The sequence below is a fragment of the Syntrophales bacterium genome (assembly GCA_030018935.1).
Taxonomy (GTDB): Bacteria; Desulfobacterota; Syntrophia; order Syntrophales; family CG2-30-49-12; genus CG2-30-49-12.
Map to the genome: position 1 here is coordinate 1 of JASEGZ010000007.1, position 55,646 is coordinate 55,646.

The window sequence follows — 55,646 nt, forward strand, 5'->3', positions numbered from 1 at the left end:
AAAATCCTAAGTACCTCATCGTAAGTCGTAAGTCGTAAGTCGTAAGTCATAAGTCATAAGTCGTAAATAATATCAAATGACCAAAACACAAAATCCAAAACAACGCAGATAGGATAAATTGGTTAGGGTCGGGGTTGGTAGAATCGAGATGATCGCATTGAAGGATCTGACAAAACGTTATGGCAACCTGCTTGCCGTCAACCGGATCAATCTGTCCGTCTCGAGGGGTGAGATATTTGGATTCATAGGACCGAATGGGGCGGGAAAGACTACGACGATCAGGATGATGGGGGGAATACTGGCACCGACGGAAGGTTCTATCGTGATTGACGGTATCAGTATGGCCGAAGAACCTGAAAAGGCGAAGCAGAGGATCGGTTTCATCCCCGACCGGCCCTTTCTCTATGAAAAGCTGACAGGCATGGAATTCATGCGGTTTTCGGCAGATATGTATGGCGTGGATGAAAAAACATTTTCGGAGAAGTCTGCGTATCTTTTAAAGATGTTTTCCCTTGGCGACTGGGCCGGTGAGCTGATCGAGGCATACTCCCACGGCATGAAACAGCGTCTCATTATCTCAGCGGCTCTCCTTCATGATCCTACGGTAATCATTGTGGATGAACCGATAGTGGGACTGGATCCGGCGGGAATAAAAATGGTCAAAGAGATACTTCGGGATCTGGCCAGAAAGGGAACGACCATCTTTATGTCCACCCATACCCTGGAGGTTGCTGAGGAACTCTGCGACCGTATCGGCATCATTCACCGGGGTTCCCTTATCGCCACAGGGACCATCCCTGACTTGAGACAGGCTGCACGGGTTCAGGAAGGGGACCTCCTGGAGGTGTTTCTCAGACTGACAGAGGAAGTAGGGGAGGAACGCGTTCCGCCCCTACTTGCGACTTATGACTTATGACTTATGACTTATGACTTATGACAAGAGAAGTTCTTACTCTGTTGAAACCCCGTTTCTGGTCCTTTAAAAACGGCCGTACCTCCCGGAGCGTAAGAAACCGCAGGAGATTAAGATTCTTTCTCTTTGGTATGGTTGGCCTTGCCTTCTGGTGCGGTATCTTTACCATCTTTTACCGGGTCCTCATCTATTTTCAGGGGGTTGAGGGTTTTGGTGATATCCTCGCCGATAAACTCCTCTCCATGGTCCTGATAACCTTCTTTGCCCTGCTTATCTTCAGCAGTATCATCACCCATCTATCCAAGCTCTACCTCGCCAGGGATCTGATCCTTGTTCATTCCCTGCCCGTATCGAGGGGAAAGCTCTTTCTTGCCCGGTGGATCGAAAGCACCAGCGATAGTTCATGGATGGTGATTGTCTATAGCCTTCCGGTATTTCTCTCTTACGGCATTGTTTACAGGGCGGGCATTTTCTTCTATGCTACAGTGGGTATGGCGATCCTGCCCCTCTGTTTGATCGCCTCAGGCATCAGCGCCATTGCTGTGGTTCTGGCTGCCCTGTTACTGCCGGCAGGACGTATCAGGACTTTATTTGTCTTTTTCGGTTTAATCCTCTTTTTGCTTCTTCTGATCGTCTTTCGCTTGATGAGACCGGAACAACTTGTTGACCCTGACACCTTTGCGTCCGTTGCGCTCTATTTCAGGTCGCTCATGACACCGGCTTCTCCTCTCCTGCCGACTACATGGATATTCGATAGTATACATGCCGCTTTGATGGGGTTAAGAAGAAGTACCCTTTTTCATCTTGCGCTGTCCTGGAGCTTTGCCGCTACACTGATCTTTGTGATGACCTGGATTTCAGGAGCCGCTTATTTTGTTGGTTTTTCAAAGGCACAGACCACGACGTCCCGGTTGTTTCCTGCCCACAGTAACCGGAGCAGGTGGACATATCTGTTAGGTTTTCTGTCTGGGCCGGTAAGGGCAGTTGCTCTCAAGGAGATCAAGACGTTTTTTCGGGATCAGACCCAGTGGCCTCAGGTCTTTCTCATGGTAGCCTTGATCGGTGTCTATCTCTATAACTTCTCCGTACTCCCTCTCGAAAATGCACCCATTAAAACCATATACCTCCAGAATCTCATCTCTTTTCTGAATATGGGACTGGCTGCCTTTGTCCTCACTGCCGTCGCGGCGCGCTTTGCATTCCCCGCCGTCAGCATGGAGGGAAACACCTTCTGGATCATCAGATCGGCGCCTGTTTCCCTAAGAAACTTCCTCTGGATCAAGTTTTTCGTTTACTATCTCCCCCTTCTCCTTCTTGCGGAGGTACTCATCGTTGCCACCAATTGCCTCCTCCATGTAACCCCGTTCATGATGGTTCTCTCCTCCATCACCATTTTTTTTATGGCACCCGGGATCGTCTCTATGGGTATTGGTCTCGGTGCCGTCTATCCCGATTTTTCGTCGGAAAACCCGGCCCAGGCCGCGACGAGTTTTGGGGGTCTCCTCTTTATGATCTTCTCTGCCGGCTTCATCGGGGCGGTTATTGTCCTCGAAGCGGGACCTGTCTACTCTGTCTTTATGGCAGGGATCCGGGGGGAAAGCCTTTCCCTCATCCACTGGATATGGCTTATTGGTTCATTTTCTCTGGTCCTTATCCTCTGCATCCTTGCCGTTGTGGTACCCATGCGTTCAGGGGAACGTCATCTGAGCAGAACGGCCTCTTAGGGGATCGTTTCCTCCTTAGGGAGTTGGGGGTAGTGAGTTGGTAATGGTCCAGTAAAGCTTTATCTCTTTAATCTTTTTTACAAATTCTTCAAAGTTCACCGGTTTGGTCACAAAGCTATTGGCACCGCCGGCATAGCTTCTCGCCATCTCTTCTTCTCTCGCTGAGGTGGTCAGCACAATAACGGGGATGGCCTTCAGTTCAGGGTCTTTTTTTAATGTCTCTAACACTTCCAATCCACTTATCTTGGGAAGGCTGATATCGAGAAGTATCAGTCCCGGCAGGGGGAACTCTCCAACATCCGCGTATTTTCCCCGATGGTAAAGAAAATCGAGAGCCTCCTCACCATCTTTCACAACGTAAACTTCATTTATCAGGTTGTTATTCCTCAATGCCCTCAAGGTGAGCTCCACATGATCTTCATTATCCTCCACCAACAGGATATTAACCGGTTTTACATTCATTAGTCAGTTTTTTTCTCCTTTCTTAATTTTTTTTGCCCTATATAGTGCCTCATCGGCAGATTTGATGAAATTTTCAGTGTCAATTTCATAGTCAAATTCTGCAATACCCGCACTGACGTCAAGATTACTTAGTTTTCCCCCCCGGATCGCCTCACGGATACGTTCAGCCACGGTATAGGCACGGTCTTTTCCCGTCCCCGGTAGGATGATGGCGAACTCGTCTCCCCCGTAACGGCAGCCGGAGTCAATCTTATCCCTGATAGAGCGCATAATAACGTTACCAACCTCCTTAAGAGCCTTATCACCTTCAAAATGGCCGAGGGTATCATTGTAATCCTTAAAATGGTCAAGATCCAACAGGAGCAGTACCAACTTACCCTTTTGCCGGTTTGTCCTCGTCATCTCTTCCTCCAGTTTTCGATAGAAGTACCGGCGATTGAACAACCCTGTCAGGTCATCAATGATGGTTAGTTTCTCCAGCTCGCACTCTAACCTTGCCTTTTCCTTTATTATCTCATGTTGTTTTATGGTGTTAAGTACAAAAGAAGGCAGGGTCACAAGATAGTTTCCCTCCTTAATCATATAATCGTATGCCCCTCTTTTCATTGCCTCGACGGCAACTCTCTCGTCTCCTCTACCGGTTACCATGATTACCGGTATATCGTATTTCTCTTTCCTGATACGTTCCAGTAGAGACAGTCCATCAGTTACCGGCAGTGAATAGTCCAGCAGAATTACCGCCGGGTAATCATCCGGAGTAAGCGCTTCCAGATATTGCCAGCCTTTTTCTCCCGATTCTACCCAATCAACCTCAAATTGGGGTTCAAGCGCCAGCCTGGCAAGCTCTGCATGATCCGGGTTGTCTTCTATGATGAGAATTTTCATTGTTCTTTGCTATACCCATGATTTTAAAAGGAGAAATACCCCTGAAATTTTCATTAGTCCCAAGGGGAGTTGAACCCCTGTTTCCGGCGTGAGAGGCCAGCGTCCTAACCACTAGACGATGGGACCTTGGCTGGGGGACCAGGATTCGAACCTGGGTAGTAGGATTCAGAGTCCTAAGTCCTACCGCTAGACGATCCCCCATTTCCGCAGTGAGAAGGCAGGTCAGTCGGTTTCTCTTTTCCCGGGGAATGACCGAACAAGCAGGACCGCTAAGTGAGAGCCGCGCAGCACTACTTTGAGCAATGTCACTTCTGCCAGACTGAGTCTTGCCAGGGCAATCGTATCTGTCAGGGCTACTTCGGCCAGTTCGGAGCCGTCAAGAGGTACGAGGATATGTTTGTATTGTTTTTCCATGGCAACACACCTTTTCCAACAACAATATCGTCAGTCCCAGGATCTTAATAGAAAATTCAGAAGATAGAATTCAGAGGACAAACGGAATAATTTCTGACCTCTGACTTCCGCATTAAAATACGGTAAACGCATTCCTAATGTCAATGAAAAATTTGCCAGAAGATTATAAAAAAACCGCCCCTTTGAGAAATGGTGAAGCCCTTCACATTTGTTTTGACTTTCTCAACCATACCTGACATATTTTACCAACGATAGAAACATATTCCTGAAAAACTGATCTCCTCAAAACAGATCGGAAAAATCAAAGAATGGATAATTCTGCTATTCCCTATCCGAAATCTGAAATTGAAAACGGGGAGCTATTTGATTTCCTCGTGACAAATGCTATTTATCCAATGTACAGCAAGAAAGGGAAGATTTTTTTCCGATGTTCAAGGAGAGACCTGCTGACTGCGGACAAAAGGGAAGAAATAATCGTACGGCTGAATATCAAAACAGCCGAAGACTGCGGAAGAATCAGGGATAAAGTTAAGAAAGCTGTGGGTGCGGGGAGGGAAAATCGCCCGATCAAGGAATGGATAAGGGAAGAAAGACCGAGGGAAATGCTGATAAAATACGGTCCGGAGACCCTATCCCTGTCAAAACTTCTGGCGATAATTTTGAGGACGGGAAAAGAAGGTACCAATGCCGAAGAATTGGCAAAGAGGTTGCTAAATAAGTTTGGGACATTAAGGGCAATAGATTCCGCTCCCCTTTCGGAAATTTACAAAATCAACGGTATAGGGCCTGCTAAGGCGGCACAAATCAAATCGGCGCTGGAACTCGGTAAGAGACTTTACAAGGAAAAGGCAGAAAAAGGCCAGAGGATAAAAAAAGCTGAGGACGTGATGGGATACGTTGCCGAGTATTATGGTCCATATCTGAGGGACGCAAGGAAGGAGTTTTTTAGTGTTATCCTCTTAGACATAAAAAATAAACCTATTCATAACGTGGAAATCAGCAAAGGCAGCATAAATGCGAGTATAGTTGATCCAAAAGAGATTATAAAAGAGACCACCCTGAGGTCTGCTTCGTCAATTATCCTTGTTCACAATCATCCGTCAGGGGAGGCGGAACCATCATCTGAAGATATCGAAATAACAAACCGCATCATTCAAGCCTGCAACCTTGTTGGGATAAGAGTCTTGGACCATATCATCATTGGGAAAAACGAAGAGGATTATTTCAGTTTCGCAAAGGCAGGACTGGTAAAATGAACGCTTACAAATGAAAGGTGTAATGATAAAAAAATCTTCAATCCAGCTCCGCTGATTCTGCGAATTCGCCCTTTCTGAGGCCAATTTTCAGTATCGCAAAACTCTCATAAATTGTGAAAGTATGATGGAAAGCCTTCTCGACAACCTGTCTGTCTATCTGCAGGGGTCATTTATCCTGGCATTCTTGACAGTCTACCTGGGTGGCGTACTCGTCAGCTTTACCCCCTGTGTTTATCCGGTGGTACCCATTACGATTGCCTATATCGGGGCGCATGGAAGCGGATCAAGGCTGAAGGGGTTTGTGCTTTCCCTTGCCTACGTCCTCGGCATGGCTTTGACGTATGCCATCTTAGGTGGTATCGCTGCTCTGTCGGGCAGATTATTCGGCCAGATCCAGACAAACCCCTGGACCTATTTCATCATTGCCAATATATGCATCCTCATGGGATTATCGTTGTTTGACGTCTTTGTGCTGCCGCTGCGGACTCCAACATTTCTAACAAATACACAACCAGCAGAAAAGATAAAAGGTATCCCGGGCAGCTTTTTTGTTGGTGTTGCCTCGGGGCTCATCATAGGACCATGCACAACGCCGGTGCTCGCGGTACTGCTGAGTTATATCGCTACAAAACAGAATATTGTTCTCGGAATGAGTCTTCTGTTTGTCTTTGCCTTTGGTATGGGGACATTACTCATCATCCTCGGGACATTCGCCGGTCTTTTAGTCAGCATTCCCAGATCAGGGATATGGATGGTAAGGGTCAGCCACATATCTGGCTGGATATTACTGGCTATGGGAGAATATTTCTTAATCAGGGCAGGGACCCTGTGGCTTTAAAAAGGAGATGATATGACTAAAAGACATAGAGTTTTATTATATGCCACATGGGGATTCATCTTTCTGCTATCTTCTCTGCTGTTGTGTGCCGATAGTAAATCGTGGAATTTCTTTAGAGAAGGCATCGAGGCAAAGGCACCGGATTTTGTTCTGAAAGATTTAAAGGGCCAGCAATTTAAACTGAGTGACCACAAAGGGATCCCGGTTCTTTTAATTTTCACCACCACCTGGTGTTCATATTGCCGCGCTGAAATCCCTCACTTTAAAGATATCTATGCAACTTATGGAAAACGGGGTCTTGTCATAGTCAATATTGATATTCAGGAATCTCAGGAAAGGGTTTCCCTGTTTGCGGCCAAGTACCGCCTCCCTTACAGGACACTCCTCGATAAGACCGGAGATGTCGCAAATGTCTATGATGTCAGAGGTGTCCCCACCATGATCCTGATCAACAGAGAGGGAAACGTCGTATGCTGGCAGTGTCGCTCGGTGGATACCCTCTTAAAGACGCTTTTGGGGACAAAGTGATACTCCCCTACCCCCGTCCTGCCCGCAAAGGAGGACGGGGGTTACGTTCCGGTACAAGGGATGGGTATTTATTCTGTCCCCTTTGACGTAAGACATAAGACGTAAGACATAAACGGTTCATGGTTTGTTCGTATAGCCAAATTCCCGGAGCATCCTTTCGTTATGGGTCCAGTCCCTTTTCACCCGGACAAACAGTTCGAGGTAAATCCTGGCGGCAAAAAATTTTTCCATGTCCTTTCTTGCCTGCGTGCCTATCTCCTTCAGCATGGCCCCCTTTTTACCTATGAGGATCCCCTTCTGTGAGTCTTTTTCGCAATTGATCGTTGCCTGAATACGGATCAGATTCCTCTCTTCATCTTCTCTGAAGGTATCCACGCAAACGGCCGTGGCGTAGGGTATCTCCTGATGGGTTAAAAAGGTGATCTTTTCCCTGATGATCTCTGCGGCGATAAATCTTTCCGAACAATCCGTCACCATATCTTCCGGGAAATACCGTGGCCCCTCGGGAAGGAGCTTCCAGATCTCACCGAGGAGGATCTGTACCCCATCACCGGTTAAGGCAGCAAGGGGTATAATCTCACTGAACGGGAAAAGGTGCCGGGACTGATCAATGATGGGCAGGAGCTTATGCTTCTTTATGAGGTCAATCTTGTTGATCACAAGGATAACGGGTAATCTTACATCTTTCAGGGATTCTATAATAAATAGGTCCCGCTGATGAACACCAGCATTGGCTTCGACAAGCAGGAGAAGCAGATCAGCGCTTCTAAAGGTAGCCGTGGCGGCGCCGACCATATACTGATTCAGCAGTGTTGATGTCTTGTGGATACCCGGTGTATCGAGGAAGATAAATTGTCCATCCTCAAGGTTCTTGATCCCCATAATCCTATTTCTCGTTGTCTGGGGCTTCGGCGTGACGATGGCAATCTTTTCACCCATGATACTATTGAGAAGTGTGGACTTCCCCACATTGGGCCTGCCAATGATGCCGATGAAGCCGGATTTAAACACCTGCCATCTCCTTAACGTCATGAAAGCCGTTTATCCAGGATTTCTTGCCATTTACAGTCATGGCGAGAGAACCCCTTTTCTGGGCATGATCTACAGACATCAGGATACCGGCCAGTCCAAAGAAGTCTTTGAGCCTCTGTATGTTTCTATTTTTCTGGCCGCGAAAACTGGAGACATCCTTTGGTGACAGGGAAAAGGTGACTTCTCCGTTTTTTGCCAGACCGGAGGAGAGCATGGACGAGGCCATATCAAAAAAAATGGCTTCTTCAACGAGGGACCTGAAAGCCGGATGGAAGGGGCCGGCAATGATGCTGCCTTCCGTAACCATCTCAGGTGTCACCTGTAGGCCAAGCCTGATGACCGGGATACGGGCGCCGGCAAATCTTCTCAGGGCAAATTTACAGGCAGCAATGGCATCGGACATGCTCAGGGGAACATAGCTTCCCTCCTGAAAAGCTTTCGCCAGGGCTGTACCCTGAAAAACTAAAGTGGGATGAATCCTTACCATATCGGGGCGAAGGGCGATGGTCTTATCAACGGTATAGGCGAATCTTTCCCGGCTGTCCCCCGGCAGTCCAACCATCAGATGTATCCCCGTTTCAAAACCCCGTTTTTTCAGCATTTTCACGGCACCCCCCACATCAGCCGATGAATGGCCTCTGCGGGAAATATTCAGTACTTCATCGTCCATTGACTGGGCGCCGATTTCAACCGTTGTGACCCCCAATCTTTCGAGCATATCCAGATTTCTTTCGGCGATGTAATCAGGCCTCGTTGAGATCCTGACGGTATCTACCATTCCCCGTCTGATAAACGAATGGGCAAATCCGAGAAGCTCAAGCTGATAGTCTTCCTCCATACCGGTGAAATTACCGCCATAAAAGGCAATCTGGATACGATCTGCCTTTCGCTTTGTGTTGTGAAGATACGCAAGCACTGTTTCCTCAAACACCTCTCTGGTAATTCTCTCTGGATATTGTCCGGCGGTCTTTTCCTGGTCGCAAAAGATGCAGCGATGGGGACAGCCCTGATACGTAGCAAAAACAGGAATGATCAGTTGCATGCAATAACCAATTACGTCTTATGACTTATGACTTATGACTTATGACTTATGACTTATGACTTATGACTTATGACTTACGACTTATGACTTACGACGGTTTTTTGCAGCTCTTCATAGGCTTTCTTTGCTGCCTGCTGTTCTGCTTCCTTTTTGTTCTTTCCCGTACCGCAAGCGGTGATTACATGGGCGATAGACAGCCTGACCTCGAAGACCTTGTCGTGGTCAGGTCCGTATTCACCGAGCAAGATATATCTGGGTATCTCTTTAAAACGGGTCTGACTGATCTCCTGGACCGCTGTTTTATAGTCCCTATAAACAAGAATTCTCTCCCCTCTTTCAATCAGGGAGTCAATGAGATTCTTGATCAATTCCTCTGTCTTCTCCAGGCCACAATCAAGATATACGGCGGCGATGACGGCTTCGAAGGTATTGGCAAGAATAGAGTTTTTCACCCTGCCGCCGGAGCTTTCCTCCCCCTTACCGAGGAGGAGGTAATCTCCAATCTTAAACCTCCGGGCCAGATCTGCCAGCGGCTGTTCGTTCACGAGGGATGACCTGCGTTTTGATAGTTGACCCTCTGTATAGTCGGGAAACATCTTCATCAAAAGGTCACTGATGCATAGCTCAAGGACAGCATCTCCTAAGAATTCAAGCCTCTCATTGTCCTTGCAGTCGAGTGTTGGATTTTCATGGACAAAGGACCGATGTGTAAGGGCATTATCCAGGAGGCTGATATCCCCGAAGTGGTAGGAAAATATCTGTTCAAAATTCCTGAGGGCTTCTATCCTTTCCTCTGAAAGCCCCTTTGTCTCCTGTTCATCTCCGGCAGGGAGAAGGGAATTACTGCTGTCCGTTGCGCTGTTGGGTCTCATTTGTGTTTCTTCTTCAGTCACTGACGATACTCCTTCCTTCCATATAACTTTCCGAATAACTTTCCATCTTGAACATGATCTGGGATCACATAAACAATTTGATTGGCAAGAGAAGAATTGCCACCGGTGATCACCACGGGGATATAATTGTCAGAAAATCCTCTCATGAAACCGGTACTGTCTTTCTCAGTTTCGATGAGGACAGGCAGTTTTTTTTCTTTAAATCTCTCAGCAAAGGTGTCTCTCTTCTGTTTCCCAAGCTCCTTCAATATCTCCACCCGCCTTTTTTTTTCGGCTTGGCCGACCCGTCCCGGCAGTCTTGCGGCGCGCGTACCGGGTCGTTCGGAGTAGGGGAAGACATGGAGATAGGCAAGGGGAAGTTCTTCGAGCAAGCGAACTGTATTCTTGAATTCATTCTCTCCCTCCCCGGGATGGCCAACCATCACATCTGTGCCTATGGCTATATCAGGGATGGCATGCCAGATTTTTTCCAGGAGCCTTCTGAAGGATGCGGTATCATAACTCCTTCCCATAAGGGATAGAATCTTATCATCCCCGCTCTGGAGGGGGATATGGAGATGCCGGCAGATGATTTCCGCATCTTTCATCAACGAAATCATTTCGTCCGTGATCTCTGTCGGCTCTAAGGAACTGAGGCGTAGCCTTTCCACGATCCTCTGTTCCTCCACGTTCCTTAAGATATGGAGAAGGTTTGCCGGGGGATTCAGATCCTGACCATAGGCGCCCAGATGGATTCCTGTCAGGACAACTTCCCTGTGGCCGGACCGGCTTAGCATGGCAATCCGGTCCATGACCTCGCCTTCGGGGAGGCTCCTGCTACGGCCCCTTGCAAAGGGGACGATACAGAAGCTGCAAAAAGAGTTGCACCCATCCTGAATCTTCAGGAACGCCCTCGTATGGCCGGAAAATCTTGTCACGGGAAGCCGGGAAACTTCCCTGACCTGACGAATATTGCCGACAAGGGTCCGTTTTTTGCCATTTACCATTTCCCGAAGGATGGCCGGTATCTTTTCCTTTTCCGCATTACCGGCGACAACGGTCACCCCCGGTAGACAGGCAATCTCATGAGGGGCGACCTGGGCATAACACCCCGTAACAATGATGGAGGCTTCAGGGTTTCTCCGGCTGGCTCTCCTGATGAGTTGCCTTGACTGGTAATCCGCTCGGCCGGTGACGGTACAGGTATTGATGATATAGCAGTCGGCCTCTGCGGTAAACGGGACGATGGAAAATTCCTCTTTAAGAAGTGCCTCGAGAATACCCGCTGACTCATACTGATTGACCTTGCAACCGAGTGTTGCTACTGCCACTTTAATCAATTTTAATACCTATTCAATTCGTTCCGGCAAGCCCCCTCCCCCATTCTCTGCAGGAAAGCACCCAATCCGGCGCGCTTTGAGAAAAGTCAAATATTATTGGAGAATTTAAACACCAGACGAGCATTTGTCAAGATGAAACAAGTGTTCAGGAGCCAGAATTCAGGAGCCAGCTCTAAGGGATCAACTTGAAGAAGTCAATAGTTTGCGGGAGGCATAGAGTGCTTCTATTCTGGATTCTGGATTCTGGATTCTGGATCCTGGCTTCTGACTTCTGAAATTGATAGATTTTACCTGAGATTTACGGTACAATTTTTGTCTGAAATCAAGAGGAGGTTTAACAATGGACAAATTGGCACATTACCTCTCCACCCATACGTTAGCCGTCATGGCGGTTACGTTTTTGGTGTTTTTCATCGCCTATTTTCTTTTTAAGAAACTCATAAAACTGGCGCTGCTGTTTCTCCTTGTTCTCCTTGCCATTGGTGGATATTTTTACTTTAAATATCCCGAGAAGAAGGTGTTCGAAAATATGTCACAGATTGTACAAAAGGCCAGGAGTCAAACAGGCACGATGGTTGAAAAGGGTAAAAACGCATACCAGAAGGGCAAGGATATATACGAAAAAGGCAAGAAACTGACCAGAGACCTGTTCCCGGAAAAGGGAGAGGAAACCGACCGTCAAGAGTAACAGGAGGCACCTAAAAGTACAGTCTCCAAAAATCTGGATTACGGGTGGAAATCACGCCAATCATCAGAAGTGTAGCAACTTCGTTTATCTCACAGGCGGCACCTATGATATCCCCTGTCACTCCGCCGAGACGCCTCTGGAAGAAGAGACCGAAGAGGAGTGTTAAAACGGCAATGACCAGCAATATTAGCAACCCCTTGAGCTGAAATAAGCCCAGTGAAATGACGGCAGTGATGAGCGTGGCGATGACATATTCCCTTTTTCCCGCAAACCGGGTGAAGGCCAGGCCGGTTCCCGGGCCGGATCGGGCATAAGTAAAGCCAAATGCCAGTTGGACCGTTGACCACCTTCCCAGGACGGGCATGAGCAGAAGGATCCTGTTTTTAATCTCTGGAGGCGCCTCCAGCAGGGCAAATATCTTCAACATCAGAAACAATACCAGACCGGCTACGGCGAAGGAGCCGATCCGGCTGTCCCTCATGATTGCAAGGGTCTTTTCCCGGTCCTTTCCTCCTGTTAGACCATCAACCGTATCGGCAAAACCATCGAGATGAAGGGCGCCCGTAATTATGACCAGGACCGCGATAACAAGTATATCCACAATGGAGGCGGGAAGGATATAACCGAAGGCATATCTCACCGCCACGAGTATCAGGCCGAGCAATAGACCGACCAGGGGGAAGCAGGCCATTGATCCACCCAACTTCTCCTCTGTAATGTCAAGTTTTCTTGTTATCCTGATAATGGTGAGAAACTGTAATGCGGTAAGAAACTTGATCACTACATACCCTCATCCACCCCTGCTGAGGTAAAGGTTGCCATCTCATTCATGATCCTGGTCGCCGCCTCGATCACAGACATGGCCAGGGCGGCGCCGGTTCCCTCCCCCAATCTCATGTCCAGATCAAGGATCGGCTTTTGCCCCAGTCTCTCAAGCATCTTGATATGCCCTGCTTCAGAAGAGAGATGGGAGTAAAATAGATACTCATCTATCGTTCTCAAAAACGCCACGGCAATCAAGGCCCCTGCCGTGGAGATGAAACCGTCCACTACCACCGGTGTCCGGTGAAAGGCACACCCGATGATCAGACCGGCTATGCCTCCAATCTCGAAACCGCCCACCTTGGCGAGGACATCCACAGGGTCCTGAGGATCTGGCCGATTTAACTGGATCCCCCTTTCGATGACATCCACCTTCTTCTGGAGTGTCCTGTCATCAATGCCGGTACCCCTGCCCGTTACCTCCCTTGCCGGCAGACCGGTCAATACGGAAAGGATCGCGCTGGAGGGGGTGGTGTTGCCTATCCCCATCTCTCCCGTGCCGATGATATCCACCTCTTTTTTTGCGTACTCATCGGCCAGGTCCATACCGACTCTTATTGACTGTAGGGCCTCATCGTATGTCATGGCAGGGCCCTGCGTGAAATTCTTCGTCCCGTAGCCTACTTTAGCGATCACAAGTCCCTCGGCAGGTGCAAAATCGTAATCCACACCGATGTCCACAATCACCGTTTCTGCCCCTGCATGTCTGGCAAGGACATTCACGGCAGCCCCCCCGGCAAGCATATTCATGACCATCTGGATGGTAACCCCCTTGGGGAAGGCACTCACACCCTCCTCCACAACACCATGATCACCGGCAAAGGTAAAGATCACCTTTTTGTTGACGGATGGGTTCAGGTCCTCTTTAATAGCCGCGTACCTCTGAGCGATGACTTCAAGTACGCCGAGGCTTTCTCGCGGCTTTGTAAGAGAGTCCAACTTGAGTTTTGCCCGCTCCAGATAATCTTTGCTCACCGGGCGGATACTGTCTAATATTTGTTGTAGTTGTAGATCTTTCATCTGTAAATCACCCCAACCTCTCTTTAAAATCCCCCCCTTTTTCCAAAAATCCTCCCCCTCACCTCCCTTTTGTAAAGGGGAGCAGGGGGGATTTCCTGCCTTTCACCTCCACGGGGATGCCGGAGAAGAGGACATAAACCTTTTCTGCCCTCTCGGCCATCCTCTGGTTGAGAAGACCGACCTGGTCTCTATATATTCTCGCCAGTTTATTATCCGGAACTATCCCCATCCCGACTTCATTGGAGATCACGATCACCGTGCCCTCAAACTCACTGAGACACGAAAAGAAATCATCTATTATTTCCACTACTTTTTCATCCTGATCCGGGTATTTACCGAGGAGATTGGACATCCAGAGGGTCAGGCAATCAACGAGGATCGTCTTGTACAAACCCAGCACCGGCCTTAGCGCCTTTCCGAGATAGATAGGCTCTTCCAGGGTATCCCACCGGTTGCCCCTTTGCTTGCGATGTCTCTGAATTCTCTGCCCCATTTCTTCGTCAAGGGCCTCGGCAGTGGCTAAAAACAGCCTCTTTCCCTCTAATTTTTCCGCCAGTTTTAGGGCAAAATTGCTCTTGCCGCTCCTGGCCCCGCCTGTCACCAAAACCATCATCCTATAATCTCTCTTAACTTTTCGATCAAGACGATATTCTCTTCGTGTCTCTTTACAGCTACCCGGAAGTAACGGGTCCCAAGGCCCTGGAAGGTACTGCAATCCCTTACCAGTACGCCCTCTTGAACCAGTCGGTCTCTAAGCTCTGTGGAGTTTAAGCCGATCCGCTTGGCCATGTGGACGAGGATAAAGTTGGCTGCGCTCTCACAGGTTTTCAAACCGGGGATTTCGTCCAATGCATCTCTCAAAAATCCCCTTTCCGTTGTTATATATTCCCTTGTATCCTTTATATAATCCCCATCGAGAATGGCCTTTGCCGCTGCCCTCTGTCCCAGGGAGCTAACCGTCCATGGCGGTTTATTCTCCCTGATTTTTGCGATACACGACGCTCCGGCCATCATATAACCGATCCGAAGCCCCGGAATGCCAAAAAACTTGGTCATTGACCTCATGACTATCAGGTTGGGAAACCTGAGGATCTCTCTCTTGACAGATTCCTCCTCTACAAAATCTATAAAGGCCTCATCGGCTAAGAACAACGTCCCCACGTCGCTCGCGCATGCTACGACCTGACAGAGTTCATCCTTAGGAGTGAGAAGACCGGTGGGGTTTGCCGGATTGCAGAAATAGACTATGTCAAAACCATCTCTCAACAACCGGGAGCAAAGATCGGCAATTGCCACAGAAAAACCTTCCCTCGCCTCTGTGGGGAAGTACGCTACCTCCGCACCGACCATCTTGAGGGCCTTTTCATACTCACTGAAGGCAGGAGTAACGATTAAGGCCTTTCTGGGTTTGAATACGATGGGTATCCAGTAGATAAATTCCGTCGAACCGTTCCCCACCAAGATGTTGTCACGACCGACACCATGGTATTCCGACAATCCTGAGACGAGATCAAAGGAATCGTCATCGGGATAGTTCAAAAGGGAATCGGTTTCTCTTACTATCGTTTCCCGCACTGCGGGCGGATAGCCCAGTGGATTTATGTTGGCGCTGAAATCAATGATCTTGCCCTCATCGATCCCATATCTTCTGGAAATTTCACTGACATTGCCGCCATGCGCGTTCTTCATCTTTGTATTACCCACAGGATCACCGTGCAGAGAACGGCCATCAAGAGGGACGAGGTAAACATGATGGCCCATGCGTTCTTTACATCTTTTTTATCCATTTCCTTCCGTCTGTCACCAATAGTGGGCTTGTAGGTAATCTTTCCGAAGTAACTGATTTTGCCGCCTAACTGTATGCCAAGAGCCCCGGCCACTGCCGCTTCCGGTATGTCGCTGTTGGGGCTTGTGTGGTTCCTGCCGTCCCTCCGCATAATCCTCCAGGAACTGTGCCAGTCGAACCTCAAGATAAGAGAGGCTATTACTATAATAAATCCGGTAATCCTTGCCGGTATCCAATTAAGAACATCGTCCATCTTTGCGGAAAAACAGCCAATGTCCATGTACTTAGCGTCTTTATATCCTACCATGGAGTCGAGGGTATTGACTGCCTTATAGGTCATGGCGAGGGGAACCCCGCCGAGAGCCAGGTAGAACATGGGAGCCACAATACCGTCCGAGAGGTTTTCTGACACCGTCTCAATAACAGCCCGCAAAATCCCAGCCTCATCGAGATTGGCGGTATCCCTACCCACAATCATGGAGATGTCCTTTCTTGCCGCTTCCATATCCCCACTTGTCAGGGCGTCTATAACAACCCTGCTTTCCTCATAGAGAGACCTTGTTGCGAGTGTCAGGGAGGCGAGTAAAGCTATTATAATCATACCGAACAAATGGCCTATGGAGAAAGACACTTCCGTTATCCCATAGGCAATGAGGAAAGTGGGGATAACGACGGAAAACCATAGAACTATCCCCCCTTTCTTTTCTGAGGCACGGGTGGCGCGAGCACGGATCTTCCCCTCGACGAACCTCGTCCACCTCCCGATAATGGCCACAGGATGAGGGAACCAGCGAGGATCGCCGACGATGATGTCAATGATGTAAGCGCCAATAAAGACTTCTGCTGTCATCGTTTAGCAGCAACCTTTACTACTTCTCGATCCCCTCCCTTGCCTGGACGCCCTTCTGATAGTAATGCTTGATCTCCCTCATCTCCGTCACCAGATCGGCCTCGGCGATAATCCGTGGATCGGCCCTCCTGCCGGTAATGACCAGTTCTACATCTTCCGGTTTACCATGGATCAGGTCCAGAAGATCGTCCACGGAAAACAGATTGAAGTGGGTGGCAATATTGGTCTCGTCGAGGATGATCATCTGGTACTGACCGCTGCACATCACATCCCAGACATCTTTGAGCCCCTCCCGGGCAAGCTTTCTATCTTCTTCGACCGGCGCCCTGCAGATAAAGCAATCCCGACCGTATTGTCTTACCACAATAGAATCGGAGAGATTTTTCAGAGCCTTCAATTCGCTATACTCCATTCCCTTGACAAATTGAGCGATATATACCTTGAGGCCAGCGCCGGCGGCACGGAGCGCCAGACCCAGCGCCGCTGTCGTCTTTCCTTTCCCATCCCCTGTGTACACCTGGACATACCCTTTCATCTTCCTACCCCTTTCGCTTTCTCATGTCTTGTCAAAAATCTTTTTCTCACCGGTTACTATTTCTGCCAATTCACATGCCGATATATCAAGAAAACAATGCTCCTCCCGCGTAATCTTTTCAGACTTCAGGATCTTTAATCTTTTCTTGAATATGGGGCCCGATACCACGAAGGTATGGTATTCTCCGTTCTCGCCAGAGATATCAACGCCCCTGATCTTTGAGATCTCTCTGACAAAATCATGATCAATCCTGCGTCCAAGCCATTCCTGCCCCAGCAGATCCTTTCTGGTAGCTACAATAATGGTTTCAAACCCGGTTTCTATCAATTCCTGTATCAGATTCTCCCTTTTCTTTTCACCCCACAGGGGTAAGACAGCGCTTATCCCTGATTCCTTACTGACCCTTTCCACCCATTCTCTATGCTCTTCGAGGTCAATGTCTCCAAAAATACCCACCTCAACCCCTTTCTCTTTCAAAGAGGAGATGGTCTTCTTAAATTCTGTCTCATAGCTTTCCCATGAACTCCTCACCTGAACAACAGGAAGACCTATCGCCTCCCCCTGGAGCTGCAAGATTCTTGTTCTGATGCCGTGAGATCGGGAAACCTCGCCATCTTCAGCTATCATATTCAAGAGGTGGGTAATCTGGAAATTCTTCATTGCCCTGTAGTAAGAAAGGGCCCCATCCTTACCACCGCTCCAGGAAACAAAAGCCTTTAATTTTACAACCTTCTCCATTCTGTTACATCTCCACACACATGGCAGTGAAATGCCCTCTGATCCATTCCTGTACCGCAACAGCCGCATATTTTTTCCCCTTTTTGGGGGGCGGGAATTTCCCCTACCACTTCACGGTATATGCGGTAGTAATAGAAATGTTCCTTATTCCAAAATCTTATGGGGAATCTCCTCTTCCCCTCTTCAAACTCTTCATCCGACACCCTTGATTCCACAACCTTTCTCATCTCCGCCATGCCGGAGCCGTATTCCAGAGGCCTTTTACTCTGCCAGAGTATTTCTTCCGGCAGGACGCCTGCAAAGGCCCTCCTGAGTATCCACTTTCCCCATGTCTGTCCTTTATCTCTTTTGATCTTAAAATCCAGACCTATCCCCTGGCTGAATTTCATAAACTCTTTATCCAGAAAGGGTTGTCTGATGTCAATAGCAAAGGTGTCTCCAATTTTATTCGCACTGAATTGCATGGCAGAATGCATTCGGGACATATATTGTTCCAGGTTTTTCATCTCCCGCATGAAATCATAACCCACAAAAATTTCATCACTCCCGTCACCTGTCATCATGCTCCTGATTCCTAATTCTCTCGCTAACTTCAGGCCGAGGTAGACAGGCACGTCGTTTGGAATAGCAGGATCAAAGCTTTTGAGTATTCCTATAACCTCTGGAATTGTGGCGATCGCCTCCTCAATCTTTACAGTTTTGTGATAATGTTCAAGTTTGAGAAACTTCGCTACAGTATCGGCATAATATCCATCTTCCCCGTACGACTCAAGACCGACCGAGATGGCCCGGCAATCCTTTGCCTGGGCGGCCACAAGGGCAGAATCCAGCCCCCCGGAAAAGAGCAGACCTTCAGCCCTTCTCCTGTTCACTGCCTCTGCAAACCTCTTTTTCAACTCAGAAAAAAGAAGACTTTCATCCCTGAAACACATACCACTTCTCGATCTCCTTCTCCTTACCCTCACATTCTTCCTCATAGTAATGCTTTATTTTCTCCATAGTACTATCCACCGCAAAGAGGGAGGGGGGGAATTAACCTCCCTCCCATATAGCGGCCTGCCGGCCTAAAAAGTAACCTTGAGCCCGCCATAGACACCGATGCCGGGTTCGCCGTATTGATATATTGATTGATACTTTTTGTCAGTTAGATTATCCACCTTTCCGAAAACCTGGAACCGGTTGGCCACATCATAGGCAACGGCAAGGTTGACCAGTGTGTAGGCGGGCATTTCTTCGGTGTTGCCGGTATTCCGGTATCTTTTGCCCACATACTGAGCGTTAATGTTTATGTTAAACCTTTCCCATGGTTTGATGTTGAGGGAAGCTGCCCCTGTGTGCCTTGGCCGGTATATTAAATACTTGCCTTCGTTTGTACTTCCTTCTGCCTCATCTTTTGCCTCGGTATAAGTGTAGCTGGCATCAAAGCTCAACCAATCCAGAGGCTTGAAGGAAAAAACCGTCTCCCATCCCTTCGTCTTGACCTTACCGACATTGTAGTACCTGTAGGTAGCCAAGTTGAAGGCGATCAGGTCATCAATGCTGGTTTGAAAGTAAGTCACAGACACCACCATCTTCTTGGCGAACAGTTCCTGGTCTATACCCACATCGTACCCCTTACTCTCCTCAGGTTTCAGGTTCGGATCACCGTAAGACGAGTAGAGTTGAAAGAGAGAGGGGGCGTGAAACCCGGTGCCATAGCTTCCCCTTATCTTGGTTCCGGTAGGCTCAAACAGATAGGCCAGCGCTCCTTTATAGGTGTCCTCACCACCAGCGGTTTGATGGTCGTCATGACGGGCGCCGAGGGTAAGAAAAAGGCTTTTAAGCAGAGTCGCCTTGTTCTGGATAAAGAAGCTCTTTGTCTCAACCTTCTTCTCAGGGATATTCCCCCACGGATTTTGGACATCCCCCTTCTCTTCCTGGTAATCGAAGCCGGCGGTGATGGTATCCATGTCTTTGATGAAGAAATTATGTTGCCAGGAGGCCAATCTTATCGTTCCTTTGTATGTCCCGTTAAAGGCGCCATTTTGGGTGTATTCTCTCTTTGTCTCCGTGGTGCCCAGCTTAATGATATGTTGCCACCAGTCAAAGATATCCTGGTCGAAATTTGTGGAGACACTGGTGATGTCTGTATCCTGAACCTCATCTGCGTCACCAAATTTGTAGGTAACATAGTCATAGCCATCTAAATCTTTAGATGATTCGGAATGGCGCACGGAAAAGCCTACCCTTACCGTTTCGCTTATTCTGGCATCGAGCCGGGCGGAAATATTTGTATCGTGGTAGTAATCTTCTTCCGTATTTCCCAGATCTTCATCCGCCATGGAAATGCCCTTAGTATCCAGACGGAATATAGAGGCGGAATAGCTAACTTTATCGTTTGCCCCACTGACTCCCAAGCTTTCCCTGAAGGTTTCAAATGAACCACCTTCGGTAGAAAAAGAAAATTCAGGCTTTCCCTTTCCTTTCCGGGTGATGATATTGATCACACCCCCGATGGCGTCCGATCCATACAACACGCTCTGTGCCCCGCGGATGATCTCGATTCTCTCGATGTTATCCGTGGAGAGGTCAGAGATGCTCATCTTTCCATCGGTAGCCATTGGATCACCTACCCTCACTCCGTCAATCATAATCAAGGTATGGGCATTGTTCGTGCCGCGGAGGTAAATAGATGCCCCTCCACCAAATTGACCATACTGGGCAATGGAAACCCCCGGCACATCTCTTAAGACATCAATAACCGTTTTTTTACCTTTTTTTTGCATCTCCTCCCGTGTCACTACTGTGACCGAATCAGGGGAGTATCTCAACGGTTCCTCTAACCTGCTTGCCGTGACCACAACCTCTTCCATAACTTTTCCTTCTCCTTTTCCCACCTCCTGTCCAAAAATAGGAAGAGGTAAAGACATGCCTGCAAACAGGGCAATTACCACGCAAGTTAACAACTTCTTCATTGTTCTATTCCTCCTTATGAGTTTTAGCTCTGCAAAGCATCTTCTGTTCTATTACCCTTATAAATTACCCCCATAAGGATGGCGTTTTCTTCTTGCCTTTTCTCATCTTAACCTCCTTTCCCCGTCGGTCGGGAATGTTATTTGCCCTGTCAGATGAGTCTCCTGGCTTACGGCTATGCCTCCTTCCCACGCCTTCCCAGTTCCCTTTTCAGGAAATCAGTGGCATCATGTGGGTCTTGTTCCGCTTACAGTTGCGGGGCAGCGCCGGCTTTTGACCGGCTTCCTCGGTCTGACAGATTTGCTGCAACGAGTGTTACTCTCGGCAATCCGACTTGCGGATTCCTGTCCACTATTACCTCAGTTCCATAAACCTCCCTGATATTTGATTTCCTGATCACCTCGCCGGGAGTTCCCATACAGTGGATACTCCCCCTGTCGAGAAGGATGATTCGATCACAGTAGAGTGACGCTAAATTTATATCGTGGGTGACAGAGATAACGGTCAGCCCCTCCTCCCTGTTTAAGGTCTTTACCAAATTGAAGAAATTCACCTGGTGTTTAATGTCGAGAAAGGCCGTAGGCTCATCGAGAAGTATGATCTGTGGTTCCTGGGCCAGCGCCCGGGCGATCAAAACCCTCTGCCGTTCACCGCCGCTTAACTCACCGATGCTTCTGTGGGCAAAGGAGAGGGTATCTGTCATCTCCATTGACCTGCGGGCTATTTCGTGATCTTTCTTTCCCTCAAACCTCAATTTTCCCAGATGGGGCGCCCTCCCCATTAAAACTATCTCCTCGACACAGAAAGGAAATATCAGGGGCGCCTCCTGCGGGACGACGGCGACGAGCCTGGCCAGGGCATCTCTTTTCATTTCCCTGATATTAACGCCTTTGATCCATACACTCCCCTCTTGAGGAACCAGTACCCGGTCAATAATCTTGAGGAGTGTCGTCTTACCGGAGGCGTTCGGTCCGATTATCCCCCAGAACTCCCCTTTGCCGATGACGAAAGAGATATCCTTGAGGACCCATTCTCCCGTGTATCTGAAGCCGATCTCTCTTGCCTGCACAATCGTCATGGCTCAATCAGTCCTCCTGCGGAGGAGGTAAATAAAATACGGGGCGCCACACATAGCGGTAATAACCCCCACCGGCAATTCTGTATGGGGGATCACCGTTCTGGCAATGGTATCGGCTACGATCAGGAAGGATGCCCCGAAGAGAAGAGAGGCGGGCAGCAACAGCCTGTGATCGGAACCAACGAGCATCCTCATAATGTGCGGGATAATAAGCCCTACGAAGCCTATAATTCCACTGAAGGAGACGGCTAACCCGGTTATCAGGGAAGCGGCAAGAAAGAGCCATATTTTTGTCCTTTCCACATTTACCCCCAACTGCATGGCCGTTTCCTCGCCGGTGACAATCAAGTTCAGGGGCCCTGCCTCAAGATAGATAATGGCAAACCCGATGATCAGAAAGATGCCTGTCAGAATAATCTCGCCGGCAGTTGCGAGACTCAAATCCCCCATTAACCAGAACGTTATATTATGCAACTCAGCGCTGGTGCTCATGGAAATGAGAAACATGATGATCGCCGAAAAGAAGGCATTGACGATAACGCCTGCAAGGAGAAGGGTATTTGGATTCGTTCTTCCGATGGCAAAAACGAGGACAACGGTAAGGACGGCACCCAGAAGGGCCAACGCCGGGATACTGAATGGAAGAAAACCTACGCCGATAACAATACCAATAATGGCTCCCACAGCCGAACCTCCGGATATCCCGAGAATGTAAGGGTCCGCCAGAGGATTGCGCAGGAGGGCTTGAAAGACAACACCGGCAGTGGAAAGGGCAGCGCCAACGATACCGGCAAAGATGATCCTGGGCAAACGAATCGAAAAGATGATAGTCTTTTCTGCGGGCGTCAATCCGGTAAAACCTTCATGCCATCCATACAGGAGTCCCTTGAGGCTCCCGATAACCTCGATCTTAGCTGTTCCAACAAGCAAAGATACAAGAACAACAGCAAGAAAAACCGCAGCCAGCAAAAGGTTAATCTTAATTATCCGGGATAGAATTGATTTTCTCATCGCTCAGAATCCCACGGAATCTGAAATAGCGGGAGAAGTTTGCCTTTGGCAAAAAAATATCTGACACCTTGAACCAGGATTGATTTACAAGCTTCCCGGAAACGGATAAGGTAGGTAGGTAGATTCAGAAAATTCTTCATGGCATACCTCCCGCGAGGAATCTCGGATGGACAGGTCTTCCGGCTCAGGGCTATCTACTTGCCCGCCTTCCCACCATGGTATTACCCATGACAGTGGCTCATCGGGCTTTCGCTCCCTTCACGGCTGCGGGGCAGCGGGGGCCTTACACCCCTCTTCCTCACGTCCATTCGGGTATGATTTAACGGTGTAACGATAAGGCAAGAATCGTTGGATGTCAAGGAAAAAAAGCACCGCGCGGTTTTCCCTTATTTCAATGTTGATGACCTTGGAAAAGTTCCGGATGGATTATCTTCACCAGTTCTTCCAATCCGTTAATAATTCTCGGCGAGGAACGGGTTATCAGATCGGTATCTATCGTATAGATCCGGTCATTTCTGACTGCTGGTATGTTTTTCCATTTCTTCCATTTATCTCTAAGGGAGGCAAAGTTTTCCTCTCTTTTCATCGAGGTTATGATGATGACATCCGGTTGTTTTACCATTACCTCCTCTATACTGTAGCGGGGATACTTTATTGTATCTCCTCCGGCGACATTTACTCCCCCAGCCAGTGTTATCAGCTTATCATGAAGGGTATCCCTACCTACGGTAATCATCGGATCGGTACCCAGGAGGAGAAATACCCGTGGTTTCTTCATCTGCCTGGTTTTCAAAACAACAGACTCAACCCTTCTTCGCAGGTTGAAAATCAGTTTTTTTGCCGTATCTTCTTTCCCCGTAATTCTGCCGATATCTAACACCATCTTTAATATATCTTCGAGACTAACCGGATTGACTATGTAAACGGGAAGACCGATTCTCTCGAACTGTTCAACGGTCTCCCTTCTATTCCCGTCGGAGGTACCTATAATCAGATTGGGACTGAGAGAAACAACCCTCTCGAGAGAGATGTTGATAAAACCACCAACCTTTGGTTTCGACCTGACAGCGGGAGGGTAATTACAGAACATGGTTACCCCCACAATCTCCTTATCCAGACCGAGGGCGAAGAGCGTTTCCGTTATACTGGGGGCAAGGGATATGATTCTTTTCGGATAGGGGGTGATATTTACTTTTCTCCCCACTTCATCAATGTACACCCGGGCATGAACTGGGGAGGGGAACAAAAGGAAGAGCGAAAAGATCAAGAAAAACAGGAGAAATCCAGCATTAATTTTGTCACGAGATGTTACCATCTGATAAAACACTGTCCACTTTGTCATCCTCATCCCTACTCCCCTTACCCTTTCATTGATAAGGGACATCCATGTTTATATCTTACAGAGGTCTCCTACTGCAATTCAGACACTGGACTTCAGACTTTAGACGCCAGACTTTTCTATATAGGAAATTAACCCTTGCAGTGTTCTCAAACCTTCTTGAACTTTTGCCCATAATTCTTTATGTCTATTGGTGTCTAAAAGCCCGTTTAAAGAGATTATTTTGACTCCGTGCATACTTTCCCGATACCCTTTCGGGGCTATTTTTTCAGGTTTATCGTGACGACGCGGCAGCCTTAAAAAAGTCTAGGGCCGGAGAATAAATCTCCTCATACTGATACTCATCAGCAGTCCAATGCCTGTCAGCAGCACAACCATGGAAGAGCCTCCATAACTCAAAAAAGGCAGGGGAATACCCACAACGGGAAGTATACCCAGAACCATCCCGATATTGATAAATACCTCCCAGAAGATAAGCATTGTAATGCCGAAGGATATCAGGGTACCCACCAGATCCCTTGAATGGAGACCGATCTTCAAACACCACAATATCAATATTAAAAACACAATTAGCAAAATTAGTCCTCCAAGAAAGCCCCACTCCTCTGCAAAAACGGAAAAAACAAAATCCGTCTGCTGTACCGGCAGAAATTTCAGTTGAGTCTGCGTCCCCTTTAAGAACCCCTTTCCCAGGATACCTCCCGAACCGACAGCGATTATTGATTGAATGATGTGATACCCGGCACCGAGGGGGTCTCTCTCCGGACTGAAAAAGGTAACAATCCGCTCCTTCTGATAATCCTTCAGAAAATGCCAGCCCACGGGAATCAGCACAACACAGCCAGTGACAGCGAAAACAAGGGACTTCCAATCTATACCAACAAATAAGACAATTGATAAGAAAAGGATGACCAGGATCAATGCCGTACCAAGATCAGGCTGTTTCAAGATGAATAAAAACGGAATCACTACGATCAGAAAAGGAACGAAGAGTTCTCTCAAGCTGTAGCTTTTATCTGTCTTGTGGTCATCAAAGTATCTTGCCAGCGCCAGTATCATCGTTAATTTTACTAATTCTGAAGGTTGAAAGGAAAATCCTCCTATGACAATCCACCTCTGAGAACCATGGGCTGCATTTCCGTACAAAAATACACCTACGAGAAGAAGGAGGGAAAACGTATAAATAATATAGGCGTAGCCACTGATAAGGCGATAGTCAATACAGAGGGCTACTCCCATACATGCAAGACCTATAAGAATCCATTGAACCTGCTTGATATAAAGGGGTGACTGCTTGAAATCGGCTATACTGTAACCGGTACTGTAAATGTTTAAAAGGCCGATAAAGCTAATGAGCAGGACCAGAATGAGAAGTGTCCAATCAAAATGGAAAAACAATCGGCGATCAAATTTCATTGTTTTGAATTTTGTGTTTATGACTTACGACTTGGGACTTACGACTGTAGTTACTGGGTATTTACGTTTAAAGTATGCATCTATAATCTTTCTGGCAATCGGGGCAGCAACGGTTCCTCCGTGACCGGCATGCTCTACAATAACCGCCACCGCTATTTCCGAATTTTTATACGGTGCAAAACAAACGAAGAGGGCGTGATCTCTGAATCTCAAGGGAATGATCTTTTCTCTACGTGCTTTTCTATCCTCCGGCATACCGATAACCTGAGCGGTACCGGTCTTTCCACAAACATCCGCTTCCGTTCTTCTTGCGGCATATCCAGTCCCACCCCTTTCATTAACCACACCCCATAGTGCATAATTCAGGAGATCAATGTTTTTTCGACTGATGGGAAGGGAGGATTTTTTCTCAGGATTGAATGTCTTGAAAGGCCGACCATCTCCTGTTTCTATCCGTTTTATGATCCTGGGACGCCAGAGTGTTCCACCATTTGCCACGGCGCAGTAAGCATTTAAGAGTTGGATCGTAGTGACAGAGTTAAATCCCTGACCGATGGAAAGGGAAATAGTTTCACCCATCTGCCATGGTTCGCCAAACTTGGCAAGTTTCCATTCTTTTGTGGGGATTAAACCGCTCTTCTCTCGAGAGAGATCGATCCCCGTAACCGCACCAAAACCAAAGCCACGGGCATACCGGGCTAATTTATCAACACCGATCAACTTTCCCAAATTATAAAAATAGACGTCGCAGGATTCTACAATAGCACGGTGCAGGTCAACCCAGCCATGGCCTTTTTTTTGCCAACACCGGTAAGTCCTGTTACCCAGATCGAATGATCCGGGACAGAAAAATTTTGTCTCCGGGGTGATCAATCCTTCCTCAAGAGCGGCGGCGGCGACAATCAACTTATAAGTAGAACCGGGAGGATACTGACCCGAAATTGCCCTGTTTTCCATAGGGTGCCGGAGATCAGACGATAACTCTTCCCAATCTGCAAAAGAAATCCCTCCGCTGAAGAGATTCGGATCAAAGGATGGTGCACTTACCATAGCCAGTACGGAACCATCACGTGGGTCCATGACAACCACTGAACCTGCTCTGTCTTTCATGGCATCCCAGGCAATTTTTTGCAGAAATGAATCAATGGTCAGCACTATACTGTAACCGGAAACAGGCTCAACCTTTCCGAGGACTTTAACTTCTTGACCAAAGACATTGACTTCCACCTGTTTTGCACCCATTTTACCTCTGAGATACCGATCAAAATACCTTTCTATGCCGTATTTGCCCACCGTATCACCGATGCTATATTCACCTGAGGTGTCTTTTTCCAGTTCCTCTTGACAGGTCTCACCCGTATAACCGAGAACATGAGTCATCATCTCTCCGGGAAGGTATTGCCTGATGGGATCCACTTCAACAACTACACCTGGCAAATCCATGGCATGCGTCTCAACGATGGCCAGTTTCTCTCTGTTGATATTTTTTTCCAGTTTGATCGGTACAAAGGGCTTAACCTTTCCCGCCGGGAGCAACTCGGTCGAAAACATCGTGGCTTTTTCCGCATACAGATAATTCAGTTTTCTTATCACATCGTGGATATCTGTGGTACGATTGGGCACAAACAAAATATCAAAAGAGGGACGACTGTCTACCAGAACCTGCCCGTTGTTATCCATAATCAAACCCCTTAATGGTTCGATTTTATGAAGTCGAATGCTGTTATTTTCTGATCTCTGCCTTAAATCATCTCCCCCGATGATCTGTAGATACCATATTCTGAAGATCAAAATGGACAGGGCAACAGTCACAATGACAAACAATATCTTGAATCTTTGCCGGAATTCATGAGGTTCATGTCCTTTTAATAGCTTTTGCATCTTTTCCATTTAACAACACCTCAAGCCGGGAGAACATATTAAAAAAAGCTGGGCTGAGTATACTGACTAACAGTGCCTGGGGTAGAAAAACCCTTAATACATGGTGAAACAAATCAATCCCATACATCAGCCTGTTAAATAAAATGATTAACATTTGCTCTAAGAGTGCACATAGGAAGGTAAAAATCATGATGAACGATGCCCTTTCTGGATAGAACTTCAAAGAAACGAGCGTGGAAATAAAAAATAACAAGGTATACAGGAAGGTGAAAAGGCCGGATTGCGAACCCATGATACAGTCAAGAAAAAAACCGAGGATAAAGCTCAAAATGAACCCTTTTATTACCTTCAGGTAAAATCCGGCATAAACTACCAGTAAAAGGGATATTTCCACGCCAACCTCACCGAAAAACAGAGTATCCGTGACAGTTGCCTGAAATACAACTAATAACAATAAGAACAATGGCAGGAAAATGAGATAAATCACTTTTTATCACCCTTATTATCCAGTAAAATTACGAGAACCTCCTCGGTCCTGGCAACATCAACGGACGGAGTTACCTCAATCTTCTGAAATAAGGCGACATCTTTCTTATCCACCCTCGTAACAAAACCGAGCAGCAATCCCTTAGGGAAGACACCTCCCACACCTGAGGAGATAACGGCATCTCCCACCCTGACATCATCAGTCTTAAGAACATATTTCAGGTGAGATATAAAACCCGAACCCTGTAGGATACCCGGGGCCCTTGTTCGCTGAACCAAGGCGTCAATTTTGCTACTTTCATCGGTGAGAAGGAGAATTTTCGATACATGCCATGATGCCTCGATGATCCTACCTACAACTCCCTGATCACTCACAACCGGTAGCCCGACCCTTAAATTATGAACGCTCCCCTCATTGATTAATACCGTCTGAAATACCGACAACCTGTTCCTGTTTATAACTCTGGCAGCAACGGTAGGGTAATTAAGATTTTCTTTGAGTCCCAGAAGTTTTTGTAACCGTATTCCCTCCAGATACCCTTCCTGATACTGAATCAATTGTTTTGTCAACAGGGAATTTTTTTCTTTGAGACGTCTGTTTTCTTTCTCCAGTCCCACCAGAAAGATATATCGTTTCCATACGTTTGTCAGTTCTTTAAAAGGTGTGTTTATCACGTCCAGCAAAGGTGCCGCCATTTCTAACACCAATTTTTCAAAAATACCGGTCTCAGACGAACGCTTCACACTGTGGGAGATCAGGGAAAGAAGGACTATAATGAGAGTAAATATTATTATAATTAACTGATATTTTTTAGGAATAGCATTTTTGCCCATACGGATAAACAAGAAAAAACACCCCCTTACCACTGCGGAAAACGGGCCGGAGGCACGCCATAATTTTTTCGAGTGCCGTTGTATAGCAGTGAGTAAGCAACAGATATCTATTGCTATAGCCTGTACTATAACCTACACAAGCCTCTACTTTTCACGCCTGAATGGCAATTTCTTTCAGTATATCCAGGTGATCGAGGGCCATGCCGGCACCTATGGCTACCGTCGAAAGGGGATCATCCGTTACAACAATGGGGAGACCCATTTCTTCTCTAATAAGAACATCTATATTTCTCAAGAGGGCCCCTCCACCAGCTAAAACAATACCTCTGTCAACAATGTCACCCGCTAATTCCGGAGGGGCATTCTCCAGGGCATCCTTTATGGTATCTACAATAATGCGGACCGATTCCATAATTGCCTCTCGTATTTCTTCCGAATTAATCTCAACAATTTTGGGAATACCTGATATCAGATCCCTTCCCTTGACATTAGTCGTTCGCAATTCCTTCTCCGGATAGGCACACCCGATCGTCGTCTTTATAATCTCCGCTGACTGCTCCCCGATGAGGAGACTGTACTTTCTTTTCATATACTGCACGATTTCCTCATCTATCTTATCACCGGCAATCCGGACAGACTTTGAATAAACAATACCCCCCAGGGATATCACAGCAACCTCCGTTGTTCCTCCACCAATATCCACAATCATGGAACTTATCGGCTCCGTTATCGGTAAGCCGGCCCCAATGGCCGCTGCCATTGGTTCTTCAATGAGATAAATCTCCCTGGCACCAGCGGATTCCACGGTCTCCCTGACGGCTCGCCTCTCGACTTGGGTAATGCAGGACGGCACCGACACAATGATCCTCGGACGAACCAGGGCCCTGCGATTGTGGACACGGAGGATGAAATGCCTCAGCATTGCTTCTGTAATATCGAAATCAGCAATCACACCATCCCTCATTGGTCTGATGGCAACGATATTACCGGGGGTCCGTCCCAGCATTTTTTTGGCTTCCGCACCGACAGCGAGGACCTTTTTCACACCCTTTGAATCTCTGTGAACAGCGACCACCGAAGGCTCACACAGCACAATACCTTTACCTTTCACGTAAACCAGTGTATTGGCCGTTCCTAAGTCTATGGCCAGGTCATTGGAAAATTTCCCCAAAATAAAATCGAATAGCAATGTCTTTCCTCCTCCGTTTTATGGGATATTAGCTTAGTGATCAGTAACTAGAAATTATTTCTAACTATTGATCATAGACGATTTTTTTATATCGTATTTCATTCCCCTAATCAATGTATTTTTCTAAAAAATTTTCAGGGGGGGCAGGAGTTGGAACTGCTGAATAGTTACAAAAATTATTGCATTTCACAGGTTACTATAATAACTATTACCAGATCATTCATACATGAGGGGAGGGGCATTACCATGCTTGAATTGATGAGAAAGCACGCCAGGAACTGGCTCATGAAGATTATACTGGGGGTTATCGTTATCGTCTTCATCTTTTATTTCGGTACGACAGGCGGACGACAAAAAGCTGAAACCATTGCCACCATTGATGGCAAGGCCATAGCCATTGTAGATTTCCAGAGAGAATATGAAAATTTGATTGACTTCTATCGCCAGCGCTATGGTGACAGACTGACGGATGATCTCCTGAAGGAATTGAACCTTAAACAGCAGGCCCTCGACAACCTGATTTATCAGGCCATCATCCTTCATCAGGCCAACGAACTCAAACTGGAGGTTACCGCTGAAGAGGTCAAAGCCTCCATCCTCTCTCTTCCTGCTTTCCAGAGAAACGGCGCTTTTGACGACCGAATCTATCGGCAAATGCTGCGTTCTAATAAGATGACCCCCGAAAAGTTCGAGGACGGACAGAAAAAGGTATTAACCATAGCAAAGGTGGAAAATCTCATTCTGGATGCCGTCAAGGTCTCAGATCAAGAGGTGTATGATCTGTATAGATTTCAAAATGAGAAAACTAACATAAACTTACTTCAGCTCTCCACAAAAGATTTTAGAGGAAAAGTCACACCTTCACGGAAAGATTTAGAAGCATACCTGAAGGTGCACGGTAATGATTTCCGCAAACCGGAACAGATTCAGATTAAATATATTTCATTTTCAGGCCAGGGTTTCGCCCCTTCTATGGAGGTAGCCGATACTGATGTGATAGATTACTACGAGCATCACAAGGATGAGTTTTTAAAAACAGGGGACAAGGCTGCACCCCTATCGGAGGTTAAAGATAAGATTGTCGCTGAATTAAAAAAGATAAAGGGAATGCTTATCGCTGTAGAAGAGGCAAAAAAGGCTCATGATACCATTTATCAGGAGGAAAATTTTGACGCATACGCAACCCGGAAAAAACTGAAGATTAACACCACCAGATTTTTCTCCTTGAACAATCCCCCACCGGAATTCAGCCAGCTTCCCGCATTTGCCAGAACCGCCTTTAACCTGCAAAGGAATGAGATCAGTAAGGTTCTGTCAGACGATAGAGGATACTACATCCTCAAGCTCACGGCCAGAAAACCTTCTTACATACCATCTTTGAATGAAATCGAAAGGGAGGTTGAAAGACATTATATTGAGGAAGAATCTAGACGTTTGTGTAAACAGGCCTCTGAAGCCATCCTCAACCGCCTGAAAAAAGGAGAAGATCTTAAAAATATATCCCAGCAAAAGGGACTGAAGGTAACTGAAACAGGATTCTTTTTGCCTGGCTCTGAGGTACCTGAGCTTGGCTTTTCGCAGGAACTGAACGAAGCCCTCTTTCAAATCTCTGAGAAGAAACCCTATCCAGACAAGGTGTTTAATATTGATGGAAACTTTGTGATCATCCAATTCAAGGAAAGAGGGGGGATTGACAACTATGACTTTGAAGCAAAAAAGGAACGCCTGAAAAATATCCTCTTAGAAATCAAGAAGAATGAATATCTCCAATCATGGATAGAAGGTAACAAGGTGTCTATGCTCAAAGAGGGTAAGTTAAAGTTCACGAGAGATATCAAAGACCTTTAGACAGTCAATATAGGATTTTCAGTCAGGTGAAAATAGGTAAATTATCATTAAAAAGTAACGTATTTCTGGCTCCCATGGCAGGTATTACGAACTTGCCGTTTAGAACCCTTGTGAGAGAATTCGGGTGCGCCCTCGCTTTTACCGAGATGATCAGTGCTGCTGGTCTGGTTAGGAATACGGGGAAAAGTTACCGGTATCTTGACAGCTCACCAGACGATAGGCCTCTCGGTATGCAGATATTCGGATCTGATCCAGATGTCCTTGCCGAAGCAGCACAGATCGTTACAGACCGAGGTGCTGATCTTCTAAACATTAATATGGGTTGTCCTGCCAGAAAGGTTGTCCAAACAGGTGCGGGGTCTGCCCTGATGAAGGATCCTGCACAGGTGGCCCTTATCCTACGGACAGTCAGGAAGGCTACCCTTCTGCCTTTGACAGTTAAAATCCGTTCAGGGTGGCATCATCATGATAGGAAGGCTCTCGAGATCGCTCGTATCGCCGAGGATTGTGGGGCCAATGCGGTAATTCTCCATCCCCGGTCAGCGGAACAAGGATTTAGCGGCTCGGCAGACTGGAATATTATTGAAACGGTAAAGAAGAATTTGCATATCCCTGTGATAGGAAATGGAGATATAAGAAGCGCTGAAGATGCACTCAGAATGATAAATATGACTGGATGTGATGGTGTGATGGTAGGAAGGGGTGTACTGGGAAATCCCTGGATTTTCAGAGATATCGCGCTTAGCCTTGGAGGTCAACATGTTTTCCCCTCCCCTTCTCTGTCTGAGAGAAAAACGGTCATTAAACGCCACCTGAACATGGAAATCGTTTACGCCGGGGAGAGTTTCGGGATCAGAAGTTTCCGTAAACACCTCCTGTGGTATACAAAGGGTTTGAGGGGCGGTTCTCAGTTCAGACAGATGGCAAATTCACTCCCTAAAGAGGAACTGATATTAAATGAACTTCACCGTTTTTGGGCCTCTTAGAGAAAAGGTTAAAAAGGTCTTGACTTTTACAAGTTGAGCTGATATTTATAAACAACATATTAAGTATTAAAGTCATGGCGATAGAAGTAACCGTGGACGAGGAAAGTGGTGAATTGTGGAATTCGGGAAATTTGAAGAACTGGAAGAAAAGATAAAAAACCTTATCCACGAACATTCGCTACTAAAAAAAAGGGATCAGGAGTTAGAGGAACTTCTAAGAAATAAAGAGCTGGAGTTGGGGGAGACAAGCATTAAGATAGGAAAATTAAACGAGGAAAGGGACGCTGTACGCACAAAGGTGGACTCACTTCTTGATTTGCTTCAGGATATAGATGTGTTGTAATAAATTTTGAGGTAGCGTATTTGAAAAAGCGCTTTAATATCAAAATACTGGGGCAGGAGCTTTCAGTTGTAAGTGATTCGGGGGATGAACATGTGGCAAATGTTGTACGGTATGTTAATAACAAGGTGGAGGAAATAGGAAAAGCATCAAGCAATATCAACACCTTGAATGTTGCCATCATGGTGGCTTTAAACATTGCCGATGAGCACTTCAAATTTGAGGAAGTAAATAGAGGTATTTACAGTCAACTGGAAAGCAGATCTGAAGAGTTAATCAATCTTATAGATGAAATAAATTAATCCCCTGCGATGTGCGTGCTTAACGTTCATTTTTTGAGCCAACACCTTGAAACGGGAAACCTTTCCTTGTTCGCTGTGTGCATGTCTGCCTATATCTCCTGAGAGGGGGAGGTGGAAAGCCTGAAGCAACAACAGGGTACCCACCTTGTTGAGAGGTTCAAAAAGGTGGTTAACACGGCATCAGTGGGGGGTTTTTATTTTTTCTCCGTGATTGATTCCTGTAACCCATTTTTCCTTCTTGTTCCTTTCCCTATTTTTGTCCCCCTTAACGCAAAAAATATCATTTAATTGATAGTTTGGTTTTTCCTTTCGTCGTTTGTTAGTGCTCTGCCCTCAAACGACAAAACAGGAGCTGAAGGAGGTGAAAAGACTTTGCTATACAGCAGCATGATCATATTGACGATATTAGGTTCAATTGCCATTGGTCTAGTGTTAGGATATATACTGAGACAGAGACTTTCCAGGAAAAGACTGGAATCTTCAGAGAAACTTGCGGAAAGAATTATTGGTGAGGCAAAAAAGGAAGCGGAAACCATCAAGAAGGAGGCTGTCCTTCAGGTTAAAGAAAATCTCCTCAAATTAAAAACTGAATTTGAAAAAGATACGGAGGGCAGAAAGCTTGAACTTGACAACTTAGAAAGGAGGTTTCGCTCTAAAGAGGAAAACCTTGATAAAAGGATAGATACACTGTCACAGAAGGAGGCGAATATAGAGAACAGGGAAAAAAACCTGATACAAAAGGAATCCCTCCTCGGTGAAAAATACGACAGGTTAAATCGCATGATTGAAGAGCAGAGAGAAAGGCTGGAAAAGATTGCGGGAATTTCCTCCGAAGAGGCAAAGAACTATCTTGCCCAGTCCATGGAGGCTGCAGCAAAACGTGATGTGGCTATCACTATAAGAAAAATTGAAGAAGAAACAAAAAGGGAGGCTGACAGGAAGTCTCGGGAGATCATTGCCTATGCTATTCAACGGTATGCCGGCGAATTTGTCGCTGAGAATACTGTATCGGTGGTCAACTTGCCGAGCGATGAGATGAAGGGAAGGATTATCGGCAGAGAGGGAAGAAATATAAGGGCCATAGAGGCTGTCACTGGTATTGACCTGATTGTTGATGATACTCCTGAAGCGGTTGTCCTGTCAAGTTTTGATCCTATAAGGCGTGAAGTGGCAAGAATATCGCTGGAAAGGCTGATCACAGATGGTAGAATTCACCCGGGAAGGATCGAAGATATTGTCAAGAAGGTGCAGATGGAGGTTAATACTATTATTCGGGAAACAGGTGAACGGGCATCATTTGATGTAGGAGTTCATGATCTTCATCCGGAGATCATCAATCTCCTCGGAAGTCTCAAATTTCGCACCAGCTTTTCCCAGAATGTCCTCCAGCATTCTATAGATGTGGCATACCTTACAGGGATGATGGCCGCGGAGTTGAAGATGAATGTCAAGGAGGCAAAAAGGGCAGGGTTGCTTCATGATATCGGAAAGGGAGTTGATCATAAGGTCGAAGGAACGCATGCGGCTATCGGGGCCGATTATGCCAGGCGATTTGGTGAATCGTCAAATATTGTTCAGGCCATTGCCACCCATCATGATGATGGCCGAACAAACACTCTGTTAGGAGTCCTTGTTCAGGCGGCTGATACCCTTTCAGCGTCGAGGCCCGGTGCTCGCCGGGAGACGCTGGAAACCTACGTCAAGCGTCTGGAGGAACTGGAGAGTATTGCCAATTCTTTCCGGGGCGTTGATAAATGTTATGCAATCCAGGCCGGGAGAGAGATCCGCATCCTTGTGGAAAATGAAAAAATATCAGATAATGACGCCGTCATGCTCTGCAGGGATATTATCAAAAAAATTGAGGCAGAATTAACGTACCCCGGTCAGATCAAGGTAACTGTCATCAGGGAGACAAGGGTCTCAGATTTTGCCAGATAGGAATGTAATGTGAAAATATTATTCATTGGTGACATTGTTGGCAAGCCGGGCAGGAAAGCTGTTCAGGAAGTTCTTCCTCAAATCATTTCCCAGTATCAAATAGGTTTTGTGATTGCAAATTGCGAGAATGCGGCCGGGGGGTTCGGCGTGACCCGAGATATTATCGAGGAACTTTACCAGAGCCGCATTGATGTGTTGACCTCAGGAAACCATATATGGGATAAAAAAGAAATTACAGGATTCGTTGAAGACTATGAAACACTTCTCAGACCTGCCAACTATCCTGAGGGTTCACCGGGCCGTGGAAGTGTGGTTATGCCCGACTCCTCTGGAGGCCATGTGGGTGTCCTTAATCTGGCAGGGAGAATTTTTATGCAACCCCTCGATTGTCCCTTTAGAACGGCGGAAAGAGAGATCGGGAAGCTTAGGAAGAAGGCAAAAATTATTATTGTTGACATCCATGGAGAGGCTACTTCAGAGAAAAAGGCCCTCGGCTGGTTTCTTGATGGCAGGGTCAGCGCTGTCTTGGGTACCCATACCCATGTGCAGACCGCCGATGAAAAGATCCTGCCAGGCGGTACCGCCTATATAACCGATGTAGGTATGACCGGTCCTTTCGATTCTATCATCGGGTTGAAGAAAGATGATGTCCTCCAGAGATTTTTAACCCAGATTCCCAACAAGTTTAATGTGGCCAAGGATGACGTGTGGCTTCAGGGGGTCGTGGTAGACGTTGATGGGAATAACGGTAAGAGTGTGGGAATTGAAAGGTTGAGTGTAAAGATAAAGGACTTAAGGGAAGACAGGAGTTTTTGATTTGAAGAGTGTATACGATGTCTTTCTTGAAAGGGGATTTATTGAGCAGATTACGGATGAAGCGCTGATTCAGGATCTCCTTCATAATAATCGTATTACCTGCTATGCGGGCTTCGATCCAACTGCGGCAAGCCTGCATCTAGGAAGCCTTGTTCCCATCATGGCCCTGGCCCACATGCAGAGGCAGGGACACAGACCAATTGTCCTGGTCGGCGGAGGAACAGGTCTCATCGGTGACCCGAGTGGCAAATCCGAGATGCGTCAGATTCTCAAACCCGACCAAATCGCCCATAATACACAATGTTTGCAGAAACAGCTCTCCAGATACATTGATTTTAATGAAGGTAAGGGCATTTTGTTAAATAATGCAGATTGGCTGACAGACCTCAAATATATTGATTTTTTAAGGGATATTGGACGACATTTCAGTGTGAACAGGATGCTGGCCGCAGAGAGTTACAGGACGCGCCTTGAAAAAGGACTTAACTTTATAGAATTTAGTTATATGCTTCTGCAGGCGTATGATTTTTTATATCTCTTCCAGCATTACGATTGTGTTCTCCAGATGGGGGGAAACGATCAGTGGGGGAATATGCTGGCGGGGGCCGAGCTGATCAGGAGGGTTGAGGGGAAAACAGTGCATTGTATAACGTTTCCCTTGATCATAACTTCCCCGGGACATAAGATGGGCAAAACAGAAACGGGGGCTGTATGGCTTGATCCGGAGCTGACATCACCTTACGAATATTACCAATACTGGATCAATACCGATGATGCCGATGTGGAAAGATTTCTGGCTCTTTTCACCTTTTTACCGATGGAAGAGATCAGGCAGACAAAAGGGCTGGCCAATTCTCAGTTAAATATGGCAAAAGCAGTGCTGGCCTTTGAGGCAACGAAAATTACCCACGGAGAAGGAGCGGCAGTAGCTGCCTGGAAAGCATCGTCAGAGGCCTTCAAGACAAGGCCAGTTGATCACGTGCTGTTTCCGTCAAGCAAGATCCCGCGGGGCGATGTTGCCGGAGATATTTCGGCAATACCTTCGATTACGAAAACCAGAAAAGACCTGGAAGCGGGCATTCCTGCCTTTAAACTCTTTCATGACGCTGGTCTGTGCGGCACCAGCGGAGAGGCCAGAAGGGTAATCGCTCAAGGAGGCGGATATGTCAACGAACGGCAGATCACGTCTTTCGATGAGAGAATCGGCCTGAATCACATAAACGATCAGGGTGAAATCCGTCTAAGGAAAGGTAAAAAAAAGTATTTCCTTATCACAGTAACATAAAATCGCTAAAATCCTCCGTTAATTGCTTTATCACCCATTTTAATATCTTTTCACGAAAATTGGGTAGTATCCCTTACGCGGAGGTTTGTCTATCTAAGAGAGGAAAAGGAATGGAAGAAATAAGCGAGCCTTTTGAATTTAAACAATGCATAAGCATTTTAAAATCCACAGGTAAAAAGGCCAAAAATCTCCGAGAACTAAGAGATGCAATAGCCACAGTAAGTGATGAGTGCATATTTCATCATACCTACCAGTATTTTTTAAAAGGACACATTCTTGAATACACCAGTGACTTTGCACATTGGGCAGGAGAGAGCCTTGAGGAAAGGGCATTGGCGGAGCAACTTTCAAATATAGACCCATATGACTTTAAAGATATTAGTGATTTGAGAAAAGAACTATTGGGTGTAATAGATGACTATCTAAAAAGATTTCCGGCGCCGAGGGAGGCAATGCCGAGCAATGAATTTTTCTTCAATGAGACAGCAATACTCATATTTCCTGTCGGAATAAGAGCCAAGAACCTTGCAGAGTTTCTTATGGCTATAAAATATGTTGATTCGGGCTCTATATACTATCATTTCTATGAGGCAAGGATACGTCTGGGAGGTGGAATAGATGACTTTTCAAGATGGATTGAGGATGCCGGTAAAAAGGAACTTACTGAGAGGATAAAGGCCATAGACCCATTTATGCACAACATAGAAGGGATAAGGGAACATATAGTTGAGGCGGTTGAAGAAGAGGTGAGGAAAGATATGGAGGTTATATAGACCAGTGTTTAATCAGTATTCAGGCATATCGCCCAAAGGTGATTTATTACTTTTGCAGATGCTGGGTGCAAAACTGTATAATAGGTCTTTCCTACATATCAATTCTACCCGTGCAGGTGGTGGGGTGGCCGAGATACTGCAGAGGATGATACCTATAATCGTCGAACTTGGCATTAATGCGAGATGGGAAGTTATAGAAGGAGATTCAAGATTCTTTGACATAACAAAGAAGATACATAATGCCCTTCAAGGTAGGCTTGAAAAAATTACCGATGATATGTGGCAGTATCACTATGAGGTCAACAGGAGAAATATTGAAAGACTTAATCTTGAGGCAGATGCAGTCTTAATACACGACCCCCAACCGGCGCCTCTCATTGAATTCAGGAAAGGTGGGCGATGGATATGGCGATGTCATATAGACGTATCAAATCCTCAGCAAGAGGTTAGCGACTATCTTTCTAAGTATTGCGAAAAGTATGACGCTGCTATTTTCTCTGTGGCAAAATTTGCAAGGGCAATGGCTATGGATGAATTCATTATTCCGCCATCCATAGACCCTATCAGTGAGAAAAACAGGGAGTTAACAGGTGAAGAAATAGATGAAACATTGAATAAGTTCCAGATACCGACAGACAGACCAGTGATACTTCAGGTTTCTCGATTTGACAGATTTAAAGACCCCATCGGTGTGATTAAAGCTTATAGGATTGTTAAGAAATATAATGATTGTATCCTCATCCTCGCAGGGAGCCCCGCAATAGATGATCCAGAAGGAGAAACAGTCTTAAATGAAGTCAGAGAATATGCAGCCAATGATACTGATATATATATCCTTTTATTACCTCCCTTCAGTGATAGGGATATAAATGCCTTACAGAGGATAGCAACTGTAGTTTTACAAAAGTCTTTGAAGGAAGGGTTTGGTCTTACAGTGTCCGAGGCAATGTGGAAAGGAAAACCTGTCATGGGTGGCGCTGTGGGAGGTATTCCGCTACAGATAGTACATGGTGTTACAGGCTTTCTTATTCATTCAGTAGAAGGCGCTGCATTCAGAATAAGGCAATTCCTTAATAATCCTGAGATGTTAAAGAGAATGGGTGAACATGCCAGAGAATATGTAAGAAAGAATTTTCTTATTACAAGACAGATAAGGGATTATCTATCAGTGTGGTATTCAATTGAGAATAAAGGAAAGAGCATTCTTGAGTTATGAATTCTGAGAGGTTAAAGGCTTTTATAGAAGAACGTTTCTCTAAAGGGGCGCTGATAGTAGTGTCTAATAGGGAACCTTACATACATAAAAAAACAGAACTGAGCATTAAGATAGAGAGGCCAGCAGGTGGCCTTGTATCAGCAATAGATGATGTTTTGAAGGCGACTGGTGGAATATGGGTAGCATGGGGAAGTGGAAGCGGAGATAGAGATGTTGTTGATGATAGAAATTCCGTAATGGTACCTCCAGAAAATCCTTACTATACCCTAAAAAGGGTATGGCTCAGTCCGGGCGAAGTAGATAACTATTATGATGGGTATTCCAACCAGGTCCTATGGCCTCTTTGCCATATAACCCTTGACAGGGTATATTTCAGAAAGAAGTTCTGGCGGGACTATAAAAAGGTGAACCAATCTTTTGCCAATGCTGTTCTTGAAGAGGCTGAAGAAGATTCAATAATATGGATTCATGATTACCACCTCTGTCTTGTGCCAGAGATGCTCAGGGAAAAAGAGACAAAATTGACAGTAGCACATTTCTGGCATATTCCCTGGCCTGACTGGGGTGTCTTCAGGGTTTGCCCTCAATCAAAGGAAATACTTGAAGGATTGTTAGGGAATGACCTTATAGGTTTTCAAATTCCCCTCTTTGTGAAAAACTTTTTAGACTGTGTGAGAGAATGTCTCCATGCGGATGTGGATTATCAAAATTCAACAGTTACCTATAAGGGACGTACTACAAGATTAGAGACATTTCCCATAAGTATAGATTACGATAAATTCGATTCGATGGCGTCTTCTCAGCGGACAATAAAGATGATGAAGAATATAAAAAAGAAATATGAACTCATGCAGGGCTATATCGGTATCGGCGTTGACAGGCTTGAATATACAAAGGCTCTAATCAAGAGACTCCAGGCCATTAACCTGTTTTTTGAAAAATCTGAAAGATTCAGGAGAAAATTCACATTTATTCAGATTGCCGTCCCAACAAGGATAAAGGAACCATATCTTAGTTATAAAAAGACTGTTGAGGAACTTATCGCAAAAGTTAATGAAAAATATTCAGTGGGATGCTGGAGGCCGATAATTTACATTGATACAAAGGTTGAACATAAAGACCTTGTTGCCTATTACAGAATGGCTGATGTCGCCATAATAAGCTCTGTTTATGATGGAATGAATCTTGTGGCAAAGGAATATATAGCATCACAGGTTGACGAGAAGGGTGGGCTGATTCTAAGCGAACTTGCAGGAGCGGCAGACGAACTGGATGGGGCAATTCTTGTAAATCCTTACGATATTGAAGAATTCTCTGACAGTATAAAAGGGTCATTGATAATGTCACAGAGAGAAAAGGCAAGTAGAATGACAACCTTAAGGAGACAGGTTAAGGGAAACGATATTTATAAATGGGTTTATGATATTCTTCGTGAAATAGTAACAATCTCAAATACAAAAAATAAAAAAATATTTTATCTCTTCGACCACATCAGTGAATTAGAGGGAAAAATATCACCTAACATCTTTCTATTCCTTGACTACGATGGAACGCTGACTCCTATTGTTGAGTTACCGGATAAGGCGTTTATTCCTGACGATATACGTTCTCTTATAATTAGATTAAAGGAGTATATCCCTATTGCTGTAGTAAGTGGCAGGAGCCTTCAGGACATAAAAGAAAAAGTGGGGATTGAAGACATAGTTTATGTTGGAAACCACGGGGCAGAGATATGGGATGGCAAAAAGGCAATCATAAGTCAAGGCTCAAAAGTCGAGACTCGCATATTAAAAGAACTCTTAGCTCGGTTAAAAGAGGCGTTGTTACATATACAGGGGGTGATAATTGAGGACAAAGGTTCTACTACAAGCATACATTTTAGAATGGTAAAAGTTAAGTATTTAGGGGAGCTTTTTGACAAATTCTGGAGTATTGCAAAGGATGTCGAAAACACTTTCAGAATTACTTCCGGCAAAAAGGTTTTTGAAATGAGACCGCTAAATGCCCGGGATAAGGGTGATGCAGTATCATGGATAATCGAAAACATGGGTAACGGGAGAATTCCGATTTACATAGGCGATGATACAACGGATGAGGATGCCTTTCGTGTATTGAAAGGCATTGGTATATCTATTTCTATAGGTGTTTGCTCTGAATCTGATTATTATTTGAAAAATCAGAAAGAAATAAAAGAATTTCTACAGGAACTTTTAAAGCTCGAAGAAAATTTAAGCGATGGACATTATAGACCAGATAGCTGCCATCCCGTTGTTTGAAGGTCTTCCCGGGGACCAACATGAGAATTTGGCCGCCATAGTGATAAAGCAGAAATTCAGTCGGGGGCAGATCATCTTTTCTGAGGGAGAGGAAGGCAACGGCTTTTATGTTGTTGTGTCGGGCAGGGTCAAGATCTTCAAGCTATCACCGGAGGGGAAGGAACAGATTCTCCACATCTTTGGTCCCGGGGAACCTTTTGGTGAGGTGCCGGCCTTTGCCGGCCAACACTTTCCTGCCTATGCGGAAGCTATAGAAGATAGCAGGACATTATTCTTCCCTAGAGACTCATTTGTTGACCTGATCAAAAAGAACCCCTCTCTTGCCTTGAATATGCTGGCCGTCTTATCCCTACGTCTCCGAAGATTCACCATGCTGGTTGAAGAACTCTCCCTCAAAGAGGTGCCTGGAAGGCTTGCCACATACCTTCTCTACCTCGGCGAGCGGGGAGATGAAGATGGTGAGTTGGTATTGGATATCTCTAAATCCCAGCTGGCCAGCCTTCTGGGCACTATTCCCGAGACCCTTTCCCGCATCTTAGCCAGAATGATAAGGGCGGGGCTCATTCACTCGGACGGGTCCCGCCGTATCCAGGTATTAGACAGAGAAGCTCTGGAAGAGTTAGCCTGTGGAGAGAGACGTCTATCTTAGTAAGCGTTCAGCCGTCAGCAATCAGTAACCCCTGTTGTCTTTTTGTTTTTGCTGAAAACTGAAGGCTGATAGCTGAACGCTTACCTGAATCTTAAAGGGGGTAAGTATGTCTGTGAAGATACTGGTCGTTGACGATGAGGAAGACATCGTTGATTTGATTTCTTACAATCTTGAAAAAGAGGGATTTGCCGTCATCAAGGCCTATGACGGGGAGAAGGCCCTAGAACTGCTTAAAACCCAGAAACCTAAGCTGGTTATTCTTGATCTGATGCTTCCGGGTATCAACGGGTTGGAAATATGTAGATTAATGAGAAAAAATCCGGAAACGGAATCTCTGCCGATTATCATGTTGACGGCAAAGGGTGATGAGGTGGACAGGATACTGGGTTTAGAGATGGGGGCCGATGATTACATCACCAAACCCTTCCATGTTAGAGAACTCATTGCCCGGATACGGGCAGTTCTGCGAAGGTCCGAAGAACGACCGGAAACTGACAAAGCGGGAACCTTTACCTTTAAGGGGCTCCATATAGACTACAATACCTATGAAGTCACCGTTGATGGGAAAAATGTTGAGCTTGGCCCTACGGAAATCAAGCTGCTGAGATTTCTCACCCGGCACCCCGGCAGGGTTTACAGCCGGGATCAACTTTTAGACTACGTTTGGGGAGATGAGACCTTTGTGGAACCTCGAACGGTAGATGTCCATATCAGCCGGCTGAGAGCGGAAATTGAAAAGGATAAAAACAAACCGCAGTATGTTCTTACTATCAGAGGGATCGGCTATAAGTTCGCCGACATAAGATAAGCTGAACAAACTTCTGTTATTCCAACACGGGAATGCCACCTCTCCCTTTTCATGGGGCATCTCCTCCCTTCGGAAATGGCGACGCTTTCTCTTTAACTTGTCTCTGAGAGGGGCGACATAATACATACAGATTAACCAAAAATTACTTGACAATAATTGAGGGCTATGATTAGTACGGCACGTTTTTTTGACATTCAAATGTCATCAGTATTTTAGTACTTTTCCGGTGGGCGAAGATCAAAGAAGATATTGGAGGGCATTCTCTACAAACCAATCTTAGAAACCATTAGGTAAGAGGTGGTGACATTGATCGCAAGCGGTATTGCAAAACGTTATGCCCGGGCATTTTTCGAGATAGCTAAGGAAGATAATCAGTTTGAGAAGTACTATGATGAACTTAAAATTTTTGCCTCCCTACTTGAGGAAAACAAAAACCTGAAGGAATTCTTGTCGAATCCCATTTTTGATCGGGCTGATAAAAAGGCCGTTATAGAAGCAGCGTTACAGAGGATTAGTATCTCCAGCATGACTGTCAATTTTTTAAAGCTGCTGACTGATAAACAAAGGATGGGCATCTTCTCCGATATAGTAAGTTGTTACCGGGAATTTATGGACCATGCCCTCAGAAAGGTAAGGGTTGACGTTAAAACGGCCTTTCCCTTATCTGCTGAATTGATGAAGAACCTTCAGAAGGGTTTGGAAGAGCTGACCGGTAAGAAGGTGGAAATGACGGTAGGAGAAGATGCGTCATTGGTAGGCGGTATTGTGGTGAGGGTTGGGGATACGCTTTACGACGGAAGTGTTAAGACGCAGTTAGACAATATAAGGAATCTCTTGACAGCTTCATAACCCGCATAAAGCGGAAAAGTGACTAAAGTGTGAAGTGACTAAAGTTTTTGATTTTTCTGTAACTTTAGGCATTTTAGCTCACTCCAAACTTCACACTTAGGTGCCTGAAGGGGAGGGGTAGTGTATGGAGAGAATCAGGGCAGAGGAAATAAGTGAGATAATTTCCAAGCAGATTAAAGATTACGAAAAGAAACTGGACATCAGTGAAACAGGAACGGTACTGTCCGTGGGAGATGGCATCGCCAGGGTCTACGGTGTGGAAAACGCAATGGCCATGGAATTACTTGAATTTCCCGGTGGGATACTGGGTATGGTTCTGAACCTCGAAACCGATAATGTAGGGGTTGCCGTCCTGGGAGAGGTCACACATATCAAAGAGGGAGATATCGTAAAAAGGACGGGCAGGATTGCCCAGGTTCCCATAGGAGAAGCTGTACTAGGTCGTGTTATTGATGCAACTGGCGCGCCACTCGACGGGAAAGGTCCCATAGAGGCGACTGAGTTCAGAAGAATAGAGATGATTGCCCCCGGTGTTGTTCAGCGCCAACCGGTTAACGAACCGATGTACACCGGTCTGAAGGCTATTGATGCCATGACACCTATTGGAAGAGGACAGAGAGAACTTATCATCGGCGACAGACAGACAGGGAAAACGGCAATCTGTATAGATGCTATCATCAGACAGAAGGATACAGGTGTTAAATGTATTTACGTTGCCATCGGTCAGAAGAAATCAACGGTAGCCCAGGTGGTGGAAAACTTGAGAAAGTATGATGCCATGCCTTATACCTGTGTTGTCGCTGCCTGTGCCAGCGATCCGGCGACCCTGCAGTATATTGCGGCATATTCAGGATGCAGCATTGGTGAATATTTCCGGGATAAGGGGGAAAATGCTCTGATTATTTATGATGACCTTTCCAAACAGGCTGTCGCTTACCGGCAGATATCACTTCTTCTGAGAAGACCACCGGGACGTGAGGCTTACCCCGGAGATATTTTTTATAACCATTCGAGGTTATTAGAACGGGCAGCCCGGTTGAGTGACGAGCTCGGAGGTGGATCTCTGACGGCGCTTCCCATTATTGAAACCCAGGCAGGTGACGTTTCTGCCTATATTCCCACCAATGTTATTTCGATCACCGATGGCCAGGTCTACCTCGAACCAAGTCTGTTCTTCTCCGGTATTAGGCCGGCGATCAATGTTGGTTTGTCGGTTTCAAGGGTAGGCGGTGCCGCTCAAGTGAAGGCCATGAAACAGGTAGCAGGAACACTGAAACTTGATCTTGCCCAGTACAGAGAATTGGCCGTTTTTGCCCAGTTTGGCAGCGACCTGGATAAGGCAACTCAGTTTCAGCTGGCAAGAGGTATCCGTCTGGTGGAAATCTTGAAACAGCCTCAATTCCAACCCATGTCTCTTTCAAAGCAGGTTGTTATCCTCTTTGCCGGTACGAGAGGTTACCTCGATAAATATGAGGTTGAAAAATTGAAAGATTATGAGCCTCAGCTTCTTTCCTTTGTAGAGAGTAAGCACCCTGAGATCATGCGAGAAATTGAAGAGCAAAAGGTTATTAGCCCTGAAATTGAAAAGAAGATGAAAGATGTACTGACGGAGTTCGATTCTGTCTTTTAAGTCGTATGTCATAAAACATCAGTCATAAGTCGTATGTCATAAGTCATAAGTCATAAAACATCAGTCATAAGTCGTATGTCATAAGTCGTAAGTCATAAAACATCAGTCATAAGTCGTATGTCATAAGTCGTATGTTGAGGGAGCAAGCTTAAATGGCTGCATTGAGGGACATCAAGAGAAAGGTTACCGCAGTTCAGAAAACCAGGCAGATCACCAGAGCCATGAATATGGTGGCTGCGGCAAAATTTAAATCTTCTCAGTCGAGAATGGTAAATTTTAGACCCTATGCGAGTAAATTCATGGATGTCTTAAGTAGCCTGGCTCTCCGCGTGGAACCAGACGCTCACCCGCTTCTTGCCGTAAGGGAACCGAAAAAGCTCAGAGTGATCAGCATGACGTCCGACAGGGGGCTCTGTGGAGGTTTTAATGCAAATGTGATCAAGGCTACAGAGCGATTCATAAGAGAAAGGGTGCGTGAAGGTAAAGAAATAATACTGATTCCTATCGGGAGAAAAGGGAGAGATTACTTCCGAAAGAGGACAAATATTACAAACGAGCGAGTGGATGTATTCGGACGATTCGACATGACCTTGGCTGTGGAAATCTCGGAAAGTATTATACCTCCCTTTGAAAAGGAGGAGTATGATGAATTATACCTCATTTACAACGAGTTTTATAATGTAGCTATCCAGAGGCCGGCGGTGGTAAGGATGCTTCCCCCTCTTTCCTTAGATCAGAATTTAGAGATTGCCTCTGGCAGTAGGCTTGATTATATTTATGAACCAGGCGCCGACGCTTTGCTGGAAAAGCTTCTCCCTCTGTACGTTCACAACATGATCTACAGGGCGCTCGTAGAAACATCTGCCGGTGAAAATGGTGCCAGAATGGTCGCTATGGACAATGCAACCAAAAACTGTGATGATTTGATCAACAACCTGACTTTGAAATATAATAAAGCGAGACAGGCATCTATCACCGCAGAGCTGATGGATATTGTAGGTGGCACGGAGGCGCTGGCCAAGGGATAAAATCAGTCGTAAGTCGTAAGTCGTATGTCAAAAGACTTATAACTTATGACTTATGACGTATGACTGATGTTTTATAAGGAGATGGGTATGAATATAGGAACAGTTGCACAGGTAATAGGACCGGTTGTTGACGTGGCATTTGAAGAGGGAAATCTCCCGAATATCTTTAATGCGGTTACCATAACCAATCCCACGATTAATGATGAAGAGGACAACCTGGTCGTCGAGGTTGCCCAGCACGTGGGTGATAGCGTTGTCAGGTGCATCGCCATGGACATCACAGATGGTCTCGTCAGGGGTATGAAGGCAAAGGATACGGGCCTACCGATCAAGGTGCCTGTTGGACGTGAATGCCTCGGCAGGATACTGAACGTTGTCGGCAGACCGGTTGATGGTTTGGGTCCTGTGGAGGCAAAAAACTATGTGCCGATCCACAGAGAGGCCCCAACATTTCTCGAACAGGACACAGCGGTGCATGTTCTGGAAACGGGGGTCAAGGTTATTGATCTGCTGGTGCCCTTTCCGAGAGGTGGGAAGATGGGGATGTTCGGTGGTGCTGGTGTCGGTAAAACCGTGGTGATGATGGAGATGATCCATAATATTGCCATGCATCATGGTGGTATCTCCGTATTCGCCGGTGTTGGTGAAAGAACCAGGGAGGGTAACGATCTCTATCTCGAAATGAAGGAATCCGGCGTTATAAAACAGGCCGCCCTCATCTATGGTCAAATGACTGAGCCACCGGGAGCGAGAGCAAGGGTAGCGCTGACGGCTCTGACAGCGGCAGAGTTTTTCCGGGATGTGGAAGGGCAGGACGTGCTCCTTTTCATAGACAATATATTCAGATTTACCCAGGCAGGTTCTGAGGTTTCCGCGCTGCTCGGCAGAATGCCCTCGGCAGTCGGCTATCAGCCAACCCTAGCTACAGACCTGGGGGAACTTCAGGAAAGAATTACATCTACCAATAAGGGATCAATTACTGCTGTTCAATGCGTATACGTCCCTGCCGATGACCTCACAGACCCGGCACCGGCAACGACCTTTGCGCATCTCGATGGAACTGTCGTCTTATCGAGACCGCTCACCGAACTGGGAATTTATCCTGCCGTGGATCCCCTTGATTCAACGTCCCGTATACTGGATCCAAACGTCGTGGGGGGGGAACATTATCAGGTGGCAAGAAAGTTGCAAATGACATTACAAAAATACAAGGATCTCCAGGATATTATCGCCATCCTCGGTATGGACGAACTTTCGGAGGAAGATAAATTAACGGTGAGCAGGGCAAGAAAGATACAGAGATTTTTGTCCCAGCCCTTCTTCGTGGCTGCCCAGTTTACCGGTACCGAAGGTAAGTTTGTACCTGTCGCTGAAACCATAAGAGGTTTTAAAGAAATCCTCGAAGGCAAGCATGATGAGCTACCTGAACAGGCATTTTATATGGTCGGCGGCATTGACGAAGCGGTGGAAAAAGCAAAGAGGCTTGCAGAACAGTGAACCCGGAGGATTTTAAATGACTGACGAGCCTGTTGTAATCCTCGAAATTGTTACCCCTGAAAAGATGGCCTTCAGTGGGAAGGTGGAACAGGTGACAATACCGGGAAGTGAAGGCCAGTTTGGTGTACTCAAGGGACATGCACCCCTTCTCAGTTCCGTTGATATCGGCGAGTTGAACTTCACCCAGGATGGTAAAAAAACTTACTATGCCGTAAGTACCGGTTATGCAGAAGTTGCATCCGACAGGATAACCGTTCTGGTAGAGACAGCCGAGAGGTCCGATATGATAGACAGGGAAAGGGCAAGAAGGGCTAAGGAGGTGGCAGAAGTCAAACTACCCAAAATGTCCGGAGAAGACGCGGATTATGAGAGGGTAAGGGCAGCCCTGATGAGGGCTCTAATGAGGCTTAGTGTCTCAGAGAAGCCATAGCCGAGAATTTGACTTAATATTTCTTTATTTCTCCCTTCCCTGAGAGCTTTGAAAATTGGATTCATCCGCGCTCAAAAATCTTTTGACGATCATGCACGTCTCGCTTCGCTGCAAAGGCAAAACTCGCGCTTGAGCGCTCAAACATTGCCTTTGCGGACGCTTCGCTGCGACGGCATGGTGCCCGAAAAACATTTGATTCGCTCTCCTGAATCCAATTTTCATTATTTTTCAAAGGTCCCATAATATTCTGTCGGTTTTCCGGGTCAGACCACACTCACTGCAACGCCTTTGCCCCGTTGATAACTTCCCTCCAGAATGCGGCAAGCGTGGCTTCTTTAATGCTTACCACCCAGTGCATGGTGGCCCGGAAAAACCTAAAGAGAAGCCTGCTCCCGCTATGCCTCCCGGAGGAGGATACCGCCGCATGGATATGTAAGGCGTGTTACCCTTTTTTGTCTTAGTCTGTCATCAGAGGATCAACTACAGGCAATTTAGCACCTTTTCTATAACCGGAAAAGGTGTTCCAGGCAAGAACAGCAACCCCTGATGCCAGGATTACGAGCACAATATCAACACCGATTAATGTCATATTGCCGGAGGGAATGTACTCTGCCTTCAGGAGGTATAAAAGAGAAGCAACTGTTGTAACCATCATAAAGATGGAAGGCAAGATTGTAAACCAGTTGGGTCTGCCCCTGCCCGTCAGCCAGACGGAGATGACAATTAATGTAAGCGCTGCCAGAAGCTGGTTTGCAGAACCGAAGATGGGCCAGATAGCAAGAAAAGCTTGCTTATAGGCAAGGAGAAACATGATAACAACAACAAGACCGGCATTGAAATTAAAGGATTTTAAAATTGCATGAGGGTGGTCAAATATCATCTTCCATAATTCCTCCAGAAGGTATCTTCCTACTCTCACTGCTGTATCCAGAGTTGTGGCTAAAAATCCCTCAACCATCACCATGCCAAAAATAGTTCCCAGATAAACGGGAAGGGATAGACCCTTGTTCAATATAAGCCCCATTCCCAGGGAAAAGGCAAGGAGGGGATTTGATTTTTCTCCTGCAATTTCTGGAAAAACTATATTAGTATATTCTGAAAAGGGTAGTCCAGAGGCTACGGTAATGAGAACCATAACAGCTAAAGCTGATTCAGCAAGCATTCCCCCAAAAGCTATCCTTTTGGCAGCAGATTCAGTTGCTACCTGTTTTGATGTCGTTCCCCCGGCAATCAGTGCGTGAAACCCCGATATGGCCCCACAGGCAACGGTTATAAACATGATGGGCCAGAAAAGACCGAGTTTTGCTTCTCCACCGGTAATATTCACAGCAGGAGCGTTTATCCCTATCCCCTGGACTCCACCGGCGATAATGGCAAGAAGCAAGGCCCCCATCCCGCCGTAAAGGATAAAAGCGTTGATAAAATCTCTGGGCTGAAGTAATACCCATACAGGCGCTCCTGCGGCAAAGAAGCAATAAACGGAAAGAATGAGCATCCATTTTTCCGGTGAAAGTGTTACGGGGATTTGCATGCCTACCTGGATCGAACCGAAGGCAATAAAAACCGCAATGATTGAGGCAACGACAATCTTCGTTCCTCTCCTGTAGAGCAGGTAGCCAAGAAATGGCGCAGCCATAGTAATGACAATGGCAGATGTCGAAGCAATACCCCCGATGAGACCCTTGATTTCACCCGTCCTGACATCCACAACTGTACGAAGAAGGGTTTGATCGGGAGGAAGCTGAAGGGTTCTTAACTTAACCAGTGAGGCAAGTGCTGTAGCTGTTAATCCCAGAAAAGCCCCGCAAACAAGGATAACCAAAAAAAGTGTGAAGAGAATGAAGAGGATAAATCCCCCATTCCCCATAGTTGTGCGGGCAACTTCAGCCATAGATTTCCCCCTTTCTCTCATGCTTATAAAGAGGGCTGTATAATCATGGACGGCGCCGAGGAATATCCCTCCCAGGACAATCCACATCCATGAGGGGTAAAAGCCGTAAAGGAGGGCCACAGTCGGGCCTATAATAGGACCTCCACCGGCAATGGCAGCAAAGTGATGAGAGAATACCACAGGGGTTTTTCCTGCTACATAGTCTCTTCCGTCTGCCATAGAGTTTGCGGGTGTTTGGTGCGAATCTTTTGCATTAAAGGTTTTTTCAATGTAGGCTGCATAAACCTTATACGCCATAAAAAAACAGGCAATGGAAACCAGAAGCAATACTAAAATGTTCATCAATTCCCTCTTATAAAATTTAACTTATTTTTCATCTCCTGTCGGCTTGTTTTGAGTATCTGCCTTTAAAATAAACGCACCCTACGAGGGTGCGGCTACTTTCCATGTGTTACATTCTGTAATCGCAGGCTACAAAGAGTTTGTCCACAGGCCGGCACAAGTTGACATTTTGTGAGGGAAATTATAGAAGTTTTCAGATACAATTACAAGAGATGACCTGCCTGGAACGGTCACCAGTGAAATGGTTAAACCTTTTGGTGATCGCTGGCATATCGGTATGGACAGGAAAAATAAATGCAAAGGAGGAAAAATAGCAATGCCGGATTTTATTAAAAAAGCGATGTTGGCTGGCGCAGGGTTGGCCTTCATGACAACAGAAAAAATTCAGGAGTTCGTTGACGAGCTTGTCAAAAAAGGGGAGGTTACAGAAAAGGAGGCCAGAGAAACGGTCGCGGACCTAAGGGAAAAATCGAAACAGTTTAAAAAAGAGATGGAGGAAAGGACAGAAAAAATTGTGACCGGTATCTTGAGGCACCTGAACGTGCCCACGAAAGTTGAGTTGGAAGAGATCAAAGAGAGACTTGAGAGGTTGGAGAAGTCAGGCGAGCATAAGGAATAAACGATGCGCATCCGTAAGATCAGCATCCTCTCGCATACTTACCGGAATATCCATCGTTACCGCCAGATACTTGCCATTTTGTTTAAATACGGTTTTGATGATCTGATTGGCAGCCTCTACCTGGGGCCGTATCTCAGGATGGGCATGCGGATGATTTCCGGCAAGCGTCGCGAGAAGGTGGAAAACCTGAGCACGTATGAGCGGCTGCGCATGGCACTTGAGGAACTGGGACCTATTTTCATTAAGATGGGGCAGGTACTTTCTACCCGTCCCGACCTGATCCCTGTCGCACTCATCCGGGAATTGACAAAACTGCAGGATAAAGTTCCGCCGTTTCCCTTTTCTCAGGTGAAAGAAATCGTGGAGCAGGAAATTAAGGCCCCTCTCGATGAGATTTTTCTTCAATTTCAGGAAAGTTCCATTGCAGCGGCATCTATCGGTCAGGTCCACCGGGCACAACTGAGAACCGGGGGACAGGTCATTGTTAAGGTCCAGCGTCCCGGTATCCGCCGGATAATTGAAGCGGACCTGGAGATTCTCTTTCACTTAGCCACCCTGATAGAAAAATATGTGGAGGAAGGGGAAATATATCGTCCTACGAGGATAGTTGATGAGATTGCCCGCACCCTGAAAAGAGAAATCAACTATAACGTTGAGGCCTCTCACACGGAACGCTTTGCCCGGCAGTTTATCGGCAATGAATCAATTTATGTACCCCGAATATTCAGACAGGCAACAACGGAACGTGTTCTCACAATGGAATATGTGGATGGTATCAAGGCCTCCGAGATTGCCCTCCTGGACGAGAAAGGTTTTGACCGGAAGATCATTGCCTCCCGGCTAAACGATCTAATCCTCGAACAGATATTCAAGCACAGGTTTTTCCATGCCAACCCCCACCCGGGAAACGTGTTCATCCTGCCCGGCAATGTGATCTGCTATCTCGATTTCGGCATGATGGGGCGTGTTGACCGGCAATCCAAGGAGCACTTTGCCGACTTCGTTCTGGGCTACATCCGTCACGATGAATCGAGAATAGCGGATGCCATTTTGAGGATTGTAGAATGGGATGAGGAACCTGACCGCCGGGCACTGGAGAACGACATTTCCAACTTCATAGAGTTGTATCTGTATCGTCCCATTAAGGAATTGCGCATGGAGAATATGTTTCATGAACTCCTCGATCTGATTGCCCGTCACAAACTGAGGCTGCCACAGGACATCTTTCTCATAGGTAAGGCGTTAACAGAAGTCGAAGGGCTCGGGCTGGTGTTGTACCCTGATTTCGACACGACCAGAGAGGCGGCCCCCTTTATCAGAAACCTTATGCGGGAGCGGCTGCACCCCAAACGACTGGTGGGAGAATTCGTGACCGTAGGCGGGAGGCTCATTCATCTCCTGAAAGATATTCCCCAGGAGCTCCATGAGGTACTTAAACAGCTTAAACAGGGGAAAACGCGAATCGGTTTCCAACACGAGGGGCTTGAACATTTTATCTCCGAAATGGACAGATCATCAAACCGGATTGCCTTTTCTCTTATCATCTCCTCCCTGATCATCGGATCGTCTCTCATTGTTACCTCCGCTTCAGGTCCACATCTATTTGGCTTTCCCCTCCTGGGATTTTTAGGATACTCCATGGCCGGTATTTTAGGCCTCTGGTTGCTGATATCCATCCTCCGTTCAGGAAGCCTGTAAGGAGTTCTAATCGCCTTTTCACTTCTGTTGATGAGGGGAATGGTTTGAGCAGGGGCACTCTGCCATCAGCTCGACATAGAGCCCTTTGAACCATTCCGGGACCAGTTCTTTTCTTATCACGGAAAAAGATAAACCCATAACGGCAGTCATCTATACTCCCAGGTAATCCTCCAGTTTGTGAACTGCCTTTTTGTGTTTTGATGGGCTCATACGACCGATATTCAAGAGCTTCCACTTGACGGCGGGCAGGTTCTCGACCCCTTCAATGCCTATCAACTCCCACCGAGGCGTCCCTTCTTTGATGGAGACAATGAATTGTTTTTCCTGGACAGTCAGTTCTCTTGCGATCATGGAAACCAGTTCTTCTCTGGTCTTTTCCAGGTCCTCGCATGTAACCTCTTCCAAAGTCATGCCTTGAAATTCAGTTTCAAAGACAGGCTGGATATCAACAAATCCCGGATTGAGAACCTCGACCATGGACCGGTCATGGCTGATCAGGTAAACGACAAACGCCTTTCGCACGGCGGTGCTAAAGTTGCCATATTTGAGAAGCATCATGATATCGAAGAGGTCCCGCGGATGCTGGCGATCCAAGGCGGCGCAGATTTTCCCGGCATATAGTTCATTTTCCGATAGGATTTGACTCTCCACAGAAATCTCAAAAAGATCAACGGCATTCGGAGAGATGACTCTTCTTGCAGGCGGATATACAGAACCTCGTATGACCAGATTCGGTTCGATCTTGACGATCGTATCCTGTTTCTTTACAAGCAATCCGCTCAGTAAATCGGACCCTCTGGTTTTCCTGGGAGTAACCTTCGTTTCTGGAATCCTGCTCTCGATGTCCTGAGATATCCTTACAAGAGCAAAGCTTATCTCCCGGAGGGACACATCCCTTTCACCAATGGGAAGATATACGAGGTCAATATCTATGGAGATACGGGGAAGATTTCTGACGAAAAAATTGATAGCCGTCCCACCTTTCAGGGCGAAGACGGCTTCTCTGTCGATTAACGGAAGTATCCGCAGGAGCAACTCGGCTCGTTTGAAGTAAACGTTATCGATCATGAAGGCGTCCCTTCACGATCTACGGGAACGGTTATCCGATATTTCGCGTCAAACTGGCCATGCGGCACGATCATCCGCTTCCCTTTCCCGAGATCGACTTTCGATAAATCCAGCTTCGACAACCAAGTATGTTCCTTTTTTTCTGCCATATAAAGAAAAAGTCTTTTCACCTTTACGGATCGGCATGCCTCCAGCAGCCACTGGACAAGATCGGTACGAAGGGCAACGAGGTTTTCCATGATCAATTGGGTCTCGTCGAATCCGACTTCTTTTGGCACCAGATGAAGCATCTCCATGGCCGCCCTTTCCGGCGCCGCTATCCTGACCGAAAAATCACGTTCCCTAAAATCAGTAAATCCCTCCCGGCAATCCGCGGGGAAGAGATTCGTCCGCGTCACAACAAACTTAACGCCGAAACGATCTTCCTTGAACCAGGTTGGCAATATCAGTCCCCGAGGACCGTACAGAAAAACTTTATTCTGTCTCGCCGGCAGGTAATGGGCATATCCTTTCAATTGTAGGGCTGTTTTTCCTCCCACATGGACAGGAAGAGAGAGCTGATTCTGAAGGGTATAAAGAGCGCCTGGCCAATCCACCTTATTCCCAGCGCGTATGTAAGCCCCTCGGCCAAATGATTCCAGCCAGCCGCTGTTCTTATATTTTACGAGCAGATCCCGACTGAAACCGGAAGCAGTAAGATAGGAAGTGGCGCTGGGAGTGCCGACCGTCCACTGATTTATTAAACGGTTTATTTTTGTTTTGCTTTCGGTACCCATAGTCGTCAAAAAACCACAAACTTAAACCAATGTCAAGGCATAGTTTGAATATGGGTGTTTTTGTAGACCTCCTGTCGTCTAATATGAACATTATTAAACTGCTGAAGTGGAAGGAATGTTAAATTCGCATTTGCGGATTGAGTTGACGTTTTGAAGCGATATGGGTAGTCATTTTACCTGTCCAAGCGCGAAATGCCAACAATTTGGATTTCCACTTGGCTTCAGTGTCACCGCTTCGTCATTACCTCGTTATATGGATATTATTCCCCTGCATTTGTCAACATTTGCTGGTATATCTATCATCTCACTGCCCAACCCCCATCAGATTCAGCATCCCCAACTTCTCCCGGCATCCGGGACAAAAATCATCGTCGCTTGCGGTTCTGGTATTTTTCAAAAAGATGTCCCCCAATTCCCTTGCCGGGTCATAGTCCATTTCATGTTGGACATCATATGGTTTCAAGCAGTTACGGCAAATTTTCACAGTTATTTCTCAATGAATTAAATGGCTGTATCGCTTACTATACGGATCGGTCATGAATAGATGGCACTGACCCAGTTTGTCATCCCATCGATTTTGTGAAGCTTCTTTGATTTTATCACCGATTTTCGCGGAACAATTTGACATAAGATTTTCGTCGGCTCTTTAT

52 protein-coding genes, 2 tRNA genes, 1 other RNA gene and 2 riboswitches are annotated in these 55,646 nt (G+C 46.3%); of the genes, 27 read left to right on the top strand and 28 right to left on the bottom strand.

Annotated elements, in window-relative coordinates; all coding sequences use genetic code 11:
* The first annotated feature begins 148 nt into the window (after window positions 1-148).
* Together QMD03_02575 and QMD03_02580 are read left to right on the top strand one after the other, a co-directional pair.
* Window positions 149-916, top strand: a complete 768-nt coding sequence (locus QMD03_02575) for an ABC transporter ATP-binding protein (GenBank protein ID MDI6776118.1) — start codon at window positions 149-151, stop codon at window positions 914-916.
* 17 nt (window positions 917-933) lie between these two features.
* Window positions 934-2,637 (top strand): hypothetical protein, encoded by a 1,704-nt coding sequence (locus QMD03_02580; GenBank protein MDI6776119.1) that lies wholly within the window; start codon window positions 934-936, stop codon window positions 2,635-2,637.
* Window positions 2,638-2,652: 15 nt separating this feature from the next.
* Here QMD03_02580 and QMD03_02585 read toward each other — a convergent pair whose 3' ends face one another.
* The 5 genes from QMD03_02585 to QMD03_02605 all read right to left on the bottom strand — a co-directional run bounded on the left by QMD03_02585 (window position 2,653) and on the right by QMD03_02605 (window position 4,398).
* Entirely contained in the window at window positions 2,653-3,099 is a 447-nt protein-coding gene (locus tag QMD03_02585; GenBank protein MDI6776120.1) for a response regulator, read from the bottom strand.
* A 3-nt stretch (window positions 3,100-3,102) separates the two neighbouring features.
* Window positions 3,103-3,984, bottom strand: a complete 882-nt coding sequence (locus tag QMD03_02590) for a diguanylate cyclase (GenBank protein MDI6776121.1) — start codon at window positions 3,982-3,984, stop codon at window positions 3,103-3,105.
* 54 nt (window positions 3,985-4,038) lie between these two features.
* A tRNA-Glu gene (locus QMD03_02595) sits at window positions 4,039-4,110 on the bottom strand.
* Window position 4,111: 1 nt separating this feature from the next.
* Window positions 4,112-4,185, bottom strand: a tRNA-Gln gene (locus tag QMD03_02600).
* A gap of 21 nt (window positions 4,186-4,206) precedes the next feature.
* Window positions 4,207-4,398 carry a universal stress protein gene (locus QMD03_02605; protein ID MDI6776122.1) on the bottom strand — a complete coding sequence of 64 codons (192 nt, stop codon included), beginning with the start codon at window positions 4,396-4,398 and terminating at the stop codon, window positions 4,207-4,209.
* Window positions 4,399-4,706: 308 nt separating this feature from the next.
* Here QMD03_02605 and radC point away from each other — a divergent pair, with 308 nt between their 5' ends.
* The 3 genes from radC to QMD03_02620 all read left to right on the top strand — a co-directional run bounded on the left by radC (window position 4,707) and on the right by QMD03_02620 (window position 7,020).
* Window positions 4,707-5,654 (top strand): DNA repair protein RadC, encoded by a 948-nt coding sequence (radC, locus tag QMD03_02610; protein ID MDI6776123.1) that lies wholly within the window; start codon window positions 4,707-4,709, stop codon window positions 5,652-5,654.
* A 121-nt stretch (window positions 5,655-5,775) separates the two neighbouring features.
* Window positions 5,776-6,492 (top strand): cytochrome c biogenesis protein CcdA, encoded by a 717-nt coding sequence (locus tag QMD03_02615; GenBank protein MDI6776124.1) that lies wholly within the window; start codon window positions 5,776-5,778, stop codon window positions 6,490-6,492.
* A 12-nt stretch (window positions 6,493-6,504) separates the two neighbouring features.
* Window positions 6,505-7,020 (top strand): TlpA disulfide reductase family protein, encoded by a 516-nt coding sequence (locus tag QMD03_02620; GenBank protein MDI6776125.1) that lies wholly within the window; start codon window positions 6,505-6,507, stop codon window positions 7,018-7,020.
* A gap of 117 nt (window positions 7,021-7,137) precedes the next feature.
* Here QMD03_02620 and era read toward each other — a convergent pair whose 3' ends face one another.
* The 4 genes from era to mtaB all read right to left on the bottom strand — a co-directional run bounded on the left by era (window position 7,138) and on the right by mtaB (window position 11,297).
* Window positions 7,138-8,052 carry a GTPase Era gene (gene era / locus QMD03_02625; protein ID MDI6776126.1) on the bottom strand — a complete coding sequence of 305 codons (915 nt, stop codon included), beginning with the start codon at window positions 8,050-8,052 and terminating at the stop codon, window positions 7,138-7,140.
* Entirely contained in the window at window positions 8,024-9,094 is a 1,071-nt protein-coding gene (locus tag QMD03_02630; protein MDI6776127.1) for a radical SAM protein, read from the bottom strand. Before QMD03_02630 ends, era begins: the two co-directional genes overlap by 29 nt.
* A gap of 74 nt (window positions 9,095-9,168) precedes the next feature.
* Entirely contained in the window at window positions 9,169-9,987 is an 819-nt protein-coding gene (gene rnc, locus QMD03_02635; GenBank protein ID MDI6776128.1) for a ribonuclease III, read from the bottom strand.
* The gene (gene mtaB / locus QMD03_02640; protein MDI6776129.1) at window positions 9,984-11,297 is read right to left on the bottom strand and encodes a tRNA (N(6)-L-threonylcarbamoyladenosine(37)-C(2))-methylthiotransferase MtaB; all 1,314 of its coding nucleotides are present in this window, start codon (window positions 11,295-11,297) and stop codon (window positions 9,984-9,986) included. Before mtaB ends, rnc begins: the two co-directional genes overlap by 4 nt.
* 349 nt (window positions 11,298-11,646) lie before the next feature.
* Here mtaB and QMD03_02645 point away from each other — a divergent pair, with 349 nt between their 5' ends.
* Window positions 11,647-11,994, top strand: coding sequence for a hypothetical protein (locus QMD03_02645; protein MDI6776130.1), 348 nt, complete (start codon window positions 11,647-11,649; stop codon window positions 11,992-11,994).
* A 10-nt stretch (window positions 11,995-12,004) separates the two neighbouring features.
* Here QMD03_02645 and cobS read toward each other — a convergent pair whose 3' ends face one another.
* The 9 genes from cobS to QMD03_02690 form a co-directional block, all read right to left on the bottom strand.
* Window positions 12,005-12,775: an adenosylcobinamide-GDP ribazoletransferase gene (gene cobS / locus QMD03_02650; GenBank protein ID MDI6776131.1), complete on the bottom strand. Its 771-nt coding sequence runs from the start codon at window positions 12,773-12,775 to the stop codon at window positions 12,005-12,007.
* Window positions 12,775-13,836, bottom strand: coding sequence for a nicotinate-nucleotide--dimethylbenzimidazole phosphoribosyltransferase (gene cobT / locus QMD03_02655; protein MDI6776132.1), 1,062 nt, complete (start codon window positions 13,834-13,836; stop codon window positions 12,775-12,777). Before cobT ends, cobS begins: the two co-directional genes overlap by 1 nt.
* 58 nt (window positions 13,837-13,894) lie before the next feature.
* Window positions 13,895-14,449, bottom strand: a complete 555-nt coding sequence (cobU, locus tag QMD03_02660; GenBank protein MDI6776133.1) for a bifunctional adenosylcobinamide kinase/adenosylcobinamide-phosphate guanylyltransferase — start codon at window positions 14,447-14,449, stop codon at window positions 13,895-13,897.
* On the bottom strand, window positions 14,446-15,597 hold the full coding sequence (gene cobD, locus QMD03_02665) for a threonine-phosphate decarboxylase CobD (GenBank protein MDI6776134.1): 1,152 nt from the start codon (window positions 15,595-15,597) through the stop codon (window positions 14,446-14,448). Before cobD ends, cobU begins: the two co-directional genes overlap by 4 nt.
* Window positions 15,522-16,472 carry an adenosylcobinamide-phosphate synthase CbiB gene (cbiB, locus tag QMD03_02670; protein MDI6776135.1) on the bottom strand — a complete coding sequence of 317 codons (951 nt, stop codon included), beginning with the start codon at window positions 16,470-16,472 and terminating at the stop codon, window positions 15,522-15,524. Before cbiB ends, cobD begins: the two co-directional genes overlap by 76 nt.
* A 19-nt stretch (window positions 16,473-16,491) precedes the next feature.
* On the bottom strand, window positions 16,492-17,007 hold the full coding sequence (locus tag QMD03_02675; protein MDI6776136.1) for a cob(I)yrinic acid a,c-diamide adenosyltransferase: 516 nt from the start codon (window positions 17,005-17,007) through the stop codon (window positions 16,492-16,494).
* Between the two features lie 21 nt (window positions 17,008-17,028).
* A complete protein-coding gene (locus tag QMD03_02680) occupies window positions 17,029-17,745 on the bottom strand; it encodes a diphthine--ammonia ligase (protein MDI6776137.1) in 717 nt (238 codons plus the stop codon).
* Complete coding sequence (locus tag QMD03_02685) at window positions 17,730-18,722, bottom strand: asparagine synthase-related protein (protein ID MDI6776138.1); 993 nt, start codon at window positions 18,720-18,722, stop codon at window positions 17,730-17,732. Before QMD03_02685 ends, QMD03_02680 begins: the two co-directional genes overlap by 16 nt.
* Before the next feature lie 87 nt (window positions 18,723-18,809).
* The gene (locus tag QMD03_02690) at window positions 18,810-20,699 is read right to left on the bottom strand and encodes a TonB-dependent receptor (protein MDI6776139.1); all 1,890 of its coding nucleotides are present in this window, start codon (window positions 20,697-20,699) and stop codon (window positions 18,810-18,812) included.
* A gap of 134 nt (window positions 20,700-20,833) precedes the next feature.
* A riboswitch (cobalamin riboswitch) is annotated at window positions 20,834-21,045 on the bottom strand.
* 215 nt (window positions 21,046-21,260) lie between these two features.
* Between QMD03_02690 and QMD03_02695 the strand changes: the two genes are divergently transcribed.
* Window positions 21,261-21,428 (top strand): hypothetical protein, encoded by a 168-nt coding sequence (locus QMD03_02695; protein ID MDI6776140.1) that lies wholly within the window; start codon window positions 21,261-21,263, stop codon window positions 21,426-21,428.
* A 350-nt stretch (window positions 21,429-21,778) separates the two neighbouring features.
* On the opposite strand, the gene QMD03_02700 is transcribed toward QMD03_02695, so the two are convergent.
* From QMD03_02700 to QMD03_02725, 6 genes are all read right to left on the bottom strand, one after another.
* Window positions 21,779-22,786 carry an iron chelate uptake ABC transporter family permease subunit gene (locus QMD03_02700; protein MDI6776141.1) on the bottom strand — a complete coding sequence of 336 codons (1,008 nt, stop codon included), beginning with the start codon at window positions 22,784-22,786 and terminating at the stop codon, window positions 21,779-21,781.
* A 151-nt stretch (window positions 22,787-22,937) separates the two neighbouring features.
* Window positions 22,938-23,109: riboswitch (cobalamin riboswitch) on the bottom strand.
* Between the two features lie 68 nt (window positions 23,110-23,177).
* Complete coding sequence (locus tag QMD03_02705; GenBank protein MDI6776142.1) at window positions 23,178-24,128, bottom strand: cobalamin-binding protein; 951 nt, start codon at window positions 24,126-24,128, stop codon at window positions 23,178-23,180.
* Between the two features lie 303 nt (window positions 24,129-24,431).
* Entirely contained in the window at window positions 24,432-25,541 is a 1,110-nt protein-coding gene (rodA, locus tag QMD03_02710) for a rod shape-determining protein RodA (protein MDI6776143.1), read from the bottom strand.
* Between the two features lie 24 nt (window positions 25,542-25,565).
* The gene (gene mrdA / locus QMD03_02715) at window positions 25,566-27,431 is read right to left on the bottom strand and encodes a penicillin-binding protein 2 (protein MDI6776144.1); all 1,866 of its coding nucleotides are present in this window, start codon (window positions 27,429-27,431) and stop codon (window positions 25,566-25,568) included.
* A 474-nt stretch (window positions 27,432-27,905) separates the two neighbouring features.
* Entirely contained in the window at window positions 27,906-28,754 is an 849-nt protein-coding gene (mreC, locus tag QMD03_02720; protein MDI6776145.1) for a rod shape-determining protein MreC, read from the bottom strand.
* Between the two features lie 139 nt (window positions 28,755-28,893).
* Complete coding sequence (locus QMD03_02725; protein ID MDI6776146.1) at window positions 28,894-29,931, bottom strand: rod shape-determining protein; 1,038 nt, start codon at window positions 29,929-29,931, stop codon at window positions 28,894-28,896.
* A gap of 246 nt (window positions 29,932-30,177) precedes the next feature.
* Between QMD03_02725 and QMD03_02730 the strand changes: the two genes are divergently transcribed.
* From QMD03_02730 to QMD03_02815, 18 genes are all read left to right on the top strand, one after another.
* The gene (locus QMD03_02730; protein ID MDI6776147.1) at window positions 30,178-31,779 is read left to right on the top strand and encodes a SurA N-terminal domain-containing protein; all 1,602 of its coding nucleotides are present in this window, start codon (window positions 30,178-30,180) and stop codon (window positions 31,777-31,779) included.
* Between the two features lie 26 nt (window positions 31,780-31,805).
* Window positions 31,806-32,765, top strand: a complete 960-nt coding sequence (gene dusB, locus QMD03_02735; GenBank protein MDI6776148.1) for a tRNA dihydrouridine synthase DusB — start codon at window positions 31,806-31,808, stop codon at window positions 32,763-32,765.
* Between the two features lie 115 nt (window positions 32,766-32,880).
* A complete protein-coding gene (locus QMD03_02740) occupies window positions 32,881-33,108 on the top strand; it encodes a hypothetical protein (GenBank protein MDI6776149.1) in 228 nt (75 codons plus the stop codon).
* 20 nt (window positions 33,109-33,128) lie between these two features.
* A complete protein-coding gene (locus QMD03_02745; protein MDI6776150.1) occupies window positions 33,129-33,407 on the top strand; it encodes a cell division protein ZapA in 279 nt (92 codons plus the stop codon).
* A non-coding RNA gene (gene ssrS, locus QMD03_02750) (6S RNA) lies at window positions 33,406-33,601 on the top strand. Before QMD03_02745 ends, ssrS begins: the two co-directional genes overlap by 2 nt.
* 178 nt (window positions 33,602-33,779) lie before the next feature.
* Window positions 33,780-35,345 carry a ribonuclease Y gene (gene rny / locus QMD03_02755; protein ID MDI6776151.1) on the top strand — a complete coding sequence of 522 codons (1,566 nt, stop codon included), beginning with the start codon at window positions 33,780-33,782 and terminating at the stop codon, window positions 35,343-35,345.
* Between the two features lie 9 nt (window positions 35,346-35,354).
* Window positions 35,355-36,161, top strand: coding sequence for a TIGR00282 family metallophosphoesterase (locus QMD03_02760; GenBank protein ID MDI6776152.1), 807 nt, complete (start codon window positions 35,355-35,357; stop codon window positions 36,159-36,161).
* Between the two features lies 1 nt (window position 36,162).
* A complete protein-coding gene (gene tyrS / locus QMD03_02765; protein MDI6776153.1) occupies window positions 36,163-37,446 on the top strand; it encodes a tyrosine--tRNA ligase in 1,284 nt (427 codons plus the stop codon).
* A 110-nt stretch (window positions 37,447-37,556) separates the two neighbouring features.
* Complete coding sequence (locus QMD03_02770) at window positions 37,557-38,219, top strand: DUF5752 family protein (protein ID MDI6776154.1); 663 nt, start codon at window positions 37,557-37,559, stop codon at window positions 38,217-38,219.
* Between the two features lie 124 nt (window positions 38,220-38,343).
* The gene (locus tag QMD03_02775; protein ID MDI6776155.1) at window positions 38,344-39,435 is read left to right on the top strand and encodes a glycosyltransferase; all 1,092 of its coding nucleotides are present in this window, start codon (window positions 38,344-38,346) and stop codon (window positions 39,433-39,435) included.
* On the top strand, window positions 39,432-41,711 hold the full coding sequence (locus tag QMD03_02780; protein MDI6776156.1) for a bifunctional alpha,alpha-trehalose-phosphate synthase (UDP-forming)/trehalose-phosphatase: 2,280 nt from the start codon (window positions 39,432-39,434) through the stop codon (window positions 41,709-41,711). The genes QMD03_02775 and QMD03_02780 overlap by 4 nt, the downstream gene beginning before the upstream one ends.
* Window positions 41,671-42,360 carry a Crp/Fnr family transcriptional regulator gene (locus QMD03_02785; protein ID MDI6776157.1) on the top strand — a complete coding sequence of 230 codons (690 nt, stop codon included), beginning with the start codon at window positions 41,671-41,673 and terminating at the stop codon, window positions 42,358-42,360. The genes QMD03_02780 and QMD03_02785 overlap by 41 nt, the downstream gene beginning before the upstream one ends.
* Window positions 42,361-42,466: 106 nt before the next feature.
* On the top strand, window positions 42,467-43,168 hold the full coding sequence (locus QMD03_02790) for a response regulator (protein ID MDI6776158.1): 702 nt from the start codon (window positions 42,467-42,469) through the stop codon (window positions 43,166-43,168).
* 306 nt (window positions 43,169-43,474) lie between these two features.
* The gene (gene atpH, locus QMD03_02795) at window positions 43,475-44,017 is read left to right on the top strand and encodes an ATP synthase F1 subunit delta (GenBank protein MDI6776159.1); all 543 of its coding nucleotides are present in this window, start codon (window positions 43,475-43,477) and stop codon (window positions 44,015-44,017) included.
* A gap of 124 nt (window positions 44,018-44,141) precedes the next feature.
* Window positions 44,142-45,647: a F0F1 ATP synthase subunit alpha gene (atpA, locus tag QMD03_02800; GenBank protein ID MDI6776160.1), complete on the top strand. Its 1,506-nt coding sequence runs from the start codon at window positions 44,142-44,144 to the stop codon at window positions 45,645-45,647.
* Between the two features lie 152 nt (window positions 45,648-45,799).
* On the top strand, window positions 45,800-46,675 hold the full coding sequence (atpG, locus tag QMD03_02805; GenBank protein ID MDI6776161.1) for an ATP synthase F1 subunit gamma: 876 nt from the start codon (window positions 45,800-45,802) through the stop codon (window positions 46,673-46,675).
* An 87-nt stretch (window positions 46,676-46,762) separates the two neighbouring features.
* Window positions 46,763-48,172, top strand: coding sequence for a F0F1 ATP synthase subunit beta (atpD, locus tag QMD03_02810; GenBank protein MDI6776162.1), 1,410 nt, complete (start codon window positions 46,763-46,765; stop codon window positions 48,170-48,172).
* A 16-nt stretch (window positions 48,173-48,188) separates the two neighbouring features.
* Complete coding sequence (locus tag QMD03_02815) at window positions 48,189-48,602, top strand: F0F1 ATP synthase subunit epsilon (protein MDI6776163.1); 414 nt, start codon at window positions 48,189-48,191, stop codon at window positions 48,600-48,602.
* A 457-nt stretch (window positions 48,603-49,059) separates the two neighbouring features.
* Here QMD03_02815 and QMD03_02820 read toward each other — a convergent pair whose 3' ends face one another.
* Complete coding sequence (locus QMD03_02820; GenBank protein MDI6776164.1) at window positions 49,060-50,835, bottom strand: carbon starvation CstA family protein; 1,776 nt, start codon at window positions 50,833-50,835, stop codon at window positions 49,060-49,062.
* A 316-nt stretch (window positions 50,836-51,151) separates the two neighbouring features.
* Between QMD03_02820 and QMD03_02825 the strand changes: the two genes are divergently transcribed.
* Together QMD03_02825 and QMD03_02830 are read left to right on the top strand one after the other, a co-directional pair.
* Window positions 51,152-51,454, top strand: a complete 303-nt coding sequence (locus QMD03_02825) for a hypothetical protein (protein MDI6776165.1) — start codon at window positions 51,152-51,154, stop codon at window positions 51,452-51,454.
* 3 nt (window positions 51,455-51,457) lie between these two features.
* On the top strand, window positions 51,458-53,152 hold the full coding sequence (locus QMD03_02830) for an AarF/UbiB family protein (GenBank protein ID MDI6776166.1): 1,695 nt from the start codon (window positions 51,458-51,460) through the stop codon (window positions 53,150-53,152).
* Between the two features lie 150 nt (window positions 53,153-53,302).
* On the opposite strand, the gene QMD03_02835 is transcribed toward QMD03_02830, so the two are convergent.
* The 3 genes from QMD03_02835 to QMD03_02845 form a co-directional block, all read right to left on the bottom strand.
* Window positions 53,303-54,220, bottom strand: coding sequence for a nucleotidyl transferase AbiEii/AbiGii toxin family protein (locus tag QMD03_02835; GenBank protein MDI6776167.1), 918 nt, complete (start codon window positions 54,218-54,220; stop codon window positions 53,303-53,305).
* Window positions 54,217-54,996, bottom strand: a complete 780-nt coding sequence (locus tag QMD03_02840; protein ID MDI6776168.1) for a type IV toxin-antitoxin system AbiEi family antitoxin — start codon at window positions 54,994-54,996, stop codon at window positions 54,217-54,219. Before QMD03_02840 ends, QMD03_02835 begins: the two co-directional genes overlap by 4 nt.
* Window positions 54,997-55,300: 304 nt before the next feature.
* The gene (locus tag QMD03_02845) at window positions 55,301-55,432 is read right to left on the bottom strand and encodes a hypothetical protein (protein MDI6776169.1); all 132 of its coding nucleotides are present in this window, start codon (window positions 55,430-55,432) and stop codon (window positions 55,301-55,303) included.
* Window positions 55,433-55,646 lie beyond the last annotated feature (214 nt).

What these genes read in the sequence shown, in the direction of transcription:
- QMD03_02575 (MDI6776118.1), top strand. Translation starts at nt 149, where the DNA reads ATGATCGCATTGAAGGATCTGACAAAACGTTATGGCAACCTGCTTGCC.
- QMD03_02580 (MDI6776119.1), top strand. Translation starts at nt 934, where the DNA reads ATGACAAGAGAAGTTCTTACTCTGTTGAAACCCCGTTTCTGGTCCTTT.
- QMD03_02585 (MDI6776120.1), bottom strand. Translation starts at nt 3,099, where the DNA reads ATGAATGTAAAACCGGTTAATATCCTGTTGGTGGAGGATAATGAAGAT.
- QMD03_02590 (MDI6776121.1), bottom strand. Translation starts at nt 3,984, where the DNA reads ATGAAAATTCTCATCATAGAAGACAACCCGGATCATGCAGAGCTTGCC.
- QMD03_02605 (MDI6776122.1), bottom strand. Translation starts at nt 4,398, where the DNA reads ATGGAAAAACAATACAAACATATCCTCGTACCTCTTGACGGCTCCGAA.
- radC (MDI6776123.1), top strand. Translation starts at nt 4,707, where the DNA reads ATGGATAATTCTGCTATTCCCTATCCGAAATCTGAAATTGAAAACGGG.
- QMD03_02615 (MDI6776124.1), top strand. Translation starts at nt 5,776, where the DNA reads ATGATGGAAAGCCTTCTCGACAACCTGTCTGTCTATCTGCAGGGGTCA.
- QMD03_02620 (MDI6776125.1), top strand. Translation starts at nt 6,505, where the DNA reads ATGACTAAAAGACATAGAGTTTTATTATATGCCACATGGGGATTCATC.
- era (MDI6776126.1), bottom strand. Translation starts at nt 8,052, where the DNA reads ATGACGTTAAGGAGATGGCAGGTGTTTAAATCCGGCTTCATCGGCATC.
- QMD03_02630 (MDI6776127.1), bottom strand. Translation starts at nt 9,094, where the DNA reads ATGCAACTGATCATTCCTGTTTTTGCTACGTATCAGGGCTGTCCCCAT.
- QMD03_02645 (MDI6776130.1), top strand. Translation starts at nt 11,647, where the DNA reads ATGGACAAATTGGCACATTACCTCTCCACCCATACGTTAGCCGTCATG.
- cobT (MDI6776132.1), bottom strand. Translation starts at nt 13,836, where the DNA reads ATGAAAGATCTACAACTACAACAAATATTAGACAGTATCCGCCCGGTG.
- cobU (MDI6776133.1), bottom strand. Translation starts at nt 14,449, where the DNA reads ATGATGGTTTTGGTGACAGGCGGGGCCAGGAGCGGCAAGAGCAATTTT.
- cobD (MDI6776134.1), bottom strand. Translation starts at nt 15,597, where the DNA reads ATGGGCCATCATGTTTACCTCGTCCCTCTTGATGGCCGTTCTCTGCAC.
- cbiB (MDI6776135.1), bottom strand. Translation starts at nt 16,472, where the DNA reads ATGACAGCAGAAGTCTTTATTGGCGCTTACATCATTGACATCATCGTC.
- QMD03_02675 (MDI6776136.1), bottom strand. Translation starts at nt 17,007, where the DNA reads ATGAAAGGGTATGTCCAGGTGTACACAGGGGATGGGAAAGGAAAGACG.
- QMD03_02680 (MDI6776137.1), bottom strand. Translation starts at nt 17,745, where the DNA reads ATGGAGAAGGTTGTAAAATTAAAGGCTTTTGTTTCCTGGAGCGGTGGT.
- QMD03_02685 (MDI6776138.1), bottom strand. Translation starts at nt 18,722, where the DNA reads ATGAGGAAGAATGTGAGGGTAAGGAGAAGGAGATCGAGAAGTGGTATG.
- QMD03_02690 (MDI6776139.1), bottom strand. Translation starts at nt 20,699, where the DNA reads ATGAAGAAGTTGTTAACTTGCGTGGTAATTGCCCTGTTTGCAGGCATG.
- QMD03_02695 (MDI6776140.1), top strand. Translation starts at nt 21,261, where the DNA reads ATGTCGAGAAAGGCCGTAGGCTCATCGAGAAGTATGATCTGTGGTTCC.
- QMD03_02700 (MDI6776141.1), bottom strand. Translation starts at nt 22,786, where the DNA reads ATGAGAAAATCAATTCTATCCCGGATAATTAAGATTAACCTTTTGCTG.
- QMD03_02705 (MDI6776142.1), bottom strand. Translation starts at nt 24,128, where the DNA reads ATGACAAAGTGGACAGTGTTTTATCAGATGGTAACATCTCGTGACAAA.
- rodA (MDI6776143.1), bottom strand. Translation starts at nt 25,541, where the DNA reads ATGAAATTTGATCGCCGATTGTTTTTCCATTTTGATTGGACACTTCTC.
- mrdA (MDI6776144.1), bottom strand. Translation starts at nt 27,431, where the DNA reads ATGGAAAAGATGCAAAAGCTATTAAAAGGACATGAACCTCATGAATTC.
- QMD03_02730 (MDI6776147.1), top strand. Translation starts at nt 30,178, where the DNA reads ATGCTTGAATTGATGAGAAAGCACGCCAGGAACTGGCTCATGAAGATT.
- QMD03_02770 (MDI6776154.1), top strand. Translation starts at nt 37,557, where the DNA reads ATGGAAGAAATAAGCGAGCCTTTTGAATTTAAACAATGCATAAGCATT.
- QMD03_02780 (MDI6776156.1), top strand. Translation starts at nt 39,432, where the DNA reads ATGAATTCTGAGAGGTTAAAGGCTTTTATAGAAGAACGTTTCTCTAAA.
- QMD03_02785 (MDI6776157.1), top strand. Translation starts at nt 41,671, where the DNA reads ATGGACATTATAGACCAGATAGCTGCCATCCCGTTGTTTGAAGGTCTT.
- QMD03_02790 (MDI6776158.1), top strand. Translation starts at nt 42,467, where the DNA reads ATGTCTGTGAAGATACTGGTCGTTGACGATGAGGAAGACATCGTTGAT.
- atpA (MDI6776160.1), top strand. Translation starts at nt 44,142, where the DNA reads ATGGAGAGAATCAGGGCAGAGGAAATAAGTGAGATAATTTCCAAGCAG.
- atpG (MDI6776161.1), top strand. Translation starts at nt 45,800, where the DNA reads ATGGCTGCATTGAGGGACATCAAGAGAAAGGTTACCGCAGTTCAGAAA.
- atpD (MDI6776162.1), top strand. Translation starts at nt 46,763, where the DNA reads ATGAATATAGGAACAGTTGCACAGGTAATAGGACCGGTTGTTGACGTG.
- QMD03_02815 (MDI6776163.1), top strand. Translation starts at nt 48,189, where the DNA reads ATGACTGACGAGCCTGTTGTAATCCTCGAAATTGTTACCCCTGAAAAG.
- QMD03_02820 (MDI6776164.1), bottom strand. Translation starts at nt 50,835, where the DNA reads ATGAACATTTTAGTATTGCTTCTGGTTTCCATTGCCTGTTTTTTTATG.
- QMD03_02825 (MDI6776165.1), top strand. Translation starts at nt 51,152, where the DNA reads ATGCCGGATTTTATTAAAAAAGCGATGTTGGCTGGCGCAGGGTTGGCC.
- QMD03_02830 (MDI6776166.1), top strand. Translation starts at nt 51,458, where the DNA reads ATGCGCATCCGTAAGATCAGCATCCTCTCGCATACTTACCGGAATATC.
- QMD03_02835 (MDI6776167.1), bottom strand. Translation starts at nt 54,220, where the DNA reads ATGATCGATAACGTTTACTTCAAACGAGCCGAGTTGCTCCTGCGGATA.
- QMD03_02840 (MDI6776168.1), bottom strand. Translation starts at nt 54,996, where the DNA reads ATGGGTACCGAAAGCAAAACAAAAATAAACCGTTTAATAAATCAGTGG.
- QMD03_02845 (MDI6776169.1), bottom strand. Translation starts at nt 55,432, where the DNA reads ATGGACTATGACCCGGCAAGGGAATTGGGGGACATCTTTTTGAAAAAT.